At 54.3% G+C, this 57671-nt stretch carries 48 protein-coding genes (1 of these 48 running past the window's edge); 26 read left to right on the top strand and 22 right to left on the bottom strand.

Annotation, left to right across the window (positions count from 1 at the left end; translation table 11 throughout):
• Window positions 1-399: the 3' portion of a helix-turn-helix domain-containing protein gene (locus HUN04_13880; GenBank protein ID WDP90726.1), read on the top strand. 213 nt of this gene lie to the left of the window's left edge; the window shows 399 of its 612 coding nt (coding positions 214-612); its start codon lies beyond the left edge, outside the window; the stop codon is at window positions 397-399.
• A gap of 154 nt (window positions 400-553) precedes the next feature.
• Window positions 554-2851 (top strand): radical SAM protein, encoded by a 2298-nt coding sequence (locus tag HUN04_13875; GenBank protein ID WDP90725.1) that lies wholly within the window; start codon window positions 554-556, stop codon window positions 2849-2851.
• Here HUN04_13875 and HUN04_13870 read toward each other — a convergent pair.
• From HUN04_13870 to HUN04_13850, 5 genes are all read right to left on the bottom strand, one after another.
• Window positions 2827-4383 (bottom strand): DUF3369 domain-containing protein, encoded by a 1557-nt coding sequence (locus tag HUN04_13870; protein ID WDP90724.1) that lies wholly within the window; start codon window positions 4381-4383, stop codon window positions 2827-2829. The genes HUN04_13875 and HUN04_13870 overlap by 25 nt on opposite strands.
• Window positions 4384-4477: 94 nt before the next feature.
• Complete coding sequence (locus tag HUN04_13865) at window positions 4478-4672, bottom strand: DUF2892 domain-containing protein (protein ID WDP90723.1); 195 nt, start codon at window positions 4670-4672, stop codon at window positions 4478-4480.
• Window positions 4673-4677: 5 nt separating this feature from the next.
• Window positions 4678-7893, bottom strand: coding sequence for an efflux RND transporter permease subunit (locus HUN04_13860; protein WDP90722.1), 3216 nt, complete (start codon window positions 7891-7893; stop codon window positions 4678-4680).
• Window positions 7894-7898: 5 nt separating this feature from the next.
• Window positions 7899-9011, bottom strand: a complete 1113-nt coding sequence (locus tag HUN04_13855) for an efflux RND transporter periplasmic adaptor subunit (protein ID WDP90721.1) — start codon at window positions 9009-9011, stop codon at window positions 7899-7901.
• Between the two features lie 89 nt (window positions 9012-9100).
• Window positions 9101-10621 (bottom strand): sigma 54-interacting transcriptional regulator, encoded by a 1521-nt coding sequence (locus HUN04_13850; protein WDP93289.1) that lies wholly within the window; start codon window positions 10619-10621, stop codon window positions 9101-9103.
• 139 nt (window positions 10622-10760) lie between these two features.
• Here HUN04_13850 and HUN04_13845 point away from each other — a divergent pair, with 139 nt between their 5' ends.
• A complete protein-coding gene (locus tag HUN04_13845) occupies window positions 10761-11972 on the top strand; it encodes a GAF domain-containing protein (GenBank protein WDP90720.1) in 1212 nt (403 codons plus the stop codon).
• The gene (locus HUN04_13840) at window positions 11972-13069 is read left to right on the top strand and encodes a PAS domain-containing protein (protein ID WDP90719.1); all 1098 of its coding nucleotides are present in this window, start codon (window positions 11972-11974) and stop codon (window positions 13067-13069) included. Before HUN04_13845 ends, HUN04_13840 begins: the two co-directional genes overlap by 1 nt.
• A gap of 2 nt (window positions 13070-13071) precedes the next feature.
• Here HUN04_13840 and HUN04_13835 read toward each other — a convergent pair whose 3' ends face one another.
• On the bottom strand, window positions 13072-13365 hold the full coding sequence (locus HUN04_13835; protein ID WDP90718.1) for a hypothetical protein: 294 nt from the start codon (window positions 13363-13365) through the stop codon (window positions 13072-13074).
• A gap of 135 nt (window positions 13366-13500) precedes the next feature.
• On the opposite strand from HUN04_13835, the gene cobU reads away from it, so the two are divergent.
• From cobU to HUN04_13805, 6 genes are read left to right on the top strand one after another with little or no spacing between them, the layout of a single operon-like run.
• The gene (gene cobU, locus HUN04_13830) at window positions 13501-14067 is read left to right on the top strand and encodes a bifunctional adenosylcobinamide kinase/adenosylcobinamide-phosphate guanylyltransferase (GenBank protein WDP90717.1); all 567 of its coding nucleotides are present in this window, start codon (window positions 13501-13503) and stop codon (window positions 14065-14067) included.
• The gene (locus HUN04_13825; GenBank protein WDP90716.1) at window positions 14067-15029 is read left to right on the top strand and encodes a radical SAM protein; all 963 of its coding nucleotides are present in this window, start codon (window positions 14067-14069) and stop codon (window positions 15027-15029) included. Before cobU ends, HUN04_13825 begins: the two co-directional genes overlap by 1 nt.
• Complete coding sequence (locus HUN04_13820; GenBank protein WDP90715.1) at window positions 15026-15793, top strand: adenosylcobinamide-GDP ribazoletransferase; 768 nt, start codon at window positions 15026-15028, stop codon at window positions 15791-15793. Before HUN04_13825 ends, HUN04_13820 begins: the two co-directional genes overlap by 4 nt.
• Window positions 15794-15812: 19 nt before the next feature.
• On the top strand, window positions 15813-16895 hold the full coding sequence (locus tag HUN04_13815) for a pyridoxal phosphate-dependent class II aminotransferase (protein ID WDP90714.1): 1083 nt from the start codon (window positions 15813-15815) through the stop codon (window positions 16893-16895).
• Window positions 16888-17859 carry a cobalamin biosynthesis protein CobD gene (gene cobD, locus HUN04_13810; protein WDP90713.1) on the top strand — a complete coding sequence of 324 codons (972 nt, stop codon included), beginning with the start codon at window positions 16888-16890 and terminating at the stop codon, window positions 17857-17859. Before HUN04_13815 ends, cobD begins: the two co-directional genes overlap by 8 nt.
• Complete coding sequence (locus tag HUN04_13805; GenBank protein ID WDP90712.1) at window positions 17856-18662, top strand: TIM barrel protein; 807 nt, start codon at window positions 17856-17858, stop codon at window positions 18660-18662. The genes cobD and HUN04_13805 overlap by 4 nt, the downstream gene beginning before the upstream one ends.
• 6 nt (window positions 18663-18668) lie before the next feature.
• Here the strand turns inward: HUN04_13805 and HUN04_13800 are convergent, their stop codons facing one another.
• Window positions 18669-19667: an NAD-binding protein gene (locus HUN04_13800; protein ID WDP90711.1), complete on the bottom strand. Its 999-nt coding sequence runs from the start codon at window positions 19665-19667 to the stop codon at window positions 18669-18671.
• A gap of 112 nt (window positions 19668-19779) precedes the next feature.
• On the opposite strand from HUN04_13800, the gene HUN04_13795 reads away from it, so the two are divergent.
• A complete protein-coding gene (locus tag HUN04_13795; protein ID WDP90710.1) occupies window positions 19780-21828 on the top strand; it encodes a hypothetical protein in 2049 nt (682 codons plus the stop codon).
• Here the strand turns inward: HUN04_13795 and HUN04_13790 are convergent.
• Entirely contained in the window at window positions 21818-23833 is a 2016-nt protein-coding gene (locus tag HUN04_13790) for a hypothetical protein (protein WDP90709.1), read from the bottom strand. The genes HUN04_13795 and HUN04_13790 overlap by 11 nt on opposite strands.
• Before the next feature lie 106 nt (window positions 23834-23939).
• On the opposite strand from HUN04_13790, the gene HUN04_13785 reads away from it, so the two are divergent.
• The 5 genes from HUN04_13785 (at window position 23940) to HUN04_13765 (ending at window position 31570) form a co-directional block, all read left to right on the top strand.
• The gene (locus tag HUN04_13785) at window positions 23940-25034 is read left to right on the top strand and encodes an NAD(P)-dependent oxidoreductase (protein ID WDP90708.1); all 1095 of its coding nucleotides are present in this window, start codon (window positions 23940-23942) and stop codon (window positions 25032-25034) included.
• 166 nt (window positions 25035-25200) lie between these two features.
• Window positions 25201-26295, top strand: a complete 1095-nt coding sequence (ispG, locus tag HUN04_13780) for a flavodoxin-dependent (E)-4-hydroxy-3-methylbut-2-enyl-diphosphate synthase (protein ID WDP90707.1) — start codon at window positions 25201-25203, stop codon at window positions 26293-26295.
• A complete protein-coding gene (locus HUN04_13775) occupies window positions 26279-27784 on the top strand; it encodes a proline--tRNA ligase (GenBank protein WDP90706.1) in 1506 nt (501 codons plus the stop codon). Before ispG ends, HUN04_13775 begins: the two co-directional genes overlap by 17 nt.
• Before the next feature lie 30 nt (window positions 27785-27814).
• A complete protein-coding gene (locus HUN04_13770; GenBank protein WDP90705.1) occupies window positions 27815-29962 on the top strand; it encodes a bifunctional (p)ppGpp synthetase/guanosine-3',5'-bis(diphosphate) 3'-pyrophosphohydrolase in 2148 nt (715 codons plus the stop codon).
• Window positions 29963-30250: 288 nt separating this feature from the next.
• On the top strand, window positions 30251-31570 hold the full coding sequence (locus HUN04_13765) for a PhoH family protein (protein WDP90704.1): 1320 nt from the start codon (window positions 30251-30253) through the stop codon (window positions 31568-31570).
• A gap of 120 nt (window positions 31571-31690) precedes the next feature.
• Here HUN04_13765 and HUN04_13760 read toward each other — a convergent pair whose 3' ends face one another.
• The 6 genes from HUN04_13760 to HUN04_13735 form a co-directional block, all read right to left on the bottom strand.
• Entirely contained in the window at window positions 31691-31885 is a 195-nt protein-coding gene (locus HUN04_13760) for a 50S ribosomal protein L28 (GenBank protein ID WDP90703.1), read from the bottom strand.
• A gap of 106 nt (window positions 31886-31991) precedes the next feature.
• The gene (locus tag HUN04_13755) at window positions 31992-32678 is read right to left on the bottom strand and encodes an outer membrane protein assembly factor BamD (GenBank protein ID WDP90702.1); all 687 of its coding nucleotides are present in this window, start codon (window positions 32676-32678) and stop codon (window positions 31992-31994) included.
• A 1-nt stretch (window position 32679) separates the two neighbouring features.
• Complete coding sequence (gene trxB / locus HUN04_13750; protein ID WDP90701.1) at window positions 32680-33594, bottom strand: thioredoxin-disulfide reductase; 915 nt, start codon at window positions 33592-33594, stop codon at window positions 32680-32682.
• An 11-nt stretch (window positions 33595-33605) separates the two neighbouring features.
• Window positions 33606-33932, bottom strand: a complete 327-nt coding sequence (trxA, locus tag HUN04_13745; GenBank protein ID WDP90700.1) for a thioredoxin — start codon at window positions 33930-33932, stop codon at window positions 33606-33608.
• A gap of 258 nt (window positions 33933-34190) precedes the next feature.
• Entirely contained in the window at window positions 34191-34766 is a 576-nt protein-coding gene (locus HUN04_13740) for a rubrerythrin family protein (GenBank protein ID WDP90699.1), read from the bottom strand.
• Between the two features lie 58 nt (window positions 34767-34824).
• The gene (locus HUN04_13735) at window positions 34825-35259 is read right to left on the bottom strand and encodes a transcriptional repressor (protein ID WDP90698.1); all 435 of its coding nucleotides are present in this window, start codon (window positions 35257-35259) and stop codon (window positions 34825-34827) included.
• Between the two features lie 226 nt (window positions 35260-35485).
• Here HUN04_13735 and HUN04_13730 point away from each other — a divergent pair, with 226 nt between their 5' ends.
• Complete coding sequence (locus HUN04_13730; GenBank protein ID WDP90697.1) at window positions 35486-36472, top strand: SUMF1/EgtB/PvdO family nonheme iron enzyme; 987 nt, start codon at window positions 35486-35488, stop codon at window positions 36470-36472.
• On the opposite strand, the gene aroB is transcribed toward HUN04_13730, so the two are convergent.
• Both aroB and aroF read right to left on the bottom strand, forming a co-directional pair.
• Window positions 36469-37503, bottom strand: a complete 1035-nt coding sequence (gene aroB / locus HUN04_13725; protein WDP90696.1) for a 3-dehydroquinate synthase — start codon at window positions 37501-37503, stop codon at window positions 36469-36471. The genes HUN04_13730 and aroB overlap by 4 nt on opposite strands.
• A 15-nt stretch (window positions 37504-37518) precedes the next feature.
• Window positions 37519-38526, bottom strand: a complete 1008-nt coding sequence (gene aroF / locus HUN04_13720) for a 3-deoxy-7-phosphoheptulonate synthase (GenBank protein WDP90695.1) — start codon at window positions 38524-38526, stop codon at window positions 37519-37521.
• A gap of 319 nt (window positions 38527-38845) precedes the next feature.
• On the opposite strand from aroF, the gene HUN04_13715 reads away from it, so the two are divergent.
• The 5 genes from HUN04_13715 to minE are packed head-to-tail and all read left to right on the top strand — an operon-like array spanning window position 38846 to window position 42524.
• On the top strand, window positions 38846-39496 hold the full coding sequence (locus HUN04_13715) for a response regulator transcription factor (GenBank protein ID WDP90694.1): 651 nt from the start codon (window positions 38846-38848) through the stop codon (window positions 39494-39496).
• A gap of 41 nt (window positions 39497-39537) precedes the next feature.
• Window positions 39538-40683 (top strand): response regulator, encoded by a 1146-nt coding sequence (locus HUN04_13710; protein ID WDP90693.1) that lies wholly within the window; start codon window positions 39538-39540, stop codon window positions 40681-40683.
• A gap of 15 nt (window positions 40684-40698) precedes the next feature.
• Window positions 40699-41391 (top strand): septum site-determining protein MinC, encoded by a 693-nt coding sequence (locus tag HUN04_13705; protein WDP90692.1) that lies wholly within the window; start codon window positions 40699-40701, stop codon window positions 41389-41391.
• A gap of 56 nt (window positions 41392-41447) precedes the next feature.
• Window positions 41448-42245: a septum site-determining protein MinD gene (gene minD, locus HUN04_13700; GenBank protein ID WDP90691.1), complete on the top strand. Its 798-nt coding sequence runs from the start codon at window positions 41448-41450 to the stop codon at window positions 42243-42245.
• A gap of 12 nt (window positions 42246-42257) precedes the next feature.
• Complete coding sequence (minE, locus tag HUN04_13695; GenBank protein WDP90690.1) at window positions 42258-42524, top strand: cell division topological specificity factor MinE; 267 nt, start codon at window positions 42258-42260, stop codon at window positions 42522-42524.
• A 96-nt stretch (window positions 42525-42620) separates the two neighbouring features.
• Here minE and aspS read toward each other — a convergent pair whose 3' ends face one another.
• Both aspS and HUN04_13685 read right to left on the bottom strand, forming a co-directional pair.
• A complete protein-coding gene (aspS, locus tag HUN04_13690; protein WDP90689.1) occupies window positions 42621-44408 on the bottom strand; it encodes an aspartate--tRNA ligase in 1788 nt (595 codons plus the stop codon).
• Between the two features lie 32 nt (window positions 44409-44440).
• Window positions 44441-45697: a histidine--tRNA ligase gene (locus HUN04_13685; GenBank protein WDP90688.1), complete on the bottom strand. Its 1257-nt coding sequence runs from the start codon at window positions 45695-45697 to the stop codon at window positions 44441-44443.
• A 268-nt stretch (window positions 45698-45965) separates the two neighbouring features.
• Between HUN04_13685 and HUN04_13680 the strand changes: the two genes are divergently transcribed.
• A complete protein-coding gene (locus HUN04_13680) occupies window positions 45966-47687 on the top strand; it encodes a GAF domain-containing protein (GenBank protein WDP90687.1) in 1722 nt (573 codons plus the stop codon).
• A gap of 85 nt (window positions 47688-47772) precedes the next feature.
• On the opposite strand, the gene hisD is transcribed toward HUN04_13680, so the two are convergent.
• Window positions 47773-49068: a histidinol dehydrogenase gene (gene hisD, locus HUN04_13675; protein WDP90686.1), complete on the bottom strand. Its 1296-nt coding sequence runs from the start codon at window positions 49066-49068 to the stop codon at window positions 47773-47775.
• 252 nt (window positions 49069-49320) lie between these two features.
• Between hisD and HUN04_13670 the strand changes: the two genes are divergently transcribed.
• Together HUN04_13670 and HUN04_13665 are read left to right on the top strand one after the other, a co-directional pair.
• Complete coding sequence (locus HUN04_13670) at window positions 49321-51486, top strand: response regulator (GenBank protein WDP90685.1); 2166 nt, start codon at window positions 49321-49323, stop codon at window positions 51484-51486.
• Complete coding sequence (locus HUN04_13665; protein ID WDP90684.1) at window positions 51479-52903, top strand: sigma-54-dependent Fis family transcriptional regulator; 1425 nt, start codon at window positions 51479-51481, stop codon at window positions 52901-52903. Before HUN04_13670 ends, HUN04_13665 begins: the two co-directional genes overlap by 8 nt.
• An 86-nt stretch (window positions 52904-52989) precedes the next feature.
• On the opposite strand, the gene HUN04_13660 is transcribed toward HUN04_13665, so the two are convergent.
• The 3 genes from HUN04_13660 to HUN04_13650 form a co-directional block, all read right to left on the bottom strand.
• On the bottom strand, window positions 52990-54528 hold the full coding sequence (locus HUN04_13660) for a DASS family sodium-coupled anion symporter (GenBank protein WDP90683.1): 1539 nt from the start codon (window positions 54526-54528) through the stop codon (window positions 52990-52992).
• Between the two features lie 734 nt (window positions 54529-55262).
• Complete coding sequence (locus HUN04_13655; GenBank protein ID WDP90682.1) at window positions 55263-55763, bottom strand: DUF2059 domain-containing protein; 501 nt, start codon at window positions 55761-55763, stop codon at window positions 55263-55265.
• 171 nt (window positions 55764-55934) lie between these two features.
• Window positions 55935-56456 (bottom strand): hypothetical protein, encoded by a 522-nt coding sequence (locus HUN04_13650; GenBank protein WDP90681.1) that lies wholly within the window; start codon window positions 56454-56456, stop codon window positions 55935-55937.
• A gap of 238 nt (window positions 56457-56694) precedes the next feature.
• On the opposite strand from HUN04_13650, the gene HUN04_13645 reads away from it, so the two are divergent.
• Entirely contained in the window at window positions 56695-57033 is a 339-nt protein-coding gene (locus tag HUN04_13645) for a hypothetical protein (protein ID WDP90680.1), read from the top strand.
• The last annotated feature ends 638 nt before the right edge of the window (window positions 57034-57671 follow it).

The following is a 57671-nucleotide window of genomic DNA, read 5'->3' as shown; positions in this document are numbered from 1 at the left end:
GTGAAGATTTCTCATTTTTTCCAGGACCAGAACATGGACGACCGTATCGTGGTGGTCCGGAAAAAAGACCGGTATGGTGTAAAAAAACTCTTCCACCATAAAAACGAAAACCGCATCGGTTACAAATGGGAGTCCCTGGCCTATCCCATGGTGGGCAAACAGATGGAGCCCTTTGTGGTGGAAATCGAGCCCAGGGAGGAAAAAGACCTCCTGTTCAACGACCACAAGGGCGAAGAATTCCATTTTATTCTGGACGGCATCGTGGAGTTCAGAACCGCTGACCAGGTCCACCACCTGAAAAAGGGTGACAGCCTTTATTTTGATTCCAGCATTCCCCATGCCCTGCGCGGGATCGGCGGTATTGCCAAGTCCCTGATCGTCATTGTTACCCCCAAATAATTGTCGGCGCCACCAGCGTTTCCCAACCGGCAGGGCCTGAGTCCCGGGCGTCTCTTTGCAAAAAAAAGATGAAATTTTAAACTATTTGGAGTAGTCTTCCAAATTTTAGTAATGGCGGATAACAGGGCTGAAAGGACAAGCATTGGCAAGGCAGATGAATAAGGTGGCGGGAGGACTTTTTTTACCGGAAAATACAGGGCACCTGGCCGGAGCGGCACGGGAGTTCCTGGCGGTTTACGGCACCCCTGCCCTCATGGGAGGGGCATGGGGCCAGCACTTTAAGGAAATGGTACCGGATCAGCGGTTTGACGGCCTTCTAACCCTTGCCGGATATGCCGGCGATCCGGCCGGATTTTTCATTGCCGTGGGAAAGCAGATTCAGGCGGCGGTTTCCGCAGGCCGGTCTGCCCAGGTCATGGTCAATGGAATGTGCCTGCCCGTGATGTTTTTGTACCATATTCTGGAGGCTGATGATCCCAGCCAGTCCCTGCTCACCGTAAAAGAGACCGAAACATTGGAAAATGCTTCGGGGTTTCCTGTTGAGAATCGGGGTGCCATGCAGGCGGTATTGGACCAGTATCCGGTGCGGCTTTCACGGCATGTGATCCGCCAGTCCCTGGTATCAGAAGCCGTTGCCGCCCAATACCTCCCTTTTACCGATGAGCTGGGTGCGGAAGGACATACCCTGACCTTTGACGGCCATTTTAAGCAGGGACTCATGGAGCAGATGTACCGGAACCGGGCCATCTTCCTTCTTGACATGCGCTGTCCGGTCTACTGCCGGTTCTGTTTCCGCAAGCACAAAAGCCTGAGAAAGGAAAAATCACCGGACCCAAAGGATGTGGCCGCGGCTGTTTCCCGGGTGGGGGAAAACCCTGACATAAAAGAGATCCTCATTACCGGAGGCGAACCCCTGCTCAACCTGAGGAATCTTGAGGCCGCCGTATCCGGCCTGCTTGATGTCCCCCATGTGGAGACCATGAGAATCGCCACCCGGTCCCTGGCCTATTACCCCCATCTCTTTCTCCACCACGGCCGGTCCCTTATTCACCGGCTCAAGGCGTGGCAGGATGCCGCCCGGAAGCGGGGCAAGGCCATTGAGGTGGGGGTGCATATGGTCCATCCGGACGAGGTGTCGGTGCCCTGCCTTGACATCATCTCCGAACTGACGTCATCGGGAATCCCGGTCTATGTCCAGACACCGTTCTTAAAGGGGATCAACGACACCGGTGAGGTCCTGGGCCGGCTCTTTACCCTGCTTCGCCATGCCGGTGCCGAGATCTATTATATCTTTACCCCCTGCCACCCCATCCACGGCACCCAAAAGTATTGGAGTCCCATTGGTCAGTCCATGGCCGCCTATGCACAGCTTCGGACCCAATTTTCAGACCGGGCCGTGCCCAAGCTCTGCACGGCCACCCCGCTGGGCAAAATGGAATGGCACACCAGCGGCTGGGCCGTGGCCCCCCATGAGACAGACCCGGACCATATATGGATCCGTACCCCCTATACCCGGGCCTATTTCAGAGACATGGTTCAACAGGGCGGGCAGTTCCCGGATATCAGAGAGAACCCGGGCGGTACCCTGGATGCAAAATGCCTCATTGACATGGGCGACCCAAATCTGTTTATCGGATCCCATGAACTGCCGGCCGATGCCGGCAGGCCCGCCGCCCCGGACGATTCTGTTGTCAAATCCATCACTGCCAACTGTTTTGAATCCCCGGATTTGATGGGGCCAAATTCCCCGGGGAACCACGGTACCCGACGGCTGCATCCCACCCGGCTGGAAACGGATCTCTCCTTTACAGAAGCGGCGCTGAATGATCTGGCTGATGACGAAAAAATTACAGATATCCTTTTGCGGGTGCCGGGGGCGGACATTGATGGCGATCTAAACCGGATATCCGGATTTGTCCGGGACCTGGCGGTGTTCGGGGACCGCCCCTTGTGCATCCGGATCCGGTGGCAGGCCTTTCAGGAAGTTCCCGGGGAGTTCACCTTTGACCATGTCAGCCGGATCGCTGACCTGGCATCGTTTGACCCTGCCCGGCCCCGCCGGGTGGAAATCGAGTCCTGGTGGCTGGTTCCATCCCAGGTCACCCAGGCCCATAAGGACTTGGGGAAAGCGCTGCTGGCCCGGGGGATTCCGGTATACGGCAATATGGTCCTGTTGTCCGGTGTCAATGATGATGGTGGTATTGCAGCCGATATGGCCCATGCCCTCAGGACGGCCCGAATTGATTTTCACCATGTCTATGTGTCGGGGCTGTTAATTCAGTCGGATTTTCCGCCGGTATCCCATGCCCGGGTGCTGGCCCTGGCGTCCCATGTCCGTATGGTCTGTTCCGGTCGTGAGATCCCTTTGTATGTGCATTGGACCCCTGGGGGAGAGGCCGACTTCGGGCTGTCCCCGGGGTTTTCTCTTCAGGCCGCCGGTTCATCCATGTAGGCGGCCCGGATTTTAAGGATTTCCGATTTATGCCCCAGGGCCGTATCCACTAAATGGGGATCGAATATCCTGCCCCGCTCTTCCCTGAGCAGGTTGAAGACTTTTTCAATGGGCCAGGCATCCTTGTACACCCGTTTGCTGGCCAGGGCGTCGAAAATATCTGCCAGGCAGGTCAGGCGGCCGGCCAGGGGAATTTTTACCCCTTTGAGCCCCCGGGGGTAGCCGGTGCCGTCCCAGCGTTCGTGGTGGGTATAGGCGATGTCTGCGGCCATTTTCAACAACCGCCGCTTCGAGGCGGAGAGGATTTTATACCCGATATCCGTATGGGTTTTCATGATATTAAATTCTTCTGTCGTGAGTTTGGCCGGCTTGAGGAGGATGGCGTCAGGGATGGCCATTTTCCCCACATCGTGCATGGGGGAGGCGGCTTTGATTAAATCGATTTCTTCGGCCGGGTATCCGGCCGCTTTTCCCAAAAGGCCGATGTACTCCGCCACCCGGATGACATGGTAGGCGGTTTCCTTGGACCGGCTTTCCACAATTTCTCCCAGCAGGTGGATGATCTCCTGCTGGGTCTCCTGGATTTCCTGGTTCAGATATCGATTGTCAAAGGCCACTCCCACGTTTTTGGTGAAAATATTAAGCAGGTCTCCGTATTCCGAATCCCTTTCCTTGCCGCACCCTTCCAGGTAGAGAATATGGTGCTTTTTTTTCTGGGTGGGGAAATAGCCCACAAAGTTATTGCCGAAATAGGCACTTTGACGGTTTTTGATGACCGCTCTGAACTGTTCTTCTACCTCCGGGTCCAACGCCATGCATTCATTTTCTTCACGCTCCCCTGTATATTTCCCGGTCGCGGCGATGAATTCGCACTCCCCTTCGGGACCCTGGGCCATGGTGAACCCTTCGTTGCGGATGTAAAGGGAATCCTGGAGGCTGAACAGGGCGGAGATCTGGGTGAGCACCCCCTGGGCCAGTTTTTTGATGGATTGCTGTTTGAACAGGTCGCCGGAGGCTTCGATGATGTACCGCAGGCCTGTGCGGTTTTTTTCAATGGCCTGTATATCCCTGAAGGAGCGGATGGCCGTGTAGATGGCTGTAAACAGGCGCTGGGCTGTTAGATCCGTTTTCTGTTTGTAGTCATTGATATCGTATTCCACAATGACCTTGCGTTCCGGAGCCTGGCCGGGCTGGCCGGTGCGCAGGATGATTCTCACCAGCCTGTTTTTCAGTTTTTCCCTGACCTCCCTGGCCACTTCCAGGCCGGCATGCTGGTTCTCCATGACCACGTCCAGGAGAATCACAGCCACATCATCATGAATTTCCATGAGCTGCACCGCTTCTTTGCCGGAATAGGCTGAGAGGAATTCCAGGCCTGCCCCTTCAAATTCAAAATCGTCCAGCACCAGCCTGGTTGCGGTGTGTACCTCGGGTTCATCATCCGCAATAAGGATTTTCCAGTTTTTTTTTGCCGGCAAAGACGGCGAATCGTCAGGGTCTTCCGGTTTAAACACCAGGGAGGTTTCGTTCATATCTGCTCCAGGGGTTTATTTTCCCGTTGTTGTGTTGATTCGTTCGGAATGATACCCCAAGTGTAAAACCAAGACATGGAATTTGTCAAGGAAACTATCCCCTGGGTACCTTGAATACCTTTTCCAGAATATTCTCAACGGGGCAGATGCCGGTGAATGCGGATTGGAAGAGATTAAGGCCCACAAAGGCGGTAAAAAGGTACCAATAAGGCGATACCAGCCAGCCCAGGGCCAGGCTGAGGAGGATAAAAAATCCGGCAATGGCCCGGATGCAGTCTTCCATTTTCATTGGGTTTACCTCGCTTTTTCCGATGACGGGTTATGATGGTTGCGGTAGACGGCAAAGTAGAACACCGGGATCACCACCAGGGTAAAAAGGGTGGAGGCGAAAAGCCCGAATATCAGCGCCCAGGCCAGCCCTGAGAAGACCGGATCCAGGGTGATGGGAAAGGCGCCGATGGCCGTGGTCAGGGCCGTGAGCACGATGGGCCGCATCCGGACAACACCGGAATCCAGAATGGCCTGCTTAAAGGGCGAGCCCCTGTGGACGGCATCCTGGATAAATTCAATGAGCACCAGGGAATTTCGGATGACGATGCCGCCCAGGGCGATCATTCCGATCATGGAGGTGGCCGTGAAAAATACGGGGTTGGAAAATCCCCCCACGGGCGCCGTAAAAAGGTTGAGGATGAAGAATCCCGGCATGATGCCCAGAACGGTTAAAGGAATGGCCATCATGATGAGCATGGGCATGAGATAGGAGCCGGTGTTCACCACCAGGATGAAATAAATTCCCAGAAGAGCGGCGGCGAATGCCAGGCCCATGTCCCTGAATACCCTCAGGGTGATTTTCCACTCCCCTTCCCCGGCCCACTGGATGCGGATGCCTTCGTCAAAGGGGATCTCCTTGAGGGTGGACATCATGTCCAGTACGGCCTCTCCCGGCGCCCGGCCGGCCATTTCCCCGGTGACGTAGACCACGGGTTCCATGTTTTTATGGTAGATGGGGGGCTGGTTTTGGGTTTCCCGGATTTTTGCCAGCTCCCCAAGGGGGATCAGTGCCCCGGATGCCGATCGGAGGGGAATGTTGGAAATGGAGACCCGATCCGATCGGGTCTCCCGTGGCAGGATCACTTTGATCCACAGGGGGTGGCGTTCCCGTTCCAGGTGAAGGCTGGCAGGGGCGGCGCCGCCCACAGCTGTCTTCAGGGTATCCAGGATGGTTTTGGTATCAATGCCGTGGAGGGCAGCCTTTTCCCGGTCCACGATGATGTCCGTCCTGGGGCTGGGATCTTCGGTCATGACCTGGATGTCGGTGACAAAGGGCTCCTCTTCCATTACCCTTTTGACGGTCCGGGCCGCTGCGATAAGGTCTTTGTAGGGGGTATCGTAGGATCCGTAGATTTCCGCCGTGAGGGTGGAGAGTACCGGCGGCCCCGGCGGCACTTCAACCAGCTGGATGTCGGCTCCGGCTTTTTTGGCAATGGCCTCAAGATCCTTTCGCAGGCGGAGCAGAATGGCATGGCTCTGCTGCTGCCGCTCCTCTTTGGGCGCCAGGTTCACCCGGATGTCTGCCAGGTGACTGCCCTTTCGGATGAAATAGTGGCGGACCATTCCGTTGAAGTCCATGGGGGAGGCAATGCCCGTATAGGAGACGAAATTGGTGACCTCGTTGACGGTTTTCAGATAATGTTCAAACTCACGGACCACCCGGTCGGTCTGTTCCAGGGCGCTGCCTTCGGGCAGGTCGATGACGATCTGGAATTCGTTTTTATTGTCAAAGGGGAGCAGCTTTAACGGGACCTGGCGGAAAACGGCCAGAGCACAGGCCCCTGCCAGCATGAGAACAATGGCCAGGGCCAGAAGGATCCGCAGCCAGCCCCTGTCCAGGAAGGGGGTGAGAACGGCCCGGTATAACCGGGCACCCGTGCCGGCGGATTTGGTTTCCTTTCCCTTGGAAAATTTTCTGTTTTTTAATAGATGGTAGGAGACCCAGGGGACAATGGTCAGTGCTGCCACCGTGGAAAAAGTGACGGTGAGGGGGACGTTCACGGCCATGGGGGCCATGTAAGGGCCCATCATTCCGGTGATGAAAAACAGCGGGGTAAAACAGACGATAATGGCCACGGTGGACATGATCACCGGGGGCAGCACCTCCTGCACCCCATCCAGGGTGGCCCTGAACGGAGACTGAAGGCCCATGCGGATATGGCGCTGGATATTGTCTACATTGGTGATGGGATCGTCCACCACAAGCCCCAAAGAGAGGATAAGGGCAAATAGGGTGACCCGGTTGATGGTGTACCCGAAAACGAAATTGACAAACAGGGCCAGGGAAAAGGAGATGGGCACGGCCAGGGCCACCACCACCGCCTCCCGCCACCCCAGGGCAACGGCCAGGAGCACCACCACCGAGAGCACGGCAAACCCCAGGGAGCTCAGAAGTTCATTGACCTTGGACCGCGCCGTCGCCCCGGTGTTCCGGGTGATTTCAATGCGTATGTCCCTGGGAATGATTTTCGCCTTCATGGTTTCAACTTCCCTGAGGATATTATCGGCCACAGTCACCGCGTTGGTCCCTTTTTTCTTGGAAAAGGCCAGGGTGACCGCGGGGTGGGTCTCGGGCATTTTTCCGGGCGCTTCCCTTTTGATTCTGTTGGAAAAACCGATGCGGGTATAAGACTCGGCTTCAACCGGGCCGTCTATAATTTCTGCCACGTCTGAAAGATAAACCGGCCGGTCCCCCCGGCCTGAAATCACCAGGTCCCCTACCTCATCCACGGAGGATAGAAAGGAACTGGAGGTCAGGGTAACGGATTGGTTGGCCTTGTTAAAGGTGCCGGCCTGAACCGATGCATCAGCCCCGGCCAACGCCTTTTTGATATCCTGGAAAGAGACGTTGAAGCCCTTCATCTTTTCCGGATCCGCCTCCACCCGGATTTCTCTGGGGCGCCCGCCGATGACGGCGGAACGGGAAATGTTTTCCAGCCGGGAGAGGCGGTTGGCCATCTCTTCGCCCACCCGCCGCAGTTCGTGGTCCGATACCGTATCGGAGTAAAGGGTGAGGGTGACGATGGGGACATCGTCTATTTCAACGGGTTTGACCACCCAGTTTTCCACGATGGAGGGCACCCGCTCCAGGCTCATCATAATCTTGTTATGGAGTTTTAAAATGGAGTCTTCCCGGTCTTCACCTACGAAAAATCGGACCGTGACCATGGCCGCCCCCCTGGCCGCCATGGAGTATACGTACTCCACTCCGTCAATTTCCCAGAGAATCTGCTCCAGGGGGGTGGCCACCAGCTGTTCTATTTCCCTGGGGGTGGCCCCGGGGGCACTGACATGGATGTCGGCCATGGGCACCACAATCTGGGGCTCTTCCTCCTTGGGGGTGATGGTCACGGAAAATATTCCCAGGCATAGGGAGGCCAGTATCAGAATGACGGAAAGCTGGGAAGAAAGGAATGTTTCGACAATACGGGTGAGGATGCCGGATCCGGAGTCATTCATGGCAGCTAAAATCCTATGGTGTCCTTGGGGGTAAGACCGGCGAGGATTTCTATCTTATCGTCGAATCTGCGGCCGGTTTTCACGTATACCGATTCAAATCCCTTGTCAGCGCGTTTCACATGCACCATTTCCAGCTGGCCTACCCGGGTCAGGGCGGCTTCGGGGATGAGCAGGGTGGCTTCCTTCTCCACGGGGATGAGGAGACGGCCGAACATGCCCGGATAGATCCCGGGGGTGTCCGGAAGGGCGGCCTTTACCAGAAAGGTCCGGGTGTCTGGATCTGCATATGGGGTAATTTCTTCAATGGTGGCCCGGGCCTTAGTGCCGATGGTCTGGATTTCCACATCATAGGTTTTTCCCTGGATGATTTCAGAGATCAGGCCTTCCCTGACCCGGGCTTCTAGGCGGAGGGCGCCGCTGGTCTGGATAACCACCAGGGGTTTTCCGGGGACGGCCAGGTCCCCGGGGTCAATGAGGCGCTCCACCACCACCCCGTCCGATGGGGAGCGGATTTCGGCGTACTCCGTTCCGATCCGGGCCTCCCGCACGACCTCCTCTGCCCTGCGGACGCCGGTGGCTGCGGCCCCCACCCCCTCTTTGGCCCGTTCCAGACGGGCCTTGGCCTGGAGATAGCCGGCCCTGTCGATCTCGAGTTTCTGGGAGGGAACCACATCCTTATCAAACAATGTTTTTGTCCTCAGATAGGCGGCGTGTGCCTGGTCCAGGCCGGCTTTGGCTTCATCCCTGGCCTTCCTGGCCTGGTTCAGGCCCTTTTTGGCATAGGCCAGCCCTTCTTTGGACTGTTCCAGCCGTGCGGAGAGCTGCCGGTTATCCAGAATGACGAGGACCTGCCCTGCCTTTACCCGGCTTGAGACGGCGACTTCCACACTCAGGACCTGGCCGGAGACCTGAGATTCAATACGCGTTTCCGTCAGAGGGCGGATGGTGCCCACGGCGGCATGGGTTCTGGCGATGTATTGCTCTTCCACCTGAACCGTGTGCTGCATGGCCGCCTGTGACGCAGGGGAGCCTTCGGACCGGCCCGGCGGAATGCTGCCGGAGTCGCAGGAATAGATGATCAGAAGTGATAAACAAAAAGCAAAGATATTCTTTTTCATGACACAGCCTTTGTGCTTTGGAGATGAACGGTTGTAATCACCCAATCAAATTAATCCCATCCCCGGGCGGCGTCAAGTTTTACTTGCCATCACCTGTAGTCTTTGTAATTGATGTTGTACCTGGCGGCCTTGTAGGAAAACTTTCTCACGGTGATATTGATGAGTTTGGCCGCCTTTTTGATGTTGCCCTTGGTATTTTTCAGGGAATCCATGAGAATTTCCTTTTCCAGGCCGGCGACGGCCTCTTCCAGGGATAGGGGCAGGGTCTTGGATTTGGTGCCGGTTTGGAGGGTTGCCGGCAGGTGGTATGAGTGGACCGCCCCTTCGTTGCATAGGATCACGGCACGCTCAATGCAGTTTTCCAGTTCCCGGACATTGCCGGGCCAGTGGTATTCCATCATCATGTCGATGGCCGGGGTGGTGATCCGTTTGATTTCCTTTTTATGCTCTTTTCTGTATTTTTCCAGGAAATGGTCGGCCAGAAGGATGATGTCGGTTTTGCGCATGCGCAGGGAGGGAATATAAATGGGAAATACATTAAGGCGGAAGTAGAGGTCGTCCCGGAATTTGCCCTGCTTGACCATTTCCTCCAGATTGGCGTTGGTGGCGGCAACGATCCTGACATCTGCCTTTATGGGCTTGTATCCCCCTACCCTTTCAAACTCCTTTTCCTGGAGGACCCTGAGCAGCTTGACCTGGGCGGCCAGGTCCATATTCCCAATCTCGTCAAGGAAAATGGTTCCCTTGTTGGCCAGTTCGAATTTTCCCTTTTTTTTCTGGGATGCCCCGGTAAACGCCCCTTTTTCATGGCCGAACAATTCGCTTTCAATGAGGTTTTCCGGGATGGCCGCGCAATTTATTTTAATGAAGGGGTAGTCGTGCCGCTCGGAGTTGTAGTGGATGGAGTTGGCCACCAGTTCCTTGCCGGTGCCGCTTTCACCCCGGATCAACACCGTGGCGGATGAAGACGACACCTGGGCGATCATCTGGAGCACCTCCCGCATCTTGTTGGAATTGCCGATGATATTGGCGAAGCTGTATTTGTTTTCCAACTCGGATTTGAGCCGGAGGTTTTCGGTTTTCAGCTGTTCCTTTTCCACCCGGATGGTTTCGATGTTGATGACATGGTGGGCGACCATGGCCGCGACCACCGAAAGCAGTTTTTCCCCGTTTTCCAGGGCGCGTTTCCCCTCGTAGGGCCGGTCCGCGGAAATGGCTCCCACCACCCGGTTCTCTTTTTTAATGGGCACGCAGATGAACGAGTAGTCCACTCCCTGGGTGGGTTTTCTGGAGTGGGTTTTATCCAGAAACAGCGGCTCTTCGCTGATTCTGGGGACCACGGCGGGCTTTCCCGACTGGATGACCTGGCCGATGATGCCTTCCCCGGGAAGATATTTGATCTGCTTTGTTTTTTCTTCTGAAATGCCGTGGGCCATTTCAATGCGAATTTCCCCGGTTTCAGAGTTTTTCAGGAAGATGATTCCCCTGATGAGGTTGAGGGATTCCGAGAGTACCGTAAGCACTTTAAACAGGGATTTTTTCATATCCATGTGCCGGCTTAAGGCCTCGCTGATTTCATACAAAAGTGAGGTTTGTTCAATGGACTTCATCATGGGACTTTGGCAACTTAAAGTTAACTCCAAATAATTTTCTACTAATTTAAACGGGTGCCTGCTATACTGGCACATACCGTTTTCCTGGGGAAAAATCAAACCCAAAAAAACGATGGCATAAAAGGGAGGGATGAATTTGGCAGACGGCAGTTCCAGCACAGAGACCAGGGAAAACAGAGATGATGCTAGAACCCTGGCCGTCCTCTATGAGATTTCCCATGCCCTTTCCCACACCCGTAACCTTAAAGAATTCTATGCCAGGATCCACAGTGCCCTGGAAAACATTTTGGATGCGAAAAATTTTTATATCGCCCTTCACCACAGGGAAAGGGATTCCATCAGTTTCCCCTATTATGAAGATGAAAAGGACGATATGCCAGAAGAAATTTTTAATTTCAGCGAGACCGCATCCCTGACCGGCCGGGTGATCGACGCCCGGGAACCCATGATTTTTTACGAAGGGGACATCATTGAGTTCGCCAGAAAAAGGCAGCTGTCCGTGATCGGGACGGTGGCCAAGATCTGGCTGGGGGCGCCCCTGATAATCAAAGACCGGGTGATCGGGGCCGTGGCCATCCAGAGCTTTGATTCTGCCGATGCCTATGGGGAAGCCGACCTTTCCCTGCTCAATATCGTGGCCCGGCACATTGCCTTGGCCATGGAAAGAAAGGACGCCGAAGAGAAACTCAAGGAACAGCAGAGGGTTCTGGAAACCATTTTGGAATCTTCTCCTGTGGGTATTTGTTTGGTTGAGGACCGTAATTTTACCTGGGTGAACACCCAGATGGTCAGGATGCTGGGCTATGATACCAAATCGGATCTCACCAATAAGAACGCCGCAATAATTTATGCCTCAGCTCAGGATTACGAAACCGTGGGGGGGATCATTCATTCCCAGCTGGAAAACAAGGATCGGGCGGATTTCGATTATGAATTGGTACGCAGGGACGGGACCCGGTTCCGGGCCCATCTGGTCATTGCCGGTGCTGACACCGCCGGAGGCAGGGACAGGCAGAGGACCATTGTGACCATTGCCGATCTGACCCAGCTGGAAACGGCACGGGAAATCCGCAGGGAAAAGGAGCGGCTCCAGGGGGTCCTTGAGATGGCCGGTGCCGTATGCCATGAGATCAACCAGCCCCTGCAGACCCTCCTGGGCTATACGGCCCTGTTTGAGACCCCAGAAGATATGCCGCCCAAGGCCATGGCCCAGATCAAGGCCCAGGCCGACCGCATTGGAAATATCACCCGGCGCCTTTCCAGGATCACCCGGTATAAAACCGTATCCTATCCCGGCGATGCCACCATCTTTGACATATGGGGCTCCTCATCCCCTAAAGAGTCTTGATGCCCTTATCCCAAAAAAGAGACACCCCGGACCGGTTGGCGAAAAAGGCCTCGGCCCTGTTGGAAATTTACCATGCCGTGCTGGATGACGGCGACCTGAATACCCTTTACCGGACCATCCAGGGGGCGATGGCGGAATGCCTCGGCGCCTCCGGATTTTATATTGCCCTTTACCAGGACGGGGGGCAGCACGTGGTCTATCGCCGGGGGCTCATTCCTTTCAACGCCGGCACCGGCATGGCAGGGAGTCTTCCAGACACCTGGATAAATTCGTCCTTGGCGATCTGGGGCAGTTCGGCCGGTGTCATGGCGGCGGAACTGCCGCCTGCCGCCTGCGGCCGGGCAGACGGGGCGCATCCCTTCGGGGATGTGCAATGGTTTGATGCCGTTGCCCAATACCTCTCCCTGGCCCTGGAGCGGCAGCAGGCCCGGATGCATGACAGGGGCTCACTTCCCCGTGCACTTCCCCTGGGTATGGCCCTGGTGGAGGACCGGATATTCAAATGGGTGAACCGGGAAATGGTCCGGATGTTCGGTTTCAATTCTGAAACGGATTTTCTGGATCAAAGTGTGGAGATGATTTACGGAGCGGCGGAGGCCTTTGAATTTGCCGGGAAAACCATTTTTCAGGAGATCACGTCAAAGGGCAAAGCCGACTATGAACTGGAATTGGTCCGGCGGGACGGCTCCCGGTTTCCGGTTCATGTGCAGTTGAATTCCGCGGGTACAACCCGCCTTGGCCGGCGGGCCATCCTGGCCTCTTTTACGGACATGTCCCGGCAAAGGGAAGCGGAAAGGGACAATGTAAAAAAGGAGCGGCTCCAGGGAGCACTTGAAATGGCCGGCGGCATCTGTCATGAAATGAATCAGCCCCTCCAGGCCATTATGGGATATTCGGAACTCATGAGCATGGATCCGGAATTCCGGATATGGGAAACGGGCATGGAGACCATCAGGACCCAGGCCAGCCGACTGGGAGAAGTGACGGCAGGCCTGGCCAATATCACCCGGTATAAAATTCTGGAATGCCCGGGCAATAAAAGGGTGGTGGATATCTGGGGGGCGGGGGCCCCTAAGATGGGGATGGAAATCAAATAGCGTCAACGGGCATCGGGGTCGGAGTCCGGACATGACTGGCCGTCACCGGCCAGGGAATTCAACTGCTTTTCCACACAGGCCCGCAACGCCCGGTCCGGATCCAGCTGCTCGGAGTAATAGTTGAGCACCCACCAGAGGCGGTTCAGCCTCTCTTTATCGTCCTGCCACCAGGAGATGGCCTCTCTGATGGCCTCCTGGCTGTCGAATTCGGTATTGATTTTAACAAAAAAATTGCGGCACATGGAGCGGGTCATGGGCTTGAGCCCCAGCGCGGTAGCGGTGGTCCGGCGTATCACACCTGCCTCCTGTATCTTCATTCGTTAAATCGGGCCAGGCTAATATCCTGTTTTTTTTAGGTTGCGCTTCACAGGGGGGATAATATATCCTTGCCCCGGTTTTAAGCCTGAATAGATATTAGCGGAGCATAATATATGAGGGAAGACAAATCAAGAATAACCCTGGTGATCGGCGGCTGCAGAAGCGGTAAAAGCCGGTATGCCCTGGATGCGGCCAACCGGCTGGCCGGGGGCAATAAGATTTACCTGGCCACTTCTGTGCCCACGGACCGGGAGATGGAACAACGGGTGGAACGGCACCAGGCCGAGCGGGGGCCGGACTGGCGGACCGTTGAGGAGCCGGTGCATATCCATGACGCTATTGCCGATGCCGGAGGCCGTGCCAGCGTGATTCTGGTGGACTGCCTGACTTTGTGGACGTCCAATCTGCTCTTCCAGGGGCGGGACGAGGCCGGAATCATGGATGCCGTGGATCTGCTGGGCCGTTCCCTGGAGCAATGCCCCTGCCCGGTCTATCTGGTTTCCAACGAAGTGGGGTACGGGATTGTACCTGAAAACAGCCTGGCCCGCCAGTTCCGGGATATGGCCGGACTGGTCAACCAGCGGGTGGCCCGGGCTGCGGACCGGGTCATCCTCACCGTGGCCGGCATTGAGGTTCAGATCAAACCCAAGTCCGGGGCGTCTGGGACAGGGGGATTCTGATGAAATACAGGCATTTATTCGGGCCGGTGGCCTCCAGGCGGCTGGGTGTTTCACTGGGGGTGGACCTGGTGGTGCACAAGGTCTGCAGCCTGGACTGTGTTTATTGCGAATGTGGAAAAACAACGGACCTGACCCTGGAACGGAAGGAATGGGTGCCCTTTGACCGGGTGCGCCAGGAACTGGATCATTATTGGGCCCACAATGAGGATCCCGACTATATTACCTTTTCCGGTGCCGGGGAACCCTGCCTGAACAGCTGTCTGGGCCGGGTCATTGATTATATCAAAGATACAAGGCCCGGCATACGGGTGGCGGTGCTGACCAATGCCTCCCTGCTGGCCCATGCCGGTGTCCGCAGGGAACTCTTCCGGGCGGACCTGGTGGTGCCCTCGTTGGATGCCGTGTCTCAGACCGCTTTCAGGAAAATCAACCGGCCCTGTGCCGGCCTGAAACCCGAGGAGATGGTCCGGGGAATCACTGCGTTTAAAGAAGAATTTACCGGCCGGGTCCACCTTGAGATATTTATCCTGCCCGGGGTGAACGATACCCCAAAAGAGCTGGGATTGATTAAAGCGGCCGTCTCGCAGATCGGGCCCGATCGGGTTCAGCTCAATTCCCTGGACCGGCCCGGTACCTGCGATTTTATAGTGCCTGCCGGCCGGGAGCGCTTGGAAGAGATCCGGGAGTACCTGGGGCCGGAAAATGTAGACATTATCGCCCGGGTGCCCCGGGCGGGCAAAACCGGGGAAAGAAGGATTGGTGAGGCACTTGAACGTGCCGTGCTGGAAACCATCCGCCGCCGGCCATCCACCTGCATCGATCTCTCGGATATGCTGGGGGCGGCACCTGAAGACGTACAGGCCCTGCTGGACAGACTCACACAGGGCGGGAGCGTGATATCCCGCACCCAGGACAGGGGTGTTTTTTATCAAACCGTTAAAAGGGAGGGGCAGGACCAATGAGCACCACCGGCCGCAAGGGTATTTTTGAAGATTTTAAATCCTGTCTCACCTTTATTACCATCCTTCCTGCGGGCAGAAATGTGGCCTATTCCCCGGTGGGCATGATCCGCTGTTTCCCCCTGGTGGGCCTGGCTATCGGCACCCTGCTGGTACTCACCGACCTCATGGCCTCGGCACTATGGGCACTCCCTGTGGCGGCTTTGGTCGATCTTGTCTTTCTGGTGGGCGTCACCGGTGCCTTTCACCTGGACGGACTCGGGGATACGGCGGACGGGATGTTTTCCCACCGGGGGCGGGAGCGGGCCCTGGAAATCATGAAAGATTCCAGGACCGGGATGATGGGACTGGTGGCCGTGGTCCTGGGACTGGCCCTGAAACTGGCCGGGCTCTGGTCCGTAAAAATCAGTGCCGCCCCCTTACAGGCCATGGGGATTTTCCTGGTGGTTCCGGCCTATGCCCGGGCGTCCATGATATTCGGCATCAAATACCTGGATTACGGCAGAAAAGGAAAAGGAACGGGTAAGGACCTCTTTGACCGCCCGCTGGGGCTCGGGGATTTTTTCTTCTGCCTGCTTCCCCTGTTTTTCTCCCTGTTTTTGGGGTATAAGGGCCTGGCCGTGAACATTGGCTTCGGACTGGGCCTGGTGTTGGTTTTAAAATTTTATAAAAAGAATATGAACTGCATTACCGGCGACATGCTGGGGGCCATGACCGAAGTCATGGAAGCCTGGCTCTTTCTTGTGGCCGGCATCGCAATGATTTGATAACAGGAAGAAATCAACCATGATCATAGGACACGGGGGAAACAAACAGAAACTGGCAGATCGTCTGGGATGCCCGGTTGACGAAATTATTGACATGAGTTCCAATTTAAACCCCCTGGGACCGCCGGAAAGGATTCATCGCCTGATCCGGGAAAACATCGAGGCGATCCATGCCCTGCCCGAGCCCGACGGCATGTCCATGGCCCGGGGCTTTGCCCGCTACCACGGCATTGCACCGGAAAATGTGATTCCGGGCAACGGCACCACCTTTTTTATTTATACCCTGCCCCTGGCGCTGGGGGCTAAAAAGGTGCTTATCGCCGGGCCCACCTACTCGGATTACCGGGACGGTTGTGCCATGCACGGCATTGAAATCCGCCACTTCATGGCAGGTCCGGACACCGGTTTCCAGCCGGACATGGATGAATTGTCCAGGCTCGCCGGGGAGGCGGACATCGTGTTTATATGCAATCCCAACAACCCAACAGGCGCCCTGATTCCCAAGCCGGAACTTGAAAAGCTGATCCGGCGGCACCCCGGCACCTGTTTTGTGGCGGATGAGTCCTATCTTCCCTTTGTGGATGATGCCGAAGAGATTTCCCTTGTATCCCATACGGATATCGATAACCTGGTGGTGCTCTCCTCCATGTCCAAAATTTTCAGGATACCGGGGCTGCGCACGGGGTTCCTCAGCGGGGCCGTTCCTCTCATTGAGAAAGTGATGGCCTATTACCAGCCCTGGAGCGTCAACGCACTGGCCCAGGAGGTGATCCGGGATATTTTCAATCATCCCGATGAGATCCTGCCCTTTTACCAAAAGACCCGGGCCTATATTAAAGAGGAAAAAGCGGCCTTTTTAAAGTCGCTTAGCGGGGTGGCGGGCATCCGCCTGTTTGAGGCGCCCACTTATTTTGTCCTGGCAACGCTGGATAAGATGACGGCGCCGGAATTCTGCGACAGGGTGGGGGATGATAAAATCCTCATCCGGGACTGCAGCAATTTCGAAGGGCTTTCCCATCGCTTTGTCCGGTTTTCACTGAAAGACCGGTCTATTAATGGGGCATTGGCCAACAGTATAAAAAAGGGCCTGGGTCATGTTTGAAACATTTGGATTCGGTCTTGCCTGGCAGGTGGTGGCTGCCGCCTTTATTCTGGATATCCTTGCGGGGGATCCCCGGTGGCTGCCCCACCCCATCATATGGATGGGCAATGCCATCTCTTTTTTTGAGCCGCGGTTCCGGCGCCTGATACGGTCACCCCTGGTTTCCGGACTGGGGTTTGCCCTTTTTCTCATTGTCCTGACCTGGTCGCTTTCCATGGTGACCCTGGCACTGGCATTCCGGATCAATCCCTGGGCAGGCGCTGCCGTCCAGGTGATGCTGCTCTTTTACTGCTTTTCGGTGCGCAGCCTCACCAGGGCCGCCATGGATGTGGCCCGGCCCCTGGTGGCCGGAGACCTTTCCCGGGCCAGAACCATGGTGGGCTATATTGTGGGCCGTGAAACGGCGAATCTTGACAGGTCCGGGATTACCCGGGGGGCGGTGGAGACCGTGGCGGAGAATTTTGTGGACGGGTTTCTTTCCCCCCTGTTTTTCGCCCTGGTTTTCGGGGTGCCAGGGGCCATGGCCTATAAAATGGTGAATACCCTGGATTCCATGGTGGGGTATAAGAATGATGCCTACCTTCTGTTCGGCCGGGCATCTGCCCGCATCGACGACCTTGCCAATTATATTCCGGCCCGGCTCTCCGTGGCTGTTATCTCCATGGCCGCTGCCCTGATTTCCCCGGCCCGGGGCAGGCGTGCCTTCACCACGGCCCTATCCCAGGGGCGGAATCATAAAAGCCCCAATGCCGGTTACCCCGAGGCCGCCTTTGCCGGGGCAATGGGGGTACGTATGGGCGGCCCCAATGTCTACCACGGCAAACGGGTGGAAAAGCCTTACATCGGCGGCGAGTTTCAAGATCCTGTCCCGGAGAAGATTGCCCGGGCCTGTGAATTGATGGTGGTCTCCGCATGGGTGGCTATGACCATTGGCGCTTTTATCCTGTGGGCGGTGACAGGATGATCAAACGAGAATTCAGGCTGGGCACCACCTCCTTCATCTATCCCGACCACATCATCCCCAATGTGAGAAAGACCGGCCGTTTTTTTGATGAAATCGAGTTGCTGGTATTTGAAAGTCTGCCCCGGGAGGTCATTCCTTCGGCAGGAGATGTTCAGGAACTGGCCGCCCTTGGACGGGATTTGAGCCTGGGGTATAATGTCCACCTGCCCGTGGACGTCAGTCTGACGGCGGAGACACCTTCTGACCGCCAGAAGGCCGCTGATATTCTCCAAGGGGTTCTGGAACGGTTTGCCCCATTGGCCCCGAGTTCATATACCCTTCACCTGGAAATGGACAGGGACATGGCCGGCGGCGACGAAAGGGCGGCCTGGCAGGAACGGGCCGCTGACGGCCTTGAGCGCCTGGCGCCCCGGCTGGATGACCCCTCCCGTATTTCAGTGGAAACCCTCTGGTACGACCCGGCTGTCCTGGCCCCCCTGGTCCGTCAGTACGGCCACAGCCTCTGTGCCGATCTCGGCCATCATTTTAAATACGGGTTTGGGGTGGAACAGACCCGTGAGATTTTCGATAAAGAGATTTCCATTGTCCACCTCCACGGGGTGGATCTCACCGGGGAACGGCCCAGGGACCATCTCGGCCTGGACCGGATGGCCAATGACCATTTTGACCGGGTGGTCGGGTTCCTTACCGGATTCAAGGGAACGGTATCCCTGGAAGTCTTTAACTATCCCAACCTTGATCACTCCTTGAAACGGCTGGCAAATCACTTTACTGACATACCGGTACTGGAACGGACCGGCTGATTCGCCTTACCGGCCCAGAACGGTCTCCAGTCGTTTGAGATCCCGGGCGCGGCCCATGGCAATGACCTTGTCCATGGCGTTCAGGGCGGTATCCGCCCCCGGGTTGAATGCCATGGCACCGGACTGGCTCTGTATGGCAATGATGATCAAGTCAAACTCTTTTCTGATCCCGGTCTCTTTCAGGGGCAGGCCGCATAGCCTGGATTGGGGGTGAACCCGGACCTCTTCGATTTGAATATCCGTGGCATCGTCCGAAAAGGCCATTTCAAGAAATTTGATCACTGTGGGTCTTAAAATGGCGTGGGCCATACGCCTTGCGCCGATATCATAGGGGGAAATCACCTTATCCGCCCCTGCCGCCGCCAGGGTTTTTTTTGCAGCATCCCGCCCGGCCCGGGCCACCACGAAAATATCCGGGTTAAGCTGTTTGGCCATGAGCACAAGAAAGACATTTTCCGCATCGGTGCCGGTGACGGCCACCAGCCCCCTGGCGCGGGCGATCCCCGCCTTGATCAGAAGCTCTTCGTCCGTGGCCTCGCCCATGAGGTAGAGGACGCCGTCCCGGTTCATCCGGTGGCCGGATTTTTCATCCCGTTCAATGACCACCACGTCTATGTATTTTTGGACCAGGTACTGGGTCAGAATCCGGCCGATCCTGCCGTAGCCGCAGACAATATAGTGATTATCCAGTTTTTTGATCTGTACATCCAATTTATGCCTCCCAAGCACTTCCCTGATCCTGCCTTCCACCAGGAATTTGATGATGTCGGTCATGAGCAGAAGGAAAAATCCGCCCCCCACAAGGATGAGCGCCAGGGTAAAGACCCTCCCCGGCATGCTGACCTCGTGAACCTCTCCGAATCCCACCGTGGCCAGGGTGATGACCGTCATATACAGGGCATCCATAAATGGCCAGCCTTCGATGGCCATATACCCCAGGCTCCCCCCGGCAACCAGGGCGGAAAAAAGGATTAAAGAAAGGATGATTCGTTTTGACCGGTCCATGATGCTTCATCATACCTGGGGGGGGGCGAAAAAACAAATTATTCCTTACCCATTTTTAACGGATAGGGTAGAATTTATATTGAGATAATGGATGGTTGAAAAAGGAAGGCCAATGGGAGATCATGGCGAAAACAACATCGCCCTGGCAGACAATGCCCGGGTAATTGTGCTTGGCGGGGGACCTGCCGGGGCGTTTTTTGCGATTCACCTGCTTTTCATGGCCAAAAAGGAAGGTAGAAAAATCCGGGTCACCATTGTCGACAAGAGAATGGGGCCTGCCCAGGATGATGGCGGCAGGATGGAGGCGCCGGGGTGTAATTTTTGTGCCGGGGTGCTTTCCCCCCGGCTTCACCAGGGGCTCGGCCATTACGGGATAAGGCTTCCTGATTCCGTACTCTGCCATAAGTTTTCCCATATATGGATACACGGGCAATGGAAGAATTTTCCATTGAAGGTGCCCCGGGGCGCCCGTGTGTTTTCTGTATTCAGAGGGACCCTGCCCGGAAAGCGGCCGGATGCAATAAGGGGCTTTGACGGCTTTATGCTGGAACGGGCCGTGGAGATGGGGGCTGAATTGGTCCGGGGAGAGGCACGGGATATCTGTTTGACCCGGGAAGGACTGCCCCGGGTTGCCCTGGCCGGCGGCCACGGCCGGCAATTTTTCCTGGAGGGGGAGTTCTTATGTATCAGCACCGGGGTCAATGATGGTCCGGCCGGCGGCCTTTCCTGCGTTTTCCGGTCCTTCTCGCGGCTGCAGCCGGGGTTCCGCCCCCCGGCAACCCGGCGGGCCCTGGTGTTTGAGATGAAACCGGGCCGGGCATACCTGAAAAAATATATGGACAGGGAGCTTTATGTGATTGTATCCGCAGGGCGGGCCCTGGCATCGGAGCTGGACCTTGACCATGCCGTGCTGGTGCCTAAAAAAGACTGCCTGACCGTGGCCCTCATGGGAAAAAGCATTGACCGGGCAGCCTTTCCCGGTGATACGTCTACTCTGATACAGGCCTTTTTCTCCCTTGGCGGGGTACGGGATATTCTGCCGGGGCTGTCTGCAGAAAATTGTCCCCCCATCTGTACATGCACTCCATTGATGTCGGTGTCTCCGGCACGGTTTCCCTATGCCCACAGAATGGTCCTGGCCGGGGATGCCCTGGGGGCTCGGCTCTACCGGGACGGGCTCTACTCGGCATTTGCCCTGACCCGGGGACTGGCGGGAACGGTGCTGGGCCGGGGGGTGGATGAAATGAGCCTGGCCCGGGCCTGTGATGCGGCCGGCCAATGGCTGCAGCGGGATAATACATACGGCCGCAGGCTCATGGGGCTTTTTCAACAGGCATTGAAATCCTCATTTTTAAGCCGGATGCTTTACCAGACCTTTGCCACGGAAATGAAATTCAGGACCATGGACCAGTGGCCGGTGGGTCGGCTGCTCTGGCAGGTGGGCAGCGGGGCCGAGGATTTCAGATCACTTTTCAGGACCCTGGCCTCGGGCAGGGTATTGGTGTCTTTGGGACGGGGGCTGGTCAAAACCTTGAGAAACAAGGGAACGGAGTGGTTTTTCGGCCTGAACTGGAAGGGGACCGGACGGTATCCGGCCGTGGTCCTCAAGGAGAAACGTCAGTATCTGAAAGATTCCGTTTCCCGTTCCCTGGGGGTTAACCTGGACGGCCGGCCCGAGATGGAGCGGATGTATGCCGTCAAAATCAGGGCCTCGGCCCGGACCATTTTCAAGGAACTTGGCCGGTTCGGGGAGGGGGATAGCCCTTTTCTGCGGCTCAGGTTCGTGGCGGTGGCTCGGATTGCCGGGGCCCCCAATGAAGAGGGGGCTGTGGTGCAGTATAGGCTTTCTTTTGCCCCGGTCGCCATGGATATCCGGCTGGCAAAAAGGGTGGGATACAGGGGCCTGGTCTACCTGCCCTCCCCTTTGTTCACCCGGAACGGCAAGTTAATTTTTGAGGTCAGCCCCACCCGGGACGGGAATCATCGCCTGGTGGTCTATACCGCCTTTGACTACAGGCGGGGCAATACCTGGGGGACAAAATTGTTCTGGACGCTGTTCAGGGGGGTGTTTCCTGATTTTGCCCATGATGTGGTGTGGAATCATGCCGTGTGCCGCATCAAGTCAGAGGCTGAAAGGGCTGAGGCCGGGCCTAGTCGATGAGGAAGAGGGACCTATCGTTCAACTGCCTGAGCAGGCCTGCAGATACGCTTCCCAACAGCCATCGCTTGATGCCGGAGATGCCCCGTTTGCCCATGGCGATGGTGCCGTAGTCGCGCCGGTGGATGAGTTCGGCCAGGGCGGGGACCACCTCCGAGGTTGTTCTAATCCGTTCCAGGGGGATGGACCTGTCCATCCCGGTTATTTTTACGGCCTCATTCCAGGTCAGGGAGGGCGCCGCCGCTGTGCTGCCGGTTTCAATGTGGATGAAATCAAAGGAAAACAGGGGAATCTGCATCAGGGTCTGCCCCAGGGTCCTCAGCAGGAGCAGGGTGGTCTCCGACAGGTCGATGGGGACGATAACCCGGAAAGGCCGGGGGTGGGTATTTAAAAGGACCATGGTTTTTCCCCTGATTCTGTATAGGAGGTGGGTTTGCCAGGGCTGGTCCGGCCGGGCGGCCAGAAAGGTGATACCGTAGTCCCCCTGGCGGATTTCCGCTTCAATGGCCTCTTCAAAGGTGTCAAGGGAGGCGGCCAGGGTATGGGTGCGGGGGATGCCGGAGAGGCCTGAAGGGGCGAACTGGCACTCCAGCCAGGCGGAAAAGCCCTGTTTGAGTGTGTCAAGGTTCTGGCTTTCCAGGGGATCGCAGCGCAGGAGAATGGCATGGTCAGATTTCTTTTTTTCTGGGGGCAGAAGCAGGGGGAGAAAGGGTTTGAAGGTGTCCAGGTCTGTGGGGTGGGCCGCAATCCATAAAGACCGGCGGTTCCGGGTCAAAAGCTGGTGCTCAAGCAGGGTCTGTTCCTGGCGCCACCGGGGCCATTGCCGGCATAAAAATCCTTTTTCCAGGATGACCTGTTTGATGCAGTGGTTGCAGTTGATGCAGGGAATGATTTTTTTACCGGAGCCGCGCGCCTTGGCCGGCCATTCAGGGTCCGCCCGCAGGGGGCGGCCCAGGCCGATGAGATCGGCACTGCCTTTGCGGATGACGGATGCGGCCTTGGCCGGGGTCGTGATCCGGCCCGATATGATGACGGGGGTGGTTATCTGGCGGGCCAGGCCGGCGGTCTCTTTTTCCAGGTAAGCGGGGACTGCCATTTTTTTCCTAACCTCAAGGGTGAACAGGGAGTTATATGTGGCGGCTGATACGGAGAGGTAGGCCGCATCCTCTTTTTCCAGGCACCGGGCAAAGTCTGCGGCTTCTTCCGGGCGAATCCCCCCGGGGACCCATTCATTCAGGATCAGCCTGAACCCGAAGGGAAACCCTTGCGGTACCTGTTTTTTGATTTCCCGGATCACTGCCAGGGGAAAGGCCGCTCTCCGGCGTTTGCTGCCGCCGAATTCGTTGGTCAGCTTATTGGTGAATTTTGATAGGTACTGGCATAGGAGATATCCGTTGGCCCCGTGGAGTTCCACCATGTCAAATCCGGCTTCTGCAGCCCTTTTGGCCGCAGCCCCGAAGTCACGGATCACCCGTTCCCTGTCATCGTCGGTCATGGGGCTGCCCCAGGTCCTGATTTTTGAGATAAGATACCGGGTCAGGCCGAACCGTTTTTCAAAGGGGAAAAATTCCATGAACTCTTTGAGAGACTCCACATTAAAGGCCAGGTTTCCGGCAATGATGGGGGAGGGGAGCAGGGGCCGCTGTGTTTTTGCGAACCGCCCGGCATGGTTGAGCTGGAGGCAGGCCATCGCGCCCCGGGCTTTGACGGCGGCTGCCAGGCGGGCCAGGCCGGGAATAAATTCATCCCGGTCGGCCCTTAAATTGAAGCGGGAGACCACTCCGTCCGGGGAGACTGCGGCATTGGCCACCACCACCAGGGCGACGCCAGATGCGGCCAGCCGGGTATAAAATTTTTCCATCCAGGTGCTGACCCTTCCGTCGGGGCAGGCAAAGCCGGTGTGTACGGGCAGGGCCACCAGCCTGTTTTTCAGGGTAAGCGGACCGCAGGCCAGGGGAGAGAATAGGTGGGGGAATCCCTGGGGGGGTATGTCTTTTGTCCGGGGCATGGAATCTCCTTTACCATTCCAGGGTAAAGACCTATCATAGAGTAGCGGATTTTTATCTGTCAGGCAATCCGCCAATTCCTGTTCCTTCAAAAGGAAAGGGGGAAATATGGGCTGTAATATTTTGATTACAGGGGCCTGCGGATTTTTAGGATCGGCCCTATGCGCGGACCTGTCCACGCGTCACAGGGTGATCGGGCTGTACCAGAGGCCGCCGGGTCAAAAGCTGAAGGCGGCAGCATCCGGAGTGACCTGGATGAGGGGAGATGTCTCCCGTGCCGGGTGTGTGGACCGGGTGTTCAGGGAGGCTGCCGGGCGGGGCCGCCCCATAGATTATGTGATCCATTTTGCCGCGTTTACCGGATTCGGGAAAAAATGGGAGGCAGCATACGACCGTATCAATGTGGCGGGCACCCGGAACATCATTGAATCGGCAGCCGGGGCCTCTGTGAAGCGGCTGCTCTTTGCCGGGAGTATCGCCGCCCTTGAACCGCCTGATCCCGGCCAGGTGCTTACGGAAGCCTCTCCACCCGGTGGACGGGTAGCCTATGCCAGAAGCAAGGCGATGGGGGAACGGCTCTGCTACGAAAATGCCGGCCGGGTGCCGGCGGTGGTGCTGCGGCTGGGCGGGGTGTTTACCGACTGGTGCGAGCTGCCGCCCCTGTTCAGCCTGATCAAACTCTGGCGAAGGCCTTTTATGGGGCGGATGATGCCAGGCCGGGGGCTGGCAGGATTTCCATATATCCACCGCCGGGATGTGGTGGGCATGGTCCGGGAAATTATTGAAAAAGACGGCGACCTTGGCCGGTATGAGGTGTTGTTCGCCTCCCCCTCCGGCGCCACATCCCAGAGGGAGTTGTTTCCTGTGATCCGCAAGGCATACCGTTCCGGATTTTCAACGGCCCCCATCCATGTTCACCCGGGCCTGGCAAAGTTTATGCTCCATGGGAAATACCTGGCCAACCGCCTGAGGCTGCAGAATACCTATGAACGGGCATGGATGCTGGATTACGCCGACCGCCCCCTGGTGGTGGACACGGCCTATACCCGAAAGCGCCTGGGGTGGCGCCCGGATCCAGGACTGCATATTCTCAGGCGGATTCCGGTTCTGATGGCGCATGTTAAGGCCGATTCCAGGGCGTGGATGATCCGGAACATCAACCGGAATGAACAAAAATACCTGTTTGATCCGGATTCCCCTTAGAATGACTAGGAAAACAATGGGCTTGAAACAGGTTGCCGTCTTGAAAAAAGAACCGACGATGTGATATCTTATAGTTTTGGTAATTAATTGCCTGGACCAGGCGGAATCCGGTACAGGCTTTTTATATTTTTACCCAGTTTTACTTATACCCAGGATGAGGTGAGCCATGGCATTGGTCAGGGAGCGGCGGAAAACAAGGCAGATTAGGGTCGGGGAGCAGCAGGTCGGGTCGGAGTGCCCGGTTTCGGTCCAATCCATGACCAATACACAGACCCAGGATGTCCAATCCACCATCGGCCAGATTCTGTCCCTGGAAAAGGCGGGGTGTGAAATCGTCAGGGTGGCGGTGCCGGATATGGATGCGGCCCGGGCGCTGCGAGGGATCAAGGATGGCATTCATATCCCCTTGATTGCGGATATTCATTTTGATTACCGCCTGGCCCTGGCAGCGGCGGAATCCGGAGTGGACGGCCTGCGCATCAACCCCGGCAATATCGGTGAAGAAAAAAAGATACGGGCGGTGGTGGACTGTGCCAAAGCCCACGGCCTGCCCATCCGGGTGGGGGTGAATGCCGGTTCCCTGGAAAAGGAAATTGAAAAAAAATACGGGGCCACGCCTAAAGCCATGGTGGAAAGCGCGTTGGCCAATATCCGGATACTGGAGGACCTGGGTTTTTACGATATCAAGGTCTCTTTGAAAGCCTCGGATGTGGAACGGACCGTAGAGGCCTACCGGATGCTGGCCCCCCTAACGGATGTTCCCTTCCATGTCGGGGTGACCGAGGCCGGCGGCTTATATGCCGGAATTACCAAATCCGCCATCGGCATCGGCATGCTGCTTTCCGAGGGCATCGGAGATACCATAAGGGTTTCTCTGACCCGGGACCCGGTGGAGGAAATCCGGACGGGATATGAAATTCTGCGGGCTTTAGGGCTCCGCCACCACGGGCCGGAACTGATTTCCTGCCCCACCTGCGGCCGGTGCAAAATTGATTTATTTAAAATTGCCGAACAGACAGAAAAAGCTTTACTTGAGCGGTCTTCAAGGATTAAAGTTGCCATTATGGGCTGTGTGGTCAACGGCCCTGGAGAGGCCAAAGAGGCGGATATCGGCATAGCCGGCGGCGACGGCAAAGGCATATTGTTCAAAAAGGGAAAAGTCGTCAGAAAAATAGACCAGGACTGCCTGGTGGATGAACTGCTTAACGAAATAGATACCATGACTAAAGAAGCGGAGGAGATAAATGGGAAAAAAAGCTAAAACTGCCATCACCCCCACCCGGGACGAGGATTATGCCCAGTGGTACCAGGAGGTGGTAAAGGCCTCGGACATGTCGGAGAACTCTCCGGTCCGGGGATGTATGGTGATCAAACCCTGGGGATTTGCCATCTGGGAGAACATCCAGCGGCAGATGGATGCCATGTTCAAGGAAACCGGGGTGAAAAACGCTTATTTTCCATTGTTTATTCCTTTAAGCTACCTTGAGAAAGAAGCCGAGCATGTGGAAGGCTTTGCCAAGGAATGCGCCGTGGTCACCCACCACAAGCTGGAACAGGGTGAGGACGGGGGGCTGGTACCCGCCGGCGAACTGGCCGAACCCCTGATCGTGAGGCCTACCTCGGAAACCATCATCGGCGAATCCATGTCCAAATGGACCTCATCCTACCGTGACCTTCCCATCCTGCTCAACCAGTGGGCCAATGTGGTGCGCTGGGAGATGCGGACACGGATGTTCCTGCGCACCAGCGAATTCCTCTGGCAGGAAGGCCACACCGCCCATGCCACCAAGGAAGAGGCGGTGGCGCGGACCATGCAGATGCTGGATGTCTACACCAAATTTGTGGAAGAGCACCTGGCCATGCCGGTGATCCGTGGACAGAAAAGTGAATCCGAACGCTTCCCCGGGGCCGATGACACCACCTGTATTGAAGCCATGATGCAGGACAGGCGGGCGCTGCAGGCCGGCACCTCCCATTTCCTGGGGCAGAATTTCGCCAAGGGCTCCGACATCACCTTCCAGAATGAAGAGGGCCAGGAAGCCTATGCCTGGACCACCTCATGGGGAACCAGCACCCGGATGATCGGCGGGATGATCATGGTTCATTCCGATGATGACGGCCTTGTGGTGCCCCCCAGGGTGGCCCCGGCCCATGTGGTCATTCTGCCCATCGTGAAAAAAGGCGGGGACAATTCAGAAATCCTTGAAAGCGCAAAAGCCCTGAAGGCCGCCCTGAGCCAGAAAATCTACCACGGCCGCCCCGTGGAAGTCGAGATCGACGACAGGGATATCGGCGGCGCCAGGGGCTGGGAATGGGTGAAAAAGGGCATTCCCCTGCGCATTGAACTGGGGCCCAGGGATATTGCCAATAATGCCGTGTTCATGGCGCGCCGGGACACCGGCAAAAAAGAGGGTATGGACCGAGATGCATTCGTTGACGGCATTACGGATATTCTGGATGATATCCAAGACACCCTGTTCCAGCGGGCATTGAAAAACAGAGAAGAGAACACCTTTACCATTGACGACAAGGATGAATTTTACGCCCTGTACAAAAAGGCCAAGGGGTACAACAACGGCGCCTTTGTCATGGCCCACTGGTGCGGATCGGGCGATTGTGAAGAAAAGATCAAAAAGGATCTTTCCGTTACCATCCGCTGCATCCCCTTTGACAGCCCCGAAGAGGAAGGAACCTGCATTTGCTGCGGGGAAAAAAGTAACAAACGGGTTCTATTTGCCAAAGCCTATTAAATGTTCCACGGGGAACAAACAGCCGGATAGATGATTCGAATTACCGACATACTGGATAAAATTTACGACTACAATCCCGAAGCGGATGTTTCCCTCATCGACCGTGCCTATATTTATTCGGCACGGGTCCATGAGGGGCAGGTCCGTCTTTCCGGCGAACCCTACCTCTCCCATCCCCTGGAGGTGGCCGATATCCTGGCGGACATGAAGCTGGACGTGGAAAGCATTGCAGCCGCCCTGCTCCATGACGTCATTGAGGATACTCCTGCCACCAAAGAGGATATTGAAGGTCTTTTCGGCTCGAATGTGGCCCATATCGTGGAGGGGGTGACCAAGCTTTCCGCCCTGCCCTCTGCCACCAAGGTCGCCCAGCAGGCCGAGTCCCTACGGAAAATGATCCTGGCCATGGCTGACGATATCCGGGTCATCCTCATCAAGCTGGCCGACCGTCTCCATAACATGCGGACCCTCAAGTACCACCGTAAGCCGGAAAAGCAGGCGGCCATTGCCCAGGAAACCCTGGATATTTACGCCCCCATTGCGGCCCGGCTGGGAATTTTCTGGATCAAGCACGAACTGGAGGAAATCGCCTTTTTCTATACCCTCAGGGAAGAGCATGACCATATCGAGGCACTGGTCAACCGTGCCAAAGACGACAAAGAGGCCTATATCCGTGAAGTGTCCACCTCCCTTCATTACAAGATGGAGGAGATGGAACTGCCCTGCGAGATCAAGGGGCGGTACAAGGCCCACTATTCCATCTACCAGAAAATGGTTTCCCAGAGCCTTGAGTTTGACGAGGTCTACGACGTCATCGCCTTTCGGGTGATCCTGGATACCGTTCCCCAGTGCTATGCCGCCATGGGCGCGGTCCACTCCATGTGGAAGCCCATCTACTACAAGATCAAGGACTATATCGGCAATCCCAAACCCAATATGTACCAGTCCATCCACACCACCGTCATCGGTCCCCGGGGGGAGCGGGTGGAAATCCAGATCCGGACCCATGAAATGGATAAGATTGCCGAATCCGGCATTGCCGCCCACTGGTCGTACAAGGAAGGGACTAAAATTGATGAAAGTACGGGTGAATTGTTTGCCTGGATCCGGAACCTGGTGGAAAACCAGGAAAATTTAAGTGATCCGGATGAGTTTCTGGAAAATGTCCGTATTGATCTGTATCCCGGAGAAATTTATGTTTTTACACCGGGGGGCGACATCAAAACCCTGCCCAAAAAAGCCACGCCCGTTGATTTTGCCTACCGTATCCACACCGAGGTGGGGGCCCAGTGCACCGGCGCCAAGGTCAACGGCAAGATGGTGCCCCTGGCCCATGAACTGCGCACCGGGGATACCATTGAAATTATCACCACCAAGGGCCATGAACCCTCCAGGGACTGGTTGAATTTTGTTAAGACCGTCAAGGCCAAGACCAAGATCCGGGCCTATATCAACGCCAAGGAGCGGGAACGCAGTTATTCTCTGGGCAAGGAACTCTGCGAAAAGACCTTTAGAAAACAGAACCAGAATTTCAACGCCCTGATCAAATACGGTGAGATCGGCCGGGTGGCCCAATCATACGGTTTTAAAACCGTGGAGGACCTTGTGGCCCATGTGGGGTTCGGAAAAATCACGGCCCGGCAGGTGCTGAACCGGGTACTCCCCGAACTCGAGCAGGAGCAAAAAGAGGCCGATCTGGAGAAGATTGCCTCCAGAACCACAGGAAAGCGGGACACCGGCATTATTGTCAAAGGCCTCAACGATATCCTGGTCAAATTTTCCAAATGCTGCAGCCCCCTGCCCGGTGACCCCATCACCGGGTATATCACCCAGGGCCAGGGTGTTACCATCCACCGGAAAAACTGCCCCAATGTTCTGAAAATGAGCAGTGAACGAAAAATAGAGGTGGAATGGGCCAGCGAACTCAGGGAGTCCTATCCCACCTCCATCCGGATCAAAACCGATGACCGCCATGGTCTTCTGGCCGACATCGCCGCCGTGATTTCCAAAGCCAAGATCAATATCCTCAACGCCCAGAGCGAGACCAGCCAGGACGGGGTCGGTATCTTTTATTTCACCATCATGGTGGAAAGCTCTGAGCAGCTGCGCCGTGTCATGTCTGAAATCCGCCGGGTAAAGAAGGTCAATGAGGTCAAGCGGGTGGTGAGAACCGAATAAAACATTTTCCCAATATATTCCTAATCAATTATCTGTAAAATTTGTGTACAAATAGCACTTGAAGAGTTATATGGTAGGTATGGCCGGGTTTGATTATCTTAAATGATGATCATCGGCCCGGTCTGAATATTAACTTCAGCCTGGATCGTTTATGGTAAAGACCCTTTATTTACCAGCCTCCCCCAGAAGACCGGCGAAGAAAGGCCCGGTAACCCTCCCCATCGTCCTTTACTTAAACATCATAAATCCAAATGATGTTCATCCCGAAAATTTAATGTGGAGACCTTTATGAAAAAAAGTTTCATTCTGGACACCAATGTTATCCTCCATGACAGCGCCTGCATTCACCAATTCAAGGACAATGACATTTTTATCCCCATTACGGTGATCGAAGAGCTGGATAAGTTCAAGAAGGGAAATAATGTCATCAATTGCAATGCCAGGGACTTTCTGCGGACCCTGGATGCATTGTCCAGCGACAAAATGCTAAACGGCGGCGTGCCTGTTGCCGACGGTAAAGGCAGCATCGCCATACGGCTGGATACGGCACTGGATCCCATTATCCAGGAGAATTTCAGTGAGATAACCCCGGATATCCGGATTCTGAACATCGCATATTCAATCGCTAAACAAAATAATTTTAAAAACGCAGTCTTTGTGACCAAGGATGTGAACCTGCGGCTAAAGGCCCGGTCCATCGGCCTTAAAACGGAAAACTATAATTCGAAATTTGTGGAAAATATTTCCGAGATGTATACCGGGCTTAAGGTGGTAGAGAACATCGGTTCCCAGGTACTGGATGATTTATACCAGAAGCCCTACGAGGCAGAAACCGACCGGCTGGGGGAAGGGCTTGAATTTTTTTCCAATGAGAATGTAATCCTGAAAAACGGATCAAAGTCGGCGCTGGCCTATTTTGACGGTGGCAGCAGGACCGTAAAGCTTATCCAGCCCAAGATATGTTACGGCATCAAGCCGAGAAACTCCGAGCAGACCTTTGCCCTCAACGCCATGCTTAATCCGGATATCTCTCTGGTCACGGTGTCGGGCAAGGCCGGAACAGGCAAAACCCTGCTGGCACTGGCTGCGGCCCTGGCAAGAAAGCAGTTTTACCGCCAGATCTTCATTGCCCGGCCCGTGGTGCCCCTTAGCAACAAAGATCTTGGATTTTTGCCCGGGGATGTCGCCTCCAAGCTGGACCCCTATATGCAGCCGTTGTACGACAATCTCTCTGTGATTCAGAACCACTTCAACGAAAACGGCACCAACGGGAAGAAAATAAAGGAGCTGATTGAGGAAGAGAAAATTGTGATCACCCCCATCTCATATATCCGGGGACGGTCCATTGTCCGGGTGTTTTTCATCGTTGACGAAGCCCAGAACCTCACCCCCCATGAGGTGAAAACCATTATCACCCGGGCCGGGGAAGGGACCAAAATCGTATTTACCGGGGATATTTTCCAGATTGATCATCCCTACCTGGACAGCCAGACCAACGGGCTGGCCTATATCATTGAGAAGATGAAGGGGCAGAAATTATATGCCCATATCAACCTGGAAAAAGGGGAACGATCAGAATTAGCCGAACTGGCATCTAAAATTTTATAGAGACGGGGACTGACAATATACAAAAACAACAAAAGGTTCCGGTATGCCAGAGACATACCGGAACCCGGTGTTGTTTTTTTGTACTGCCCGGAGTGCCGGACAGATTTTCGTCAGAAGGGCTTAGGAGGCTTTAACGACTTTGCCTGCCTTGATGCAGGAGGTGCATACATCAATTTTTCTGACGCAACCCTGTTTGATCACTGCGCGGACTCTCTGAAGATTGGGGTTGAACCGTCTTTTGTTCAGATTGTGGGCATGGCTGACATTGTTGCCGACCATTGGTTTCTTTCCGCAAATTGCACATTGTTTTGACATTTTTTATACTCCTAACGAAAACGCTTCATCAAAATAATAACCCGAGATAAATACATTAATTTGTTTTAAAAGTAAAGGATTATTATCTTTTTTAGAATTTTTTAATTTAGTCTTCGTTTTTTTCTTTTTCAGCCTGCTCCGCTTCCAGCTTTTTTACCTTTTCGGCCACAGCGGGGATTTTGGCCAGGGCAATCTCGCTCTGCTCTGTGCCCGGGTAGAATTCAACGATATATTCGTATCGTTTCAATGCGGCCTTGTAGGCTTCTGTTTTATTGTAGTGGTCTGCCACGTATAGTTCATGGCCGGCAATGTTGTCTATGCAGGCTTCAATTCGGGCCACCGCTTCCTCTGCCAGTTCATGGTCCGGGAACTGGCGGTACAGGCGCTTAAACAGGGCCATTGCATTTTTTGCCGGAGCGGAATCCCGGTCCACCGTGTCGATCTGTTTGAACCAGCACATGCCCATCTGGTTGATCACGTAGGGAACCGCCTCGTTCTTGGGGTGCATTTTCTCAAACCCCTCATAGGCAACCAGGGCCTCGTCATACTCTTCCAGGTGAAAGTGGGCGTCGGCGACCTTGAGTTCCGCCAGGATGGCGTATTTGCTGAAGGGATACCAGTCCTTCAGGTCGGTATATGCCTTGACGGCATCCTGGTAGTCCTCGTTCATGAAGGCGGCCGCCCCTTCGGCAGCAAGCTGCTGGGCGCTTTTGTTCATCTGACTGGACTCGTCAAACAGGGAACAGCCAGAGAGCAGGATCATGAAGATCCCGATAATAAGCCAATTTTTCATTTTATAAGCTTTCTATATAATGTTCTGCGGAAACCGCTGCAATGGCTCCGTCGCCCACGGCCGTGGATACCTGACGCAGGGGGGTGTTCCTGACATCACCAACGGCATAGACACCGGGGATATTGGTTGCCATGTGGGCGTCGGCAATAATGAATCCGCCTTCATCGGTGGCAACGGCCCCGTTGACAAATTCGGTGTTGGGCAGGATGCCCACCCAGATAAAGCAGCCGTCGGCCTTGATGGTGGATTCCGCGCCGGATTTTACATTTTTGATTTTTACCCCTTCAATGCCGAAGAATCCCTCAACGCCGGTGGCCACCGAATCCCAGATGAATTCGATTTTATCATTGGCAAAGGCCCTTTCCTGAAGGATTTTTGTGGCCCGCAGTTCGTCTCTGCGGTGGACCAGATAAACCTTCTTGGCAAATTTGGTCAGGAAAATGGATTCCTGTACCGCGGTGTCACCGCCGCCGATGGCCACAACGGTTTTATCCCGGAAGAAGGGGCCGTCGCAGGTGGCGCAGAAAGAAATACCTTTGCCCATGTAGCGGTCTTCGCCGATTCCCAGTTTTCTGGGGGAGGCGCCGGTGGCAATGATCAGGGCTTTGGCCTTGATGGATCTGTCCTTGAGAACGATCTCCTTGGTTTCGGCGCTGAGGTTGAGGCTGTGGACTTCGGCGGTTTCGATTTCCAGCCCCAGGTCCATGGCCTGTTTTTTCATTTTTTCCGCCAGATCAAATCCGGAGATGCCTTCAGGGAAACCGGGGTAGTTTTCAATCCAGTCCGTGATAAGAATCTGGCCGCCGGGCACGGCTTTTTCCAGAAGCAGTACCTTCATCCTGGCCCGGGCCGCGTAGAGGCCTGCGGTCAGGCCGGCAGGGCCGGCACCGATAATCACCAGATCATAATCGCTCATTGCAGGTCTCCTTAAAGAACGCTTTTGAGGGTCTCTTCAAGTTTTTCTTTGGCCACCATGCCTGTAATCTGCTCGGCCACCTGGCCGCCTTTGAAAAAGATCAGGGTGGGGATGGCCTGGACGCCGAATTTGCTGGGGCTCAAGGGGTTGTCGTCCACATTGACCTTGGCAAAGGTCATTTTGTCGCCGTACTCTGCGGACAGGGCTTCAACCGTGGGACCAATGGCTTTGCAGGGGCCGCACCAGGGGGCCCAGAAATCCACCATCACGGGTTTGTCTGAGGTTTTTATCATGTTTTCAAAATCGTCGTCGGTCAATTCTATAATATTTTCTGCCATGGCTATTTCCTATTTGAGATTAAAATTGGCTGTAAATATATGTTCATATAAAGTCTTTGTCAATGTTCCCGGAATCAGGACCAACGCTAATTTGTTTATGATTTTAGGCAGTGTATGGCATATATGAGCCGGGATGGGCTGGGGGAGCCGCAAAAAAGAACCCTGGGAGCTGCACCCAGGGGCCGGGGGACCGAATAGCGGCTGTCGCCTCCGGACGCCCCGGTCCGGTGCTTCTAAAGATATTGACGCCGTTTGGGCCTACCAGTTCTCGCCGAGGACTTCAAAGTGGGCCTGGGGATGGGCACAGGCGGGGCACATTTCCGGAGCTTCTTCTCCGTCATGGACATACCCGCAGTTGCGGCAGCGCCAGGTGGTGGATGCGTCTTTTTTGAAAACCTTTCCGGCGTCCACATTGGCCGCCAGTTCTTTGTACCGTTTTTCGTGCTGCTTTTCGGCAATGGCCACCATTTCAAAAACAATAGCGATCTCCTGGAAGCCTTCTTCCCGGGCCACAGCGGCAAAATCCGGGTACATTTTGGTCCATTCGTATTCTTCGCCTGCGGCCGCCTCTTTCAGGTTTTCAAGGGTGCTGCCGATTACGCCGGCAGGGAAGGCGCCTGTGATTTCAACCTCGCCGCCTTCAAGGAATTTGAAAAAGCGTTTGGCATGTTCTTTTTCCTGGTTGGCGGTTTCTGTGAAAATCTCTGAAATCTGGACGTATCCCTCTTTTTTGGCTTTACTGGCAAAATAGGTGTAGCGGTTCCGGGCCTGGGATTCCCCGGCAAATGCGGTGAGAAGATTTTTTTCTGTTTTGGTGCCTTTCAAGCTTGCCATGAATTTGGTCTCCTTAATAGGGTTAGAAGTATTGAATTGCGGTTGCCCGCTTTTCCGGTTAATGGACGCTGCCCTCTTTATGAAGGTGGCGGCACTTATCGCAATACCCGGTCAGGCAGACCCGCTTTCCCGTGACGGTGAATTTATTTTCAATTTCCGGGGAAAGGGGGAGCCGGTCCAGGTCGTCGTCCTTGAAATCAAAGATTTTCCTGCAGGAAACGCAGTAAAAATGGTGGTGGGGATTCCGGTTGGGATCAAAGCGCCTGGGATCCCCGTGTCCTTCCACCACATCGATCATATCGGCCTTGGCAAAGGTAAGCAGGGTTCGGTTTACCGTGTCCAGGCTGATGTTGGGAAACTCCTTTTTCAATTCTTTGTGGATCTGGTCGGCACTGGGGTGGGATAGGGATGAACTCAACGCCTTGTACACCGCCACCCGCTGGGGAGTTATTTTTAGATTATGGGCCTTGCATTGTTCGTAGAATAGATCCAAAGTAATCTCCTGTACCATTTCGTTTTTTTTATTAAATAGGATTTAATCCTATTTGTCAACATTCTTTTTTTCGAAGTTATAAAATTCAGCAGGGGCTCGGTGGTGTGACGCCGCGATTGCAAATCAAAAAGAGTAAGATATTCAGATGGTATTGGACTTATGTTCACTCTATACTATAAACGGGTATTGAAAAAAAGCGATTTGTCTAGACCTGGAAGGGAGTAGAATGATGCGGTGGATAATTTTTTTTACAATTGCCCTGGTTCTGATGGACGGAACCGGGATGTGCAAAGGGCTCCAGGATATTGACGCACTGCTCCGGGCCGCCCGAAGCGGGGATGCCCGGGCCATGTGTGAGTTGGGAACGGCCTATTTCCACGGAAGGGGCGTGCTCAGGGATCCGTTAAAAGCAAAATGCTGGGTAAAGCAGGCCCATGAACGGGGATATGAAAAAGCGGAAAGTATATGGAACCGGCTTGAGTTGTGGAAATATGCTGGCGACTGCAGCCTTGGGTTTGATGAACAGCTTTTGCCCCATCGGCATTCTGGGGACCGGTTCCGGGAACCTGTGACGGGTATGGTTTTTGTCTGGGTGCCGGGTAAATGTTTTAAAATGGGATGCAGTGGCAACGGCGCCGATTGTCCTCGGGATGAGTCCCCGGCCCGCCGGGTCTGCCCTGAGGGATTCTGGATGGGGCAGTACGAGGTGACCCAGGCGCAATGGATGGCGTTGATGCCTGGCAACCCTTCACGGTTCAGGGGGGATGACCTTCCGGTGGAACAGGTTTCGTTTGAGGATGCCAGGGAATTCATTGACAGGCTCAACCGGGAAACCGGTCTGGAATTCGGCCTGCCCACATCGGTTCAGTGGGAATTTGCCTGCAGGAACCGGGGGCGGCGGCCGGCCTATGCCTGGGGAGACGAAGATTTTCGCCCCAAAGCCAATTGCGGCGGCTGCGATGCCGGCCCTTTTAGGGGGCGGACGGCACCGGTGGGCAGTTTCCCGGCCAACGAGATCGGCCTCTATGATATGGGGGGGAATGTCAGGGAGTGGTGCCGCACCCGTATGGATGGCGGCCGACGGCGGGTAGTCCGGGGCGGCTCTCTGGTGGACCCGGTTTCCTCATCCCGTTGCCGGGCCGGGCAGGGCGCCCTGCCCGGAATGAAAACATACTTCACCGGATTCCGGCTGGTTTTAAAATCCCTGGATTAAAAAATGCCGGCTTTGATGAAATTGTTCATTTCTTCAAAGCCGATTTTTTCAACCCGGGCCCGGCCCAGGGCCTCAAGAAATACAAAGAAAAGATGGTCCCCCTGTTTCTTTTTGTCCCTGGAAGCCGCGCTGATGATCTTGTCTGCAGGGAAATCCGCCTGAACCGGCAGCCCGAGTCCCGAGAGCAGATCCTTGATCCGCTCCACATCGGTTGCATGGATGTATCCTTTGTGCTGTGAGAACCGGGCGGCGGCCACCATGCCGGCGGCAACGGCCCGGCCGTGTCCGCTGGGGTCAAGCTTTTCAAAGGCATGGCCGATGGTGTGGCCAAAGTTGAGTTTTCTTCTCTCCCCCCCTTCCCGTTCATCGGCCTGGACCACCTTGGATTTGATATCCACTGAATCAGCCACCAGGCGGAACACCGTATCCCGGTCCAGATCCAGGGCCTTGTCCCTGTTGGCTTCAATGAATTTTAAAAGATTGATATCCTTGATCAGTCCGTGTTTGACAATTTCCGCCAGGCCGTTGGATATTTCTGCTTCCGGCAGGGTGTCCAGCATCTCAATATCGCAGATGACAAATTCCGGCTGGTTGAACACCCCCACCATATTTTTATAGGCGTCCAGATTGACCCCGTTTTTTCCTCCCACGGAGGCATCCACCTGGGAGAGCAGGGAGGTGGAGACAAAACCGAACTTCACCCCGCGCAGAAAGATGGAGGCGGCAAATCCGGTGATATCGCAGACAATGCCGCCGCCGATGCCCAGAATAAAGGAGGACCGGTCGCAGCCCAGGGCCACCAGCTCCTTAAGAATATATTCAACCGTGGCAAGGGTTTTGTTTTTTTCTCCGGTGCCGATGGTGATGACCGGGCCATGGGGGAACCGGCTGCCGTAAAGGCGCTGGATATTTTCATCTGTGACGATGACCGGGGTTACGCCGGCCGGGATGTGCTCCCCTGCCCGGCTGAGGGATTCCCCCACATGGATGAGGGATTTTCCCTGCCGGCCGTCAACGGTGTAGGTTTTCATTTAAAGCGTGTCTCCTTATTCGGCACAGACCGCATGGATGGCATTCATTTTTTTCATCACCCGGGCGAACTGATCGGGGAACAGGGACTGTGCGCCGTCGCTCAGGGCTTCTGCAGGATTGTTGTGGACCTCTATCATCACCCCGTCTGCACCCAGGGCGGCCGAGGCATAGGCCAGGGGCACCACCTGGTCACGGACGCCTGCGGCATGGCTGGGATCCACGATAACGGGCAGGTGGCTCTCCTTTTTGGCTGCCGGCACCACGGAGAGGTCCAGGGTGTTCCGGCTGTGGCGGACAAAGGTTCTCACCCCCCGCTCGCAGAGGATGACGTTGGGGTTGCCCTCTTCCATTATATATTCCGCTGCCATGAGCCACTCCTGCAGCATGGCGGACATGCCCCGCTTGAGGATGACCGGCCGCTTGGACTTGCCTGCCCGGCGGAGCAGGGAAAAGTTCTGCATGTTCCGGGTGCCGATCTGGACCACGTCGGCGTAGGTTTCCACAATATCGAAATTTTCCACATCCATGACCTCTGTGGCCACGGGGAGCCCGGTTTCTTCACGGACTTTTGCCAGGAGTTTGAGCCCTTCTTCGCCCAGCCCCTGGAAAGAATAGGGCGAGGTCCTGGGTTTGAATGCGCCGCCCCTGAACACCAGTGCCCCGGCTTCCTTCACGGACCGGGCAATGGCCATGACCTGGGCTTCGTTTTCAACGGCGCAGGGGCCGGCAATGACAGGCAGGCTGCCGTCACCGAATACGGCATCTCCCACCTTTATATGGGTGTTCTCCTTCTGGAACTCCCGGCTGACAAGTTTATAGGGTTTTGTCACCGGAATGACCTCCTTTACGCCTTCGAGCCCCAGAAAATGGCCGGCATCCACAGAGCCCTTGTTGTGCAGGACACCAATGGATACCCGGTCACCCCCGGGAATGGGCCGGGCTTCGTAGCCCCTTTTTTCAACGGCGTCTACAACCGCTTGAATTTGTAGGTCTAATGTGCCTTTTTCCATTACAATTAACATGATTTCCTCCGATAGGGGTTTTAGCAGCATTCATTGGTTTGGGCAATAAAAAAGGCTGCAGCACTTTGCTGCAGCCAGATCCGTCTATTACTCAAGGTTCATATACAGGTCACGGCTGCAGGTCGGCGGTCCACCACCAGCGCCGGAACCGGAAACCGGAATCCGCAGAATTGATAGCATTGGCTGTTTCTGTGTATAAGAACATCATGATCATTATTTCTACAGCGAGTTTCCGGGGGTGTCAAGGAAAAATGCAATTTATGTTTGATTTTCAGGCGCCTTCATAATAGACTCAGGTCCAAACTATACTTAGGTGCTTATGCAGTTAAACGTCGTTATAGCAGATGACCATGCCATTATCCGGGAAGGGCTCAAAAGCCTGCTGGAAAAAAAAGACATCATGGTTCTGGATATTGCAAAAAACGGCCGGGAGGCCGTGGAAAAAGCCATTTCCCTTGAGCCGGATATTATGATGATGGATATCTCCATGCCTGATCTCAACGGTGTGGAAGCCACCGCCAGAATCCGCCAGGAGGTTCCCCATACCCGGGTGATCGCATTGTCAATGCATTCGGGTAAAAGCATTATCGACCAGATGTTCGCTGCAGGTGCCGCCGGTTATATTTTAAAGGAATCGGCCTTTGAAGAGATTTATGATGCCATCCAAAGCGTCATTCGGGGAAATTATTACCTGACCCCTTCCATTGCCAGGATGTATGTTGACGACCAGGTCATCCGGGGAGGGAACTGGGAAGAGTTGCCCAGGTTTACTAAAATTTCCAAAAAAGAGCGGGAGATTCTCCAGTTGGTGGCTGAAGGGGAAAAAACCAGGGATATTGCCGAAAAGCTGGGGGTGAGCATAAAAACAGTGGAGACCCACAGACGGAATATAATGAAAAAATTGAATATCTTTTCAGTTGCCGGTTTGACCAAATATGCCATCCAGGAAGGCATCATTTCCCTGGATTAACGGGGATGGACTTTAGTTTTTGAGAGTAGGGCAGAAAAGGAATGGAATATATTTCGATTAAGGATGAATCCAGTGACGCGGTAGAGGCCCTGGCCAACGGGATTGCCCATGATGTCAATAATCTGCTGGCCGCCATCAAGGGACATGCCTCTTTAATGATGAGCAGTGTCAATCCTTCGGATCCTCTGTACGGGCATATTACTGAAATCCTCTCGTGCATTGACAAGGGCTCTGAAATCGCCAACCAGCTTCTGGGGTTTGCCCAGGTCGATGCCTTTTACAGCACCCGTATTGATGTCAACCGCCTGGTGCGCTCCGCCGTTGAAAACCTGGACCTCAAGGGGAAGCGGATTATTCTGGATGTGGAACTGGATGCCAGGTCTTTGGTCATCAACGGGGATCCGGACAAAATCAACCAGGTGGTATCGGCGGTGGTGGAAAACGCCCTCCAGGCCATGCCCAACGGGGGCAAGCTGTCTGTTATCACCGAATCCGCCGCCATTTTAAACGGCACGGCAGAGGCCTATGGGGTGGAGACCGGCTATTTTTGCAAGATTACCATCACAGATACCGGCATCGGCATGGATAAGGAGACGCTGGAGAAAATATTCAAACCCTTCTATACGGCGAACCACAAGCAGTTTACTGACAGAAAAGGCCTGGGGCTGACCTTTGCCAGGAAAATTGCCAAAAACCACAAAGGGGTCATTGACGTCTGGAGTTCCCCGGGGGTGGGCTCCTCTTTTTCCATTATACTCCCGCTGTCCGAGCCGGTTGAGTCCGACGATATTCCTTCGGCCCGGGAAAAAATGGCCATGGGAAATGAATCCGTCCTCCTGGTGGATGATGAGGAACGGATCCTCACCGTGGGCCGTGAAATCTGCAAGGCCCTGGGGTACAAGGTGATCACCGCGTGCTCCGGTCAGGAAGCCCTTGCCCTGTATGCTGATAAAAAAGATGAGATCAACCTGGTGGTGCTGGACATGATCATGCCCGGAATGAACGGACTTGAGACCTTTATGGCCCTGAAAAAGATGAACCCCGATATCAAGGTGCTGCTGTCAACGGGTTACGCCATTGACGACAAGGCCCAGGAAATGCTTAAGCAGGGCTGCAAAGGCTATATCCTCAAGCCCTATTCCGTGATTGATTTTTCCCATAAAATCCGTGAAATTCTTGAACAATAACTTTGATGGAATGGAATGATACATTTTGACAATGACGCCCCTGTGAAATTGAAAGGGGCAGGCGGCGGGTTGTGGATCACCATTGACCCCTCCCACCCTGAATCGGTTCTCCTTGCTGAAATTGAACGGTTGATCAAGAAATTGAAACATCTGGCCATCAATGCCGATGTCACTCTGGACGTTGGTGATGCCAGGGGGCAGGAAGACCTGGTCCGGCGCATAAAAAACTATCTTGAAGAAAAATTTGAACTGGGGCGGATTTCGACTTCTCCGAAAAAACGCTCCATCCCCACGGAACGGATCCGGCAAAGGGATCTTTCCAAGGGCTGGAACCACCATAAAAGCGATGTGCTCATGCTCAGGGGGCGGGTCCGTTCGGGCCAGAAAATCAAAGCGGGCAAGCATCTGGTTATTACCGGGGATGTCAATCCCGGTGCAGAGCTCACGGCCGGCGGTGACATCATCGTTTTGGGGCGGCTCTGCGGCAAGGTACACGCCGGATACCCCAACCGGGAAGATGCCATCATATTTGCCCTGGCCTTTGATGCCAGCCATGTGAAAATCGGGCCGGTGTCGGCGGCGGGCAGTGATGAACTCTCCGGGGGAAGAGGCCCTGAGTATGCCTCCCTTGATGGGCGCTCCATCGTGGTAAAGGACTATATGAAGGCGGGGCCGTTCCGGCGGATGCCCTGGCCAGAAGCCATCTGATGGCAGAAAAATATGATACAGATAAATAAAAATAACCAAATATATTGAGGTGTGAATTGGAAGGTAAAATCATTGTCGTAACATCGGGAAAGGGCGGCGTCGGTAAAACAACGGCAACCTCATCCATTGGTGCGGCCCTGGCCCTTGAAGGGAACCGGGTGGCCATCGTGGACATGGATATCGGCCTGAGAAACCTGGATGTGGTCATGGGGCTGGAAAACCGGATCGTATTCAATATCGTGGATGTGGTCCAGGGCCGGTGCAAAATTGAACAGGCTGCCATCCGGGACCGGCGCATCGAAAACCTTTTTCTTATTCCCGCCTCCCAGAGCGACAATAAAGACGTGCTGACCCCTGCGGGGGTGGAGCGGGTGGCCAAAGAGCTGCGTAAAAAATTCGATTATATCATCATGGATTCTCCGGCCGGCATTGAACGGGGATTTGAAAATTCCATCGTGGGCGCCAACGAGGCATTGGTGGTCTGTACTCCGGATGTTTCTGCGGTAAGGGATGCGGACCGGGTCATCGGCCTGCTCTATTCCCGTTCCCTGGAGCCCCGCCTCGTTGTCAACCGCATCGAACCGGCCCGGGTGGAGCGCGGGGAAATGCTCAGCCACGAGGATGTGCTGGAGGTGCTGTCCATCGAACTGGCAGGCCTGGTGCCCATGGATGAGAAGGTGCTGATTTCCTCCAATACCGGCACCCCCCTGGTCCTCCAGAATGATTCCAAGGCCGGCAAGGCCTTCCGCCGCATCGCCCGGCGGCTCAACGGCGAATCCGACATTCCCATTGAGGTGCCCACACATAAGACCAGCATGTGGAACAAAATCAGCAAAACATTCGGGCTAAAATAAGGAGAATTGCACATGCTAAGCGGATTGTTAAAACGGTTTACAGGACAGAAAAAAAGCAGCGAAGCTGCCAAAAAAAGGCTCCAATTCTCTCTTATCTACGACAAACTGGAAGTGAACGACACCACATTGGTCGATCTTCAGACCGATATTGTAAATGTGATTTCAAAGTATTTTGAAATTGACAAGGACGCCCTGGAATTGAAGGTGAAGCGGGACGATGATGTCTCCGCACTGGTATTCAATACCCCCATTCTCCATGTAAAAAGGAAAAAAGCCTAGAGCAGACTTTTTACCCAGGATCGCGAAAAAATAAAAGCGTCCGCCTCCCCGGCAGGGGGAGACGGACGCTTTTTTAGTTTTGACGCAATGTGGAAATTATTCCACGGGTCTTGAGACCTTGATGGCCAGTTCCTGGAGCTGTTTGGGGCCTGCCGGAGACGGCGCCTCGGTAAGTACACAGGTGGCCTTCTGGGTTTTGGGGAAGGCAATGACGTTCCTGATGGAATCTTCCTTGCACAGCAGCATCACCAGGCGGTCCAGGCCGAAGGCCAGTCCGCCGTGGGGGGGCGCCCCTGATTCCAGGGCTTCCAGGAGGAATCCGAATTTTTCCTTGGCCTCTTCCTCGCCGATCCCCAAACAGTTGAGGATCTTGGCCTGGAGTTCGGTGTCGTGGATACGGATGGAGCCGCCGCCGATCTCAATGCCGTTGAGCACCAGGTCGTAGGCCCGTGAGTTGACCTCCAGGGGAGCGGTTTCCAGTTTGTCCAGGTCTGATTCCAGGGGCGCTGTGAATGGATGGTGCAGGGCCTGGTAACGCTTTTCCCCCTCGTCGTATTCAAACATGGGGAAGTGGGTGACCCAGGTGAACTTGTATTCGTTTTCATCGATAAGTCCCAGGCGGCGGCCCAGTTCGTTACGCAGCTGGCCCAGGGCCTCGTTGGTAATCTTGGGCTGGTCGGCCACGAAGAATACAATATCCCCGGGTTCCAGATCCAGGCGTTCCCTCAGTTCCTCCTTTTCCGCGTCGGAGAAGAATTTGGCAATGGGGGACTGCCACTGGTCTTCCTTGATTTTGATCCAGGCCAGGCCCTTGGCCTTGTACACGGCGGCGAACTCGGTGAGTTCGTCGATCTGTTTCCTGGTGAAGTCGGCACAGCCCTTGGCATTGATGGCCTTGACCAGGCCGCCGTTTTTAACCACCGAGGCGAATACCTTGAAATCGGCGTGCTCCACGATGTCAGAGACATTGCAGAGTTCCAGGCCGAATCTCAGGTCGGGCCGGTCCAGGCCGAACCGTTCCATGGCCTCGGCATAGGTGAGGCTGGGGAAGGGCTCGGTGAGATCCATGTCCAAGACATTTTTGAAAATGGTTTTTATCAGCCCTTCGGCAATATCCATGACCTGGGTTTCATCCACAAAGGACATTTCCATATCGATCTGGGTGAATTCCGGCTGGCGGTCGGCCCTCAAGTCCTCGTCCCTGAAGCATTTGACCACCTGGTAATAGCGGTCGAACCCTGCAATCATGAGCAGCTGCTTGAAGAGCTGGGGAGACTGGGGCAGGGCATAGAATTCGCCCTGGTTCACCCTGGAGGGCACCAGGTAGTCCCTTGCCCCTTCCGGGGTGCTTTTGGTGAGAAAGGGGGTTTCAATATCGATGAATCCGTTGCCGTCCAGGTAATTCCGGATGGCCATGGTGGCTTTGTGCCGGGCCAGGATATTGTTTTTCAGCTGGTTGCGGCGCAGGTCCAGGTAGCGGTACTGGAGCCGGATGCTTTCCGAGGCCTCCACCCGGTCTTCAATCTGGAAGGCCGGGGTCTTGGCCCGGGAGAAAATCCGCAGTTCGTCAACCATGATCTCGATGGCGCCGGTTTCCATATTGGGGTTGACCATGTCATCGGGCCTTGCGGCCACACGGCCCCGGATGCCCAGGACATATTCGTTCCTGATTTCCTGGGCTTTGGCATGGACCGCCTCGGATACCAGGGGGTTAAACACGATCTGGGTGATGCCATTCCGGTCCCGCAGATCCACAAAAATAACCCCGCCGTGGTCCCGGCGGTGCTGAACCCATCCCATGAGTACCACTTCCTGTCCCACATGGGCGGCCCCAAGTTCGATGCAGGAGTGTGTCCGTTTCATATCTCCAAGTAAATCAGTCACAATTCTTTCCTTAAATAATTAATTATTGTCTTTTATTTTTTTAACAGGGCCAAAAGCTCAGGCACCAGGTTGTCCAGGAGGATGTCGGTCTGCTCCTTGGTTTCCATATTCCGAAGGATGGCTTTATTTTCTTCCAGTTCGTTGTCCCCGGCAATGAGTACATGGGATGCCCCCGCCTTATTGGCCCGTTTCATAAGGGCCTTCATGCTTTTTCCCCTGAAATCCGTATCCGTGCGCAGCCCCGATTTATTCAGCTCGCAGGACCAGTGGAAACTCTTTTCCAGGGCCGCTTCTCCCAGGGGAACGATGAACAGGTCCGGCCCTTTATTTTCGATGCCCTGGCCCAATTGCTCCATGACCTCCACCAGCCGGTCGAAGCCGATGGCAAAACCGATGGCCGGGGTGGCGGGCCCTCCCAGCTCCTCCACCAGGCGGTCATAGCGCCCCCCGCCGGCAACGGCAGACTGGGCGCCCAGGGCGGTGGTCTGGATTTCCCAGGCCGTTCTGGTGTAATAGTCCAGCCCCCGGACCAGGGTTTTATCGACCTTGAAATCCACCCCTTGTTTTTCCAGTGAGGCCTTTACCTTGGCAAAATGGTCGTCGCAGTCCGGGCAGAGATGGTCCACGGTGGCCGGCGCCCCCTCCAGGGCCTCTCTGCAGGTTTCCGACTTGCAGTCCAGGATCCGCAGGGGATTTTTTTCGATCCTGCGGCGGCAGTTTTCGCAGAGCGCCTCTTTTCTTTCCCCCAGAAAATCCAGCAGGGCCTGCTGGAATGCCGGGCGGCAATCCGGACACCCCAGGCTGTTAATGTGTGCTGACAGCCCCGTCAATCCCAGGCGTTTGAATAATTCGTTGAGCAGGAATATCAATTCGCTGTCAACATAGGGGGACGCAATGCCGAACACCTCGGCGTCGATCTGGTAGAACTGGCGGTATCTGCCCTTCTGGGGGCGTTCCCGCCTGAACATGGGGCCGACGAGAAAAAATTTCCGGACCGGATCCGACGCATACATCTTATGCTGGATATAGGACCGGCAGATGGAGGCGGTGGCTTCGGGCCTCAGGGTCAGCTTGTCCCCTTTCCGGTCTTCAAAGGTGTACATTTCCTTTTCAACGATGTCGGTGGTCTCTCCGATACTCCTGGCAAAAAGTCCGGTTTTTTCCAGCACCGGAATCCGGATTTCATTGTATCCGAAGGCGCTGAACAGGGCGGCGGCCTCCTGTTCCACCCGCTGCCACAGGGCGATGTTTTCCGGCAATATATCTCTAAACCCGCGTATGGTCTGCATTTTGTCCATTTTTAATCTTTTTAAATTTATAGTTTGCTGCAAAATATACAAACGACATATATAGATTAAAATCAGTGTCTTAGTCAATATCTAATCCCGCCGTGTTCGAGATTATAGGTTGCGGGATTAATTTTTGGTTATTTTTGAGAAATTAAGTATATAAAATAAAATTTTTTTGGTAGAATGCAATTTTTCCGGCCAGAATGTCTTTAATTCACAGCTGGCCATGTATTCCGGTACCAAACCAAGGTGTTAAATCAGGTGCATCATGAGTGATAAACCCAATTACCAATCCCTTGAACAGCAGATTAAACGACTGGAGCAGACCGTCGCCAGAGTCCGGCGGGCCGAAGCGGTCAACAAAACACTTTTCCATATCGCCAGCGCCCTGAATACCAGTGCGACGCTCCAGGACCTTTACCGTTCCATCCACAGGCACCTCTCTTCCCTGATGGATATGACCAATTTTTTTATTGCGGTCTATTACAAGGATAAGAACGCCATCCAGTATGTCTTCCGAAGGGATGAGGCAGCGGATTTTTCTCCCAAGTGGATTTACAATTTCAGTGAAAACCCCTCCCTCACCGGAGATGTTATTTTAAGCCGGGCCCCCCTGCTCCTGGATGAAGGCCAGCTCGATGAACTGGGGGCAAAAGGTAGGGTTCTGGGCCGGCTGCCCAAAAACTGGCTGGGCGTCCCCCTGATGATCCATGGGGATATCCTGGGGGTCATGGCCGTGAAGAGCTATACCAATCCCATCAAGTACAACCAGGATCACGTGGAACTGCTCAGCTTTGTTTCGGAAACCATTGCCGTGGCCATTGAAAAAAAACGGGCTGAAAATGAGCTCAAACAGGCCCGGAAAAAACTGATCCGCTCCCAGAAACTGGAGGCCATCGGCACCCTGGCCGGGGGCATTGCCCATGACTTTAACAACACCCTGTCCATCACCCTGGGCAATATCAACCTGGCCCAGATGATCGCCAATTCAGATCCCATTAAAGAATACCTGGCCGATGCCGAGCAATCGGTACTCCAGGCAAAGGAATTGGCATCCAAGTTTGTGGTTTTCTCCAAGGGCGGCGGTATTCATGTTAAGTCCCATATTGAGGTCCAGGGCTTCATCAAAACGATTCTGGGGGAGTTGAAAAAGGAAAAGGGCATCGACTGTCGTCTAAAAATTCGGGACCTGCCGCCGGTGATGGAGGCGGACCAGGACCAGCTCCGGGAGGCGGTGAAAAATATTGTTATCAATGGGGCTGAAGCCTGTGGCATGGCCGGGCAGATCCGGGTGGCGGCCGGTATTCATCCGGACAAGCACGGAATGATCATGATCTCCGTTACCGACCACGGCCGGGGCATTTCCGATGAAAATATCGAAAAGGTTTTCGATCCTTATTTTTCCACCAAACCCATGGGCAATAACAAGGGTACGGGCTTGGGGCTTTCAATTGCCTGGGCCATCGTGAAAAACCACCAGGGAACCATTGCCGTTGAATCCAGCCCGGGACAGGGCACCCGGGTGGACATCATTCTGCCGGTATTCCAGAAGGAAAGCCCTGGAACCAAATCCGCTGTTGCCGCCGCAGACAAGCCCCCGCTCCCCAGGCCCGCCGCCCGGAAGCCCCTGGTGCTCTTTATGGATGACGATGTGATGATCCTTGAAATCACCAAAAAGATTCTTGAGCGCCTGGGGTACGAGCCCGTGCTGGCCAGGAACGGGGAAGAGGCCGTTGAAAAATACCAGTCCTGCCTGGTGGCCGGCAAAATCATCGGCAAGGTGATCCTGGACCTGGAGGTCAAGCGGGGCATGGGCGGGGTGGAAACCATGGAAAGGCTTTTGGCCCTGAACCCGGGCATCAAAGGCATTGTCGCCTCTGGCTATTCAGAGGACCCGGCCATGGAGGAGTATGCCGGTTTCGGATTTTCCGCGGCCCTGTCCAAACCCTTTTCCATTGAGACCCTGAAACGGGCCCTTAAAGATTTATAACACCGGAGTCTTAAAAAACTAAGGGGCAGAAAGCCGTCTGCCGGCCTCTGCCCCTTATCTGCCCCCGGCAATAAAGCTGGGGTGTCTATTTCCTCACTTTAACCGAATTGGCATGGGCATCCAGCCCCTCGGTCATGGCCAGTTTGATCACATCGTCGGCCTCTTCCTTAAAGGCGGTTTCAGAGTAATGGATCAGGCTGGTTTTCTTTGTAAAATGCTCCACGCTCAGGGCGGAGGAGAACCGGGCCGTTCCCGCCGTGGGCAGGACATGGTTGGGGCCGGCAATATAATCGCCCATGGGCTCCGGCGTGTAGGGGCCCACAAAGAGGGCGCCGGCGTTCCTGATCCGGTCGATATAGTCAAAGGGGGCATCCACGATGATCTCAAGGTGCTCCGGCGCCAGGCGGTTGGAGAGTTCGATGCCGGTTTCGATGTCCGGCACCACCATGATGGCCCCGAAATTATTAATGGCCTCTCTAGCAATTTCTTTTCTGGACAGCTTGGCCATCTGGGCCTCAAGGGCCGGCACCACCCGGTCGGCAAGTTCCCTTGAATCCGTCACCAGGATGGCCGAGGCCAGCAGGTCATGCTCGGCCTGGGAGAGCAGGTCGGCTGCCACGCATTCGGGATTGGCCCCCTTGTCCGCAATGATGAGGATTTCGCTGGGGCCGGCGATCATATCAATGCCCACGGTGCCTGAAACGATTTTTTTGGCCAGGGTCACATAGATATTGCCCGGGCCCACAATCACATCCACCCGGGGCACCTGTTCGGTCCCGTAGGCAAGCGCCCCGATGGCCCAGGCCGACCCGGCCTTGAATACTGAATTTATGCCCACGGCCCTGGCCGCCGCCAGGATATGGGGGTTGATCTTTCCATCGGCCATGGGCGGGGTCATGAGGCTGATGGAATCAACCCCGGCCACCTTGGCCGGAATCCCGCCCATGAGAACGGAGGAAACCAGGGGGGTTTTGCCGCCCTTGGCCCCCGGTGCATATATCCCTGCCGCCTCCACCGGTTTGACCATCTGTCCCACCATCACTCCGTTTCTGGGGGTATCGATCCAGGAGTTTTCCCGCTGGCGGGAGTGAAAGGCGGTGAGCTGTTCCACAGACCGGTCCAGGGCCCGGAGAAACTCCGGCTCCATCTGGGCCAGGGCTTCTTCAAATTCTTCTTCGGTCACCTTGAGGTTGTCCAGGGTCACGGCAGGAGAGTCAAATTTATTGGTATACTCAATCAGCGCCTCGTCCCCCCTGGCCTTCACATCATCCAGATAAGCCTGGACATTGTCATGGTCTTCTTTGGAAAACCCAAGTCCTCTGTCAATGGTATCCTGAACTCTTTTTTCCGCTTCCTGTGACGGGTAATCAAATATTTTCATGGCAAATCTTCTTATCTTGTCCTGTTTATGATGGTGTCCCCGGGTCTCTTCCCCGAAAATAAGCAAACTTTACATATAACAGAATCTGGAGCGGAAGGCAAAACATTGAAAACTAAATTTTTTAATTATAAAAAAGCGGTGACTGATATTCGAATGAATTTGGATCGGGCAACAAAAGAGTCGCCCGGATCGGATGAATAGGATATAACCCAAGGATAATTGTCATCGAATATACCCAGGAATAACGATACGATGTCAGGTCCCAAAGCTGAACCGTCTGAAAATAGAGAATTTGTGCATCAGGGCAGTGTCTGGCATAAGCCCAGGATTATGGTGTTGCTGCTGGCCGTGAGCATCGCCGGGCTGGGCGCCCTCTTCTTCTCCGTCTACTCCCAGGTCTCCGACCGTATCCGCATGGACCGGCAGATCCTTATGACGGAGACTGCCGGACTGCTTACGGCCCGGATTGACGAGTGGCTGGATAAGAATGTCCGGGCGCTCAGGGCCGCATCCCGGCAGTCCGGGATTATTTCAATGGATCCGGCGGCCCAGTCCGGGATACTCAATGCCGTCCAGCGGGAGTATCCATGGATCTACCTGGTCTTTACCCTGGATGAAGAGGGCAAAAACATTGCCCGCAGCGACGGGGGCCGTCTCAAGGATTATTCCGACCGGGAGTATTTCCGCCGTCTGAAGGAGGGGGCCCCCCTTTCCTGGCAGACCCTGGTAGGCAAGACCTCCAAGCGGCCTGCATTGGTGCTGGCCCTACCCATCGTGAAGGCGGGGCGGTTTGCCGGTGTGATTGCTGCGGCCATGACCCGGGATGCCATTTCCGGGTCGGTGACGGCACGGCAGATGGGAAATTCCGGCTATGCCTTTCTTTTGGATGACCAGGCCAAGGTCATTGCCCATCCCGATCCCCAGGCGGTGATATCGGAAAAGACCTTCGACCGGCACAGGCTCCTTGAATTGAAAGATTCCGATGGCCTGCTGGCCTATGAGGATGAGGTCGGTACCCCTAAAATAGGGGTGGTCCGTGAAAACCGGCTGGGCTGGCACTTGATCCTGGAACAGGATTGTAAAGAGGCGTTCAGGGAACTCTACCGCTTTCAGCGGTTCATGGTTCTGGTTTTCGGGCTGATGGTGGTCATGGTCCTGGTCATTGCATGGCTGTTTGCCCGGCTTTCGGTGTCGCCGGTTCTCAGGATGATTTCCGCGGGCCAGCGCCGGGAGGAGGACCTGGAAAATCAACTCCAGAAAGTCCGGAAGATGGAAGCGCTGGGCACCTTTGCCGGCGGGATCGCCCATGATTTCAACAATATTCTGGGGGCCATCACCACCTGCAGTGAACTGGCCATTGAGGATGTGGATGAAACCAATCCGGCCCATGAAGACCTCAAGCATATCCTCAAAGCCGCCATCCGGGGTAAAAAGCTGGTCAAGCAGATTCTGGAATACAGCCGGAGCCGGAATACCCGGCACAAACCCGTGAAGCTCCACCGCATCATTCTGGAATGCCTGGACCTGTTCAAGTCCTTTAAACCCGCCGAGATTGAGGTGAAACTCAATATTGCCTCCAAGCTGGACTTTATCCTGGCCGACCCCACCCAGCTTCACCAGGTGATCATGAATTTATTGCTCAACGCCGAGCATGCCATGGCCGGCCGGGCAGGCATCCTGTCCATTGAACTGACACGTGAAGATGAGGCGCCGGACAGGGAAGGCAGGGCCGTGGAACTGCCCCAGGGACCCTATCTTCACCTGGCCGTCTCCGATACGGGCTGCGGCATGGACGAGCATGTGCTGGAGCGGATGTTCGACCCCTTTTATACTACCCATATGAATACCGGGGGAACAGGTCTCGGGCTTGCCATGAGCGATGCCATCATCCGAAGGCATAAGGGGCTGATAACTGCGGAAAGCCGGATTTCAAAGGGGAGCACCTTTCATATTTATCTGCCCTGCATCGGCCATGATGATGTGCTGGAGGAAGAGGACAAGGACGAACCTGTGGCTGCCGGCGGAGATGAAAAGATTCTTTTTGTTGATGATGATGAACACATGGTCTACTCTTCGTCCCGGATGCTCCGGCGCCTGGGATACCGGGTGACAACGGCGGAAAATGCAATGAAGGCCCTGGCCCTGTTCAAGGAAAATCCCGGCCGCTTCGATCTGGTGATCACCGACCGGGTGATGCCCGGGCGGAACGGGGTGGAGCTGGCCCACGATATCCGGCAGATCCGTCCGGATATTCCCATTATTTTGTGTTCGGGCTTTTTTAATAAAAAGGATGATGAATTCCTGGATACGGATTACGATATTGACGGGCTGATTGACGAGACCGTATCCAAGCCATTTGAAATCAAACCCATGAGTATGCTGATCCGTGAGGTGCTGGACAGGAGGACCAATGAATAAAGAGGCTGCCGGACAGGTACTGGTCATAGATGACGATCCGGATTTCTGCTATGCCGTCAACCGGATTCTGGGCCGCCTGGGACATGGATCCACCACCGTGGATACCCTGGCATCCGCCCGGCAGGCCGTTGTCTCGGCAGATTTCAGCCTGGTACTTCTGGATGTGGGGCTGCCGGACGGATCCGGCCTGGACCTGCTGCCGGAACTCAAGGGACTGCCGGCGGATCCCGAGGTGGTCATCATCACCGGGGCAGGGGATGCACGGGGGGCAGAACTGGCCATACTAAACGGGGCATGGAGCTATATTGAAAAAACCGCCTCGGCAAAGGAGATTTCCCTGGCGGTGTCCCGGGCCCTCCAGTACCGGGAGGAGCGCCTGAAAGCCCGGCGCCCGGACCTGGTCACCAGCCTGAAACGGGAACAGATAATCGGCAGCAGCCCCAGGATGAAACAGGCCCTGGATGAGGTGGCAAAAGCGTCGGCCTGCGATGCCGGGCTCCTCATCACCGGGGAGACGGGCACGGGAAAAGAACTCTTTGCCCGGGCCGTTCATATGAATTCCAGGCGGCGGGACCACGAGCTTGTGGTGGTGGACTGCGCCGCCCTGCCCGAAACCCTGGGGGAGAATCTGCTCTTCGGCCATAAAAAAGGGGTGTACACCGGAGCGGACGCCAGCCGGGACGGCCTGATCAAGGCCGCCCACCAGGGCAGCCTTTTTCTGGACGAGGTGGGGGAACTTCCCCTGGGCCTTCAGAAAATCCTGCTCCGGGTGCTCCAGGAAAAACGGTTCCGGCCATTGGGGCAGGACCGGGAGGTGTTCAGCGATTTCAGGCTCATTGCCGCCACCAACCGGGATCTCGGCAAAATGGCGGAAGAGGGCAGGTTCAGAAAGGACCTGCTGTTCAGGATAAAGTCCCTTCACATTGAGCTGCCACCCCTCAGTGACCGGGGCGGAGATATCAAGCGCCTGGCCCGGCATTACCTGGACCGTTATTGCGATGCCCAGGCCGTGGATTCCAAAGGGATGTCTTCGGATTTTACCGAGGTGGTCTCCGCCTACAGCTGGCCCGGCAATGTCCGGGAACTGGCCCATGCCATGGAGCATGTGGTCATCGCCGCCATGACCTCACCCATTGTTTTTTCATCCCACCTGCCCGCATCCCTGAGGGCGGCCGTGGCCAAGGCGGGATTTACCGCCGCCGTAGCCGGAGAGGCAGGTCAGGAAGAGGGGTACGGCCCTGGCCCCATGCCCTCCTTATCAGAATACCGGGACCGGATGGTGGCGCTTTACGAAGAGAAATACCTCAGGGACCTGTTGAACCGGTCGGCAGATATCAAATCCGCCTGCCGCGTCTCCGGCCTCTCCCGGTCCAGGCTCTACGCCCTGCTCAAAAAATACGGGATTTCCGCAAAATAAAAAGGGTACCATGGCGGGGGATCGTCGTTCTCTGTTTAACCATGGCACCCCTTTAAATAATCCGGCAGTGTCGCCCGGACTGGCGGTTATTTGCTTGCCAGAAGCGCCCAGTCGGGAATTACATTGGGATCAATGGCGAAAACCGCTGTGCCCAGGGCCAGGAACAGGCCGGTTATCACAACGATCCCGATGAAGTTGATGAAAATGCCCGCCTTGACCATTTCGTATATTTTTACCCTTCCCGAGCCGAAAATGATGGCGTTTGGCGGTGTGGCCACGGGCATCATAAAGGCGCAGGAGGCCGAGAGTGTAGCCGGGATCAACAGCATGAGCGGGTTGGTCTTCATGGCCACTGCAATGGAAGAGAGAATGGGCAGAATCATCTGGGTGGTGGCCGTGTTGGAGGTCAGTTCCGTCAAAAAGGTCAGGGTGGTGCAGATGCCGGAGATCATAAAGATATTATTGGCACCTTCCAGGATCCCCAGCTTTGAGCCGATGAAAGCCGAGAGGCCTGAAGCCTGAAATCCCTTGGCCAGGGCAAATCCGCCCCCGAAGAGCAGGATGATGCCCCAGGGCAGTTTTGAAAAGACGCAGGCGTCCAGGATGGCCGCTGATTTTGCATGGTCTGACCGGGTGGGCAGGATAAAGAGCAGCGACGCCATGGTCACGGCCACGGTGCCGTCGTCAATGAGCTTGGGAAAAGGCATCAGTCCTGCCCAGCCCGGTACAACCATGAACCCCAGATTCAGGTCTTTTCTGAAAATCCAGAGCAGGGCGGTCAAAAGGAAAATCACCAGTACAGATTTTTCTTCGGGCGACAGCGGCCCCAGGTTCTTATATTCTTTTTCCACAATGGTATGGTCCACGGTAAGGTGGGCCGGAACCCTGAAAAATACCCGGGTCAGCAAGAACCATATGGTGACCAGCATGGCCGCCGAAAGGGGCAGGGCCATCATCATCCATACCCCGAATGAAATGGGGGCGGCGGTTGGGAAGGTCTGTTCAAATGTCCTGACAAGGACCAGGTTGGGGGGGGTGCCCACCAGGGTGGCCGCCCCGCCCATGGATGCAGCATAGGCGATGCCCAGCAGCAGACAGAGGGTGAAGTGGTGGGTGGCTTTTTCGTCGAACTGCTCCTCCATTTTGAGGATGATGGACATGGCAATAGGCAGCATCATCACGGCTGTGGCCGTATTGGAGATCCACATGGATAAAAAGGCTGAGGCGGCCATGAAGCCGAATACCAGCCGGGAGGGGCCGCCGCCGATGGTTTTAACCGTAAACAGTGCAATCCGCTTGTGCAGTTTCCATTTTTCCATGGCCAGGGCGATGAGAAAACCGCCCATAAACAGAAATATCGTGGAGTTGAAATAGACGCCGGCAGCGGCTTTGCCTTTCATTATACCCAACAGGGGAAACAGTATCACCGGGATCAGCGCCGTTGCCGCCAGGGGCACGGCTTCTGTCACCCAGAATACCGCCATGAGCGTTGCCACCGCCGCCATCCGCCCCACCATGGGGTTGGCCGGATCAATGTTGATCATCATCACAAGAAAAAAGAGAACCGGGCCCAGGATCAGTCCGGTGCGTTGTAACAAACTTCTCTGGTTCATTGCATTTGCCATACTTTTTTCTCCCTCTATGATTTTTATGTTTATCCTGGAAAGGAGGATTGCAATGGCCGTGCCTATAAAATCTGTATGGGTATTTGTATTAATTTCAATTAGATATATAAAATTGGCTCCCGCCTAAGAGTGGCGGCATGTCCTGCAGTGAAGGACAACGTCCTGCCGGACAGGACAAAAAAGGGGCAGATGTCCCATATTATGGCGTGACGAGTTAAGGTGACGGACAACGCATTAAAAAATAGGATTGAGAGGAAAAGTGGGCGAATCCGTGAACTGATTTCATTCGTCCATGACATATTGGCGATTTTTATTGAACGCCAGGAACCTGAAATACCCGAGATTAAATGCAGCCATTGCGGACATGATTTGAAATTCATTCGATTTGTAAAGCCAGAGTTTCGAAGCCGATCCGAATAAAGACACAGAGCCGATTACAAGATATCAGTCATTTTTCATAAACAGCCTTATCACTGAATTGATGGGGCATGTTACAGTATCCGTGCGCCAAATGGAGGATATTTTGTATCTTTATCCCGGGCTTTAATTGCCAAGAACGACGTGACTTTTGACTTTGGCCTTAGGCAGTGGGCTCTTTTTTTTAACTTCCGTTACATCCGGCCTTAACACATCCTACAAAATGATAACCTTTTCCCCAATAGATCCGCGGCTTCTTGAACCATAGGATTAGCGCCGAGCCTCGTGCCTCGGCACGGTCTCGAATCCTCTATTTGTTATATTTCAATACCTTCGCTTTTAAATCTATCTTGTATCCGCTTTTGAATTTTAGGGCCTAATGATTGGCCTAATTGTTGCCCTGCCTGCATACCCTCTTTTGTTATTGCAGGTAACTCACGTAAAAGCTTTTTACCTAATGGCGTCTCATAGAAGGCTATTAGCTTTTTCAATTCGTCCTCGGAGAACCTTTGGCCATATATTGGATACATCATCTCTGTTAATGCATCGCTATTTTCAAACATTTCAGCGATAACTTGCTTGATTTCTTGCTCCACTATTTCAAAAGCTCTTGGGTCAAGATCTGGTTTTGCCCTCTTCAAAGTCCTGGTAAAACTCTCTATGAACAAATTGCTAAATTGTTGTCCTGTGTCTGCGGCAGACTGCCCCATTTGTTCTAACAATTTATCAATTAATAATTTTTTCCCAGAACTCAAATCTTCCGCGGCAGCTGTTTGAAAACTAACAAGAATGAGAAAACACAAAAATAACTGTTTCATTTAGTTCTCCTATAATATAACGCCTGAGTTGAGGGGCCGGGCGTTTTAACCCGAAACCTCAGATAAAAGTTTTCAGTTTCCTAAACCGCACACATTCGAAAAGGTGCGCAGTACGCCCGGTCCCATTCCAGCGATTGGTTGTGCATCGTGTTAATCATTGCCGTCTGTATTCTATTCAGCCGAGTGTTCAATGTTTTCATCTAACCAGTACTTGCTGATCATAAAAGTCATAAGTACAGCCGGAATAATATAATAAGAAAGATTAACAATGATAACCAATATTGGGGTTTGAACCTGAATGATAACGGCAGCAGCAAATTCAAAAAGAAATAGTAGGACAACAAAAACTTTAAAATTCCAAATACCCTTAATACCAGTTTTAAATGAATCAATAACTTCATTGTTGAAATATTTCAGGCTTGCAATTGCTGCATAGATTGAAATTTTATACAGTGAAAAGGCAAAAACAGAAATAATGCTAAAAATAATCATCACCGAGCCAGATGAGGCTATAAATTCGTTGAATTTTTCCGCAAACAGGACATTAACTATGATCATAGGCCCTTTGAAAATCATTAAGATCGCTCCAAAGAAAACGATAAGTATTAAAAAATCTGATCTGTTTTTATCCTTTCCAAAGAAAATGTCCTTATAAGGATTTTCAACTTTCTGGCCTTTCAGGATTTTACCCATTGTTAAGAAATATCCGTTATATAAATCCAGACCTAATAAGTACAAAAAGGCATTTAGCAAAAATGAATTGTAGATGAAAATTGGAATACAACCTAAGATTGAAATAATACTCAAGAAGAAAAATGATAATTTCCATTCGTTCTTAATCAAGTTCAGTCCAGTTGAGAACATTTTAATCCTTTCGTTTGCAGATTATAGGTTTGGGTACAAGATGCACAACGTCTGAGTCAGAGGTTGCTTGAAGCGCAGCGAAAAGCAATCCTTTGCACTCAGTTGTTATACGATTTTTTTACCATTCATCTCTTTCCTGATACGCCTTGCTATCGGGGAAATAATAAACGGCAACAAAAGCAAAATACAAAAATTAATTAAATGGATAACTATCCAAAGCCACATTCCCATTGTTTCAAACCTCAAAAAATCGAGAGCTGGGATTGATAAGCTCTGCAATAAAAATTTCGAGGGAGTAATGAATATCCAAAACAACAGAATTAGAAATGTGCCAACTATCGTTCCAGCACCAACCCATAATTCAAAAAAAACAAGAAAATGCCAAATAAACGCTACAATACAATAAATTTTAACACTAAGAGGTATGTTTGTTAATATTTTCCGAATATCTTTCATGTGTATTTAGAAGTATAACATTAATTATGTTGCTGCGCGTTTTTAGAAGATTTTGGCCCAAAATCCGATTTTTATACTGATGAGTGAAAAAAACGGATTTATCAGTGAAACGCTTTACCAAACTGCGTTTGCCTTAATTTAAGATCTGTCAGCCAAGCAACAATTTGTTGCTATTTTAATGGATATACCGCATCCACATAATTTACAAAAATCAGATATCAGGTTTGAATTACCCAATCAAGATTATTGGAGAATAAACGTACCCTGAAAATTTTGGCAAGACCTTTTTCTGAAAACTGTCCCTAAAGTTTGAAATCGAGTGCCTCGGACCCGGCCTTGAACGGGGAGGGCTCGCAGACTAAATCTCCGCGGGTCGTCCTGACCCGCGAAGAAGCGAGCGGACTACCGGATTTGTCGTCCTGGCATCCGGCAGCCCTTACGCCGCCGGCGAGCCCTCCCCGCCCAAGACCTGGACACCGAGGTTTGCATAAGTGCTTGTCTAAATTTGGGGCCGATGTGAACTTGTATATGGGGAAAAATGAAAGCGAACTGGCCGGGCATAAATTAACCGTCGTGGTAATTTGCCTG

Origin of the sequence: Desulfobacter sp., from assembly GCA_028768525.1 — a bacterium.
In the GTDB taxonomy this organism is placed as follows: Bacteria; Desulfobacterota; Desulfobacteria; order Desulfobacterales; family Desulfobacteraceae; genus Desulfobacter.
This window is presented reverse-complemented; position numbering and strand designations above follow the sequence as displayed.

Coding starts and splice junctions, on each gene's coding strand:
- HUN04_13660 (WDP90683.1), bottom strand. CDS start 54,528: ATGGCAAATGCAATGAACCAGAGAAGTTTGTTACAACGCACCGGACTG.
- HUN04_13785 (WDP90708.1), top strand. CDS start 23,940: ATGGGCTGTAATATTTTGATTACAGGGGCCTGCGGATTTTTAGGATCG.
- cobU (WDP90717.1), top strand. CDS start 13,501: ATGAGGGAAGACAAATCAAGAATAACCCTGGTGATCGGCGGCTGCAGA.
- HUN04_13790 (WDP90709.1), bottom strand. CDS start 23,833: ATGCCCCGGACAAAAGACATACCCCCCCAGGGATTCCCCCACCTATTC.
- HUN04_13860 (WDP90722.1), bottom strand. CDS start 7,893: ATGAATGACTCCGGATCCGGCATCCTCACCCGTATTGTCGAAACATTC.
- HUN04_13855 (WDP90721.1), bottom strand. CDS start 9,011: ATGAAAAAGAATATCTTTGCTTTTTGTTTATCACTTCTGATCATCTAT.
- HUN04_13655 (WDP90682.1), bottom strand. CDS start 55,763: ATGAAACAGTTATTTTTGTGTTTTCTCATTCTTGTTAGTTTTCAAACA.
- trxB (WDP90701.1), bottom strand. CDS start 33,594: ATGAGCGATTATGATCTGGTGATTATCGGTGCCGGCCCTGCCGGCCTG.
- HUN04_13865 (WDP90723.1), bottom strand. CDS start 4,672: ATGAAAATGGAAGACTGCATCCGGGCCATTGCCGGATTTTTTATCCTC.
- HUN04_13730 (WDP90697.1), top strand. CDS start 35,486: ATGATGCGGTGGATAATTTTTTTTACAATTGCCCTGGTTCTGATGGAC.
- HUN04_13705 (WDP90692.1), top strand. CDS start 40,699: ATGATACATTTTGACAATGACGCCCCTGTGAAATTGAAAGGGGCAGGC.
- HUN04_13650 (WDP90681.1), bottom strand. CDS start 56,456: ATGGGTAAAATCCTGAAAGGCCAGAAAGTTGAAAATCCTTATAAGGAC.
- HUN04_13825 (WDP90716.1), top strand. CDS start 14,067: ATGAAATACAGGCATTTATTCGGGCCGGTGGCCTCCAGGCGGCTGGGT.
- HUN04_13875 (WDP90725.1), top strand. CDS start 554: ATGAATAAGGTGGCGGGAGGACTTTTTTTACCGGAAAATACAGGGCAC.
- HUN04_13805 (WDP90712.1), top strand. CDS start 17,856: ATGATCAAACGAGAATTCAGGCTGGGCACCACCTCCTTCATCTATCCC.
- aroF (WDP90695.1), bottom strand. CDS start 38,526: ATGTTAATTGTAATGGAAAAAGGCACATTAGACCTACAAATTCAAGCG.
- HUN04_13680 (WDP90687.1), top strand. CDS start 45,966: ATGAGTGATAAACCCAATTACCAATCCCTTGAACAGCAGATTAAACGA.
- HUN04_13800 (WDP90711.1), bottom strand. CDS start 19,667: ATGGACCGGTCAAAACGAATCATCCTTTCTTTAATCCTTTTTTCCGCC.
- HUN04_13710 (WDP90693.1), top strand. CDS start 39,538: ATGGAATATATTTCGATTAAGGATGAATCCAGTGACGCGGTAGAGGCC.
- HUN04_13685 (WDP90688.1), bottom strand. CDS start 45,697: ATGCAGACCATACGCGGGTTTAGAGATATATTGCCGGAAAACATCGCC.
- HUN04_13775 (WDP90706.1), top strand. CDS start 26,279: ATGGGAAAAAAAGCTAAAACTGCCATCACCCCCACCCGGGACGAGGAT.
- HUN04_13795 (WDP90710.1), top strand. CDS start 19,780: ATGGGAGATCATGGCGAAAACAACATCGCCCTGGCAGACAATGCCCGG.
- HUN04_13820 (WDP90715.1), top strand. CDS start 15,026: ATGAGCACCACCGGCCGCAAGGGTATTTTTGAAGATTTTAAATCCTGT.
- minE (WDP90690.1), top strand. CDS start 42,258: ATGCTAAGCGGATTGTTAAAACGGTTTACAGGACAGAAAAAAAGCAGC.
- HUN04_13815 (WDP90714.1), top strand. CDS start 15,813: ATGATCATAGGACACGGGGGAAACAAACAGAAACTGGCAGATCGTCTG.
- HUN04_13755 (WDP90702.1), bottom strand. CDS start 32,678: ATGAAAAATTGGCTTATTATCGGGATCTTCATGATCCTGCTCTCTGGC.
- HUN04_13670 (WDP90685.1), top strand. CDS start 49,321: ATGTCAGGTCCCAAAGCTGAACCGTCTGAAAATAGAGAATTTGTGCAT.
- HUN04_13760 (WDP90703.1), bottom strand. CDS start 31,885: ATGTCAAAACAATGTGCAATTTGCGGAAAGAAACCAATGGTCGGCAAC.
- HUN04_13840 (WDP90719.1), top strand. CDS start 11,972: ATGCCCTTATCCCAAAAAAGAGACACCCCGGACCGGTTGGCGAAAAAG.
- cobD (WDP90713.1), top strand. CDS start 16,888: ATGTTTGAAACATTTGGATTCGGTCTTGCCTGGCAGGTGGTGGCTGCC.
- HUN04_13740 (WDP90699.1), bottom strand. CDS start 34,766: ATGGCAAGCTTGAAAGGCACCAAAACAGAAAAAAATCTTCTCACCGCA.
- hisD (WDP90686.1), bottom strand. CDS start 49,068: ATGAAAATATTTGATTACCCGTCACAGGAAGCGGAAAAAAGAGTTCAG.
- HUN04_13850 (WDP93289.1), bottom strand. CDS start 10,621: ATGAAGTCCATTGAACAAACCTCACTTTTGTATGAAATCAGCGAGGCC.
- trxA (WDP90700.1), bottom strand. CDS start 33,932: ATGGCAGAAAATATTATAGAATTGACCGACGACGATTTTGAAAACATG.
- HUN04_13765 (WDP90704.1), top strand. CDS start 30,251: ATGAAAAAAAGTTTCATTCTGGACACCAATGTTATCCTCCATGACAGC.
- HUN04_13715 (WDP90694.1), top strand. CDS start 38,846: ATGCAGTTAAACGTCGTTATAGCAGATGACCATGCCATTATCCGGGAA.
- HUN04_13665 (WDP90684.1), top strand. CDS start 51,479: ATGAATAAAGAGGCTGCCGGACAGGTACTGGTCATAGATGACGATCCG.
- ispG (WDP90707.1), top strand. CDS start 25,201: ATGGCATTGGTCAGGGAGCGGCGGAAAACAAGGCAGATTAGGGTCGGG.
- aroB (WDP90696.1), bottom strand. CDS start 37,503: ATGAAAACCTACACCGTTGACGGCCGGCAGGGAAAATCCCTCATCCAT.
- HUN04_13870 (WDP90724.1), bottom strand. CDS start 4,383: ATGAACGAAACCTCCCTGGTGTTTAAACCGGAAGACCCTGACGATTCG.
- HUN04_13770 (WDP90705.1), top strand. CDS start 27,815: ATGATTCGAATTACCGACATACTGGATAAAATTTACGACTACAATCCC.